A 46435-nucleotide genomic window follows, 5' to 3' on the forward strand; every position below is an offset into this window, starting at 1 on the left:
TCTTTAAGAGGCAGCCTTAAGGACACTTTCTCCAATTTCAAGAAGAATTTTGTCTTTAAGAGGCAGTCTCGAGGACATTTTTCCAGATTAGAAGGAGAGTTCTATTCTTTTTTCATAGTTTAATGTTTAAAGAAATTAGTTAAACTGTTAAATAGATATATGAAAGAAAAGTTGGGGAGCTGAGATGAATGAAGAGTTACCAGATTCGTACATATAAAGAAGCTATCGAAGTGATAGAGGAAATTGGGATGCTGCCATTGGCACAATTAGTATCTGCTTATCCTTCATTAGATAGCATTACGTCAAAGGAACAGTGGCATACCGGTTCAGAAATGGATCCATGGATGTGGCGTGCAGAATTCCCGAAGGATGGAGTAGCGGCATACGGAAAGTTTATTAAAAAAAAGTCTGTTTTAATCTCACGGACGCTACTTCCTTTCGTTAGAGTAGTTTTGGGTTCCCAACAGCCATTGGAAAAACGGTATGAGGATGGGCTTGTTTCAAGAGAAGCATTAGAACTGTATAGGCTTATTCATGAAGAACCAGGCATTGATACAAGAATGTTAAGGTCTAAAGCGGGAATGAAGGATAAAGAAAAGAAAAAACCGTTCGATTCCGCTTTGGTAGAATTACAAGGGTCCATGGATATTGTTGTCTCAGGTACGAAGGCAAAAACCAATGAACTGGGTGAAAAAAATGGCTGGAGCAGTACCTCATTTGAGACCATGGACTACTGGGCAAAAAGTAATCATGTTAAGGAAATGAAAATAAGTGTTGAAGAAGCAAAAAAGGAACTTAACGAACACTTTGCTAAAATTTGCAGCCCGGAATCCATGAAAGCATTGGCGAAGATTTTTAAGTTTTAATAGAAAAATTTCAAATTGAAATTGTCGAGCTTGTTAGATGTATATAAAATTGCTGCCTTTCCCATGTACCAAAAAGTGACCAAAAAAGAAAATCTGACTCAAATGGTCGCTAGTTAGCGACCATTTGAGTCAGTATTTATTTTTTGATTGATTCTTAATTATTTTTTTTCTTGCTGCTTTCACAAACGGAGTTCCCGTGTATTTTATCTAATCGTTAGTGCCTAAAACATCAGTGTTTGGAGGTTTATAACCCATTAGTCGTGCCATAGCAACAATCTGTCCCTTGTGATGGAATTCGTGAGTAACCGTATGCATGAGCAATTTACCAGGTGTAATGGAGATCATTTCTCCTCCATCTCTCCAAGGAATCTCCCTCTGTATAGGTTTATTCATTTGATGTTTAAGTACATCAAATACCTCATTTACAAAAGAATCTGCATGTTCAAAGCGTATCTTAATTTCGTCTAAACTGAGTTTCATCAGATCTTCCTTTGGAGTGAGTGGCCTCTTTGTTTTTAATAAAACAAATGAGCCAAGCCAAGCGTGATAACAGTCTGCTATGTGTACTAGTGTGTCTCGTACACTTTGCCAACCGATCCCGTCAATTGGGCGAGTAAAGTCATTTGGTTCAAGTTCACTACAAAAGTTAAGAAGTAATGCTCGAGTCTGTTTGACCCACTCATATTCGATTTGATGCACCATGATCACCTCTTTTAGGCTCGCAAAATTTTTTTTAGTACTGTATATTAGTATCAATTATCAACTATAGAATTGTAAATGAGGAATCAGAAGCAAATAAAAAAAAGATGATCTTTCAGATCACCACTGCTTTATTCTCCACAATAGAAACGAGACTAGCTGCAAGGGACCTGCCCGCGCTGCTGTAGAAGGGACTAAATAACCCATGTCTAAAGCTGTTAATATGCTTTCTATACTTTGGCTGCTCAAAACAGGTAAACGAATGACTGCTAAGCAACTGGCGGAAGAATTGGAGATCAATATTCGTACGGTATATCGTTATATTGATGCCCTGTGTGCTAGCGGTGTTCCCATCATTTCGGATGCAGGTCATAATGGCGGATACAGTTTGCTCCATGAGTTTACAAAGGCACCGTTATTTTTTGACGTAAATGAGCAAAAAGCGCTGATCCATGCGGCAAGTTTTGCATCAGAGGCTGGGTATCCCTTTAGTGAGGTTTTGAATGGGGCAGTAACAAAGCTGAAAAAATATACAAATCCAGAACAATTGGATTATATCAATCGTCATTTAACAGGGTTTGATGTGATTCAACCACCAGCAAAATCTGAATTGAAAACGTTGCTCCAGGATATAGAAGAATCTGTGGCAGAGGGTTTAACACTATTAATTGAGTACCAAAAAGGAAATGAAAGCACACCCCAATCACGCAGCATTGATCCTTATGGCCTTGTGTATTGGAAAGGGAATTGGTATGTCATCGCTTATTGTCACCTGCGCCTTGAAATACGCAGCTTTCGTGTTGATCGGATTGTCAGTGTATTTCGAACAGGTGCTGAATTTGATCGGCCAGCAAACTTTTCAGCACGTGCTTTTTTTCTAAATGGACTTTTGCCTGATTTAGACGAGCCTGACCAACTGATTTCCATTCATATTGAAGGACATGCGCATGCCCTTGATGATTTATGCCAGCATTGGTTATTTGGGCATGCACTTACCCGCCGTTCGGAAAATCATGCTCATTTTAAGATAGATGAGCAATCGATAAATACTTATGTACCTTACTATCTTCTTCCTTATGGAAAGGCAATCAATATCCTGGAACCATTATTTTTAAAAGAGAGAATGGTAACTGTCACTATAGAATTAGTTAAACATTATCAAAACTCTAAACTTCACTGACCGTATATGTCAGTGAAGTTTGTTTATGATGTAAGGGAAGAACCCAAATTAGGAGGAATTAGATTATGCAGGATCTTAAGTATGTATTTTATATTAGCGGGACACCAGAAGAAGTTTGGAGGGCATTAATCTCGCCCGAGGGAACAAAGCAGATTTATTGTGGAAGCGTTATCCGATCCACCTTTCAAGTAGGAGATCTTTTGGAATACGTTGGGCCGGGGGCTGATGGTGATGAGACGGTTCATGTTTATGGGAATGTAATAGAGTATGTACCAAATCAAGTACTTCGTTTTACCCACTTTGCTGGAAAATCCTACACGAAAGATGACATTCAGGAATATGAATCTAGAATTTCCTATCTGCTTGAGCCTGTTGGCGCCTGTACGAAGTTAGCCCTTATTCATGACCAATGGCAGGAAGGTGATCCTCACTACGAGAATAGTGATGCGGCATGGTGGATGATACTTAGTAATACAAAATCATTAGTAGAAACAGGCAAAACGCTTAATCTAGGTTAGTTTTAAATGAACCTAAATTTTAGTCGAAATAGCGATTAACTTATATACCCTTAGAGTCCAGCAAGATGCTAGGTTCAATTTACTTAAAATTAGGAGTTGTATTGCCCAACTCCTTTTCTTAATGAACTTATCTGCTTTTTTCACTAGAAGCTAACAATGGCGAACAGTTTCAGATCCTGTTCGCCAAGGAAGTCATTGAAAGGCACGTTAGCTGCATTCATTTAGTTTTTCTTTAATCAACTGGATAATCGTCTGGTAAAATGAAAGTTCGTGCGGGACAAATTGATTTTTATCAGCCATCCTGTCGATAACTAGTTTTTCCCCCTTATTACTTATTTCAAAACCTTTCATGTTTATTTCATGTATATCCCCTGACCAAAGATCAGTAAAATCGGCAAATTTTACTTTAACGATGCCTGAAACTTCTTCTTTTTGTAAGGTAAATTCATCAAACGCTATATTCTTTATATATAAAAATGTATGTGCCAGTTCATTATCAATTAAGTTTTCATGATTTACACAATAATTGATGATCCCTAATGGTATTAGCTCAGTAAAAGCAACATCAATTCCTAATTCTTCTTTGATCTCCCTAATGCCATCCTCGGCCGTTTCATGGGCTAATAAATGTCCTGCAGACGTAATATCAAAAAGATTTGGATGGTCTTTTTTAAATTGACAACGAAGCTGAAGATAAAGATAATCGATTTCTTCTTCGCGGCTAACGATCCAGCAGTGGAAGGATTCATGCCAAAGTCCGGTTCGATGTACTTCTTCTCTTGTTGCAATTCCAATAGGATTCCGCTTGCTATCAAAAATTTTTAATTGCTCATCTTCCATCATCAGTTCTCCTTGTGTATAAGTATTCTATATATGTAGAATTTCTATGTATATATAGAATAATATATTCATACTTTTCGTGCAACTAGTTTTACTTTACCGGGGATAAATCTCTTCCATAGGTGAAAGATGCATTATAAAAGTATTCTCTTGAAACCAAACTTTGCCATACAACGTATTAAAGACAAGAAGTATTGTGAAGGGGGATGAATGAATAGATGCAAGAGAGATCAATTAAAGAAAACATTGGAGCTTATAAGGATATCTATTCGCAGTTGTATTCAGCATTAAAATGGAAAGCGGATAAGCGCACGCTTATGATGATTGCCGCTATGTATGTAACAAACGCAAAAGAGTTTCACTTAAAAAAGTATCTGGAAATTGCCGACTATATTAAGGGCAATGTAGGGGCCTTTTCCTATTTAAAATCGACACAGCGTTTTAGCATTGCTGCAACATTAGATACAACAACGGACGATCCTAAAACAAGCTTTCACCACTTCATTGCTATTTATGAAAAGCTCATTGATAATGGCTTCAGCCGTAATGCTTATTCCTATATTGCAGCGGGAACGCTCTTAAAAGTGGAGCCAATGCGCATCGATGAAATCGTTCAAAAAACAGACGATATCTACAAAGGAATGAAAGAGCACCATTTTTTCCTGACGGACTCTGGTGATTATCCTTTGGCATCGATACTGGCTCTATGTGAAAAGGATTCAGAAGAAATCGTAAGCAGAGTGGAGGAGTACTACCAGGCACTTAAGAAAATAGACTTTTCAAGCGGGAATGATTTGCAATTTTTAAGCCACATTTTGGCATTGGATTCAGAACAAAGTCCGAATGTGAAGGCACAACAATGCATGGAAATAAAAGAACTGCTCCACAATGCTAATCATAAAACCAAAAGGGTCTATTATCCATATATCGGTATGCTCAGCTTTTTAGAAAATAAGGAAAGTGAAATTAATAACCTCCTTATGATTAATGAGGACTTGAATCGGGATAAACTCTTTAAATGGAACAAAGAGATTAATTTTATGATGAGTGTGCTGTTTTTGATGAGTTCAATGACAGCTATGGGAGATGCTGCTAGAACAGGGTTAAACATTTCGATTGAAGCGCTTATTCAAGCCCAGCAGGCAGCAATGACCGCAAGCATGACGGCGGCTACAGTTGCAGCCAGCAGTTCCAATGGGAATACGTAATTTACCTGGACTTTGAAAAAACTTTGATAACAGAGCATTGAAATAATGTTTGAAAAAAAAATTAAGTAATCTATGTTTTAAATATCAGTATCAAAGAAGACGGCTCAAAATTCTAAAAATGAATTTTGAGTCGTCTTTTTTATCAATTTGCTGTCTATTTTAGCCCTAATTAAATTAATTAGTATCAATATTCTTTTACGTATTGTGAAATAGCACTTAATAAAAATCTTACCATCTGTTTAATGACAGCGCTTTAAAAAAATAATAATATAATTAATAGGTTAATTTACCGAATTTTCTTAAAAAACAAAAAGGATGTGTGTTTATGAAAGCTAATCTAGTATTTATCAATGGTGAAGTTATTACAGCAGACAAACAAAATTCAATAGTAGAGTCTGTAGCAATTAAGGATAATCGTATAATTGGGGTTGGTTCAAATGTAGAAATGAAAGAATTTATTGGGGACAAGACTGAAGTCATTGATTTAGCAGGAAAATCCCTTCTTCCTGGATTTATTGATTCTCACATACACCTGGTTTTATATGGGGTTTTTCAGTTGAATATCAGTTGCAAAGAAAGCCACATCGATTCTGTTGCAGCTTTGCTAAATGAGCTTAAGAAAAAAGTATTGGAAACTCCAAAAGGTGAATGGATAAGAGCTTGGGGGTTTAATGAAACAACGGTGAAGGAAAAGCGGTATCCAACGATTGCCGAGCTAGATGCAATTTCAACCGATCATCCAATAATCATTACTCGTACATGTGGACATATCAGTATAGTAAACACTGCAGCATTGGAGAAGGCTGGATATGACGAAAAGACACAGAATCCCCAAGGTGGAATAATAGAAAAAGATGAGAATGGGGAACTTACCGGTAAATTATTTGAAGCTTCAAATATGAAGATGAATGATGTAGCGAGCTATACATATGATGAACTTATGAAAGCTGTTAAAATCGCATCGGATCATTTCATTTCAGGGGGTATCACGAGTATTCATGAAGCAGGTACTTTTGATTCTAATAGTTATCGTTTGTTACAAACAGCTATAAAAAACAAAGAAATCCGTGTTCGAGTATATGCAATAGTTGGTACTATAAATGACTCCGATAAATTTGTAAATAAAATGATGAATGCAGGAATTGTCACTGGTACAGGGGATGAGAAATTTAGAGTCGGACCGGCTAAAATATTTTTAGATGGAAGCAGCTCTGGTCCAACGATTGCAACTCGAGAACCCTACACCAGCGATCCTAACAAGTCCGGGATTCTTTATTATAGTGAGGAAGAAATATACAAGGTTCTTGGTGAAGCACATAAAAAGGGCTACCAAATTACTGTACACGCTCAAGGTGATAAAGCTATTGAAATGTATTTAAATTGCGTGGAAAGAGCGTTAACAGAAGCTCCAAGGAAAAATCACCGTCATCGAATCGAGCATGCCGGGATTTCAACCCCAGATTTACAAGAAAGAATGAAACAACTCGAAGTGATCCCTATTCCAAACCCGCCATTTCCATATGAATATGGCGAGATATATGCTCACAATTATGGTGAACGTGTCAATTATATGTACGCTGCTCGTGATTATATTGATAAAGATATTATTGCAGCAGGTAGTTCAGATGCACCGGTTACTGATTATAACCCGTTATTAGGAATTCATACTGCGGTTAATAGAAAAAGCCAACTTGGAGCCGAAATTGGTACTAATCAATGTATAAGTGTACTTGAAGCTATTCAACTTTATACATGGAATGGAGCTTATGCTAGTTTTGAAGAAGATATTAAGGGCAGCTTAGAGGTAGGGAAATTAGCTGATTTAGTTATTTTAAATGACAGTATTTTAAAAACTAAACCAGACCGTATTAAGGATTTGAAAGTAGAGGCAACAATTATTGATGGAGAAATTGTCTATCAAAGGGAAAATGAATTAATTATGAAAAATTAGAACTAAGCAAAAAGGATTTGTTAATAAAAAGAGCTTCATTACAATTTCTATTAATTTCGCATTATTTTATTAACAAATCCTCATTTTGATATACGCTCTTAATCCATAATAATTCAAACAATAAAATAGGAGGTTGGGCATAACTTGAAATATATTAAACTTTTACTCTTAATACCATTCATAGGGGTTGTAGGATTCTTGCCATATGCAAATAAAATAGAGCCTTACGTTTTAGGAATGCCTTTTCTATTATTTTGGATTGTATTTTGGATGGTACTTTCCTCGGTTATTTTAACTATTGTTTATAAGTTTGATCCTGATAATCAAGGGAGTGAGACAGAATGAATATATCATTATTTATTATTTTCATTTTCTTAATCTTTGCTCTTTATTTGGGGATAGCAGCAAGAAAAGGGAAAGAAATGAATTTGCAGCAATTTGCAGTTGGTGGCAGAGGTTTTGGAACCTTGTTCGTATTTCTATTAATAGCTGGTGAAGTTTATACGACTTTTACTTTTCTAGGCGGAAGTGGCTGGGCGTATTCAAAAGGGGCTGCTGCCTATTATGTACCTACGTATATATTTCTGGCATATGTTATATCTTATTGGTTGGCACCTAAAATTTGGAGATATGGTAAAGAAAATGGTATTATTTCACAGCCTGATTATTTTGCATCTAAATATGATAGTCGTACAATGGGGATTATCGTAGCGATTGTGGGCAGTTTAGCACTTATACCATATATTTGTATACAAATGAAAGGGTTAGGGATCATTGTTTCAGAAGCTTCTTATGGTGCTATTTCACCAGTATTTGCAAGTGTTATAGGTGCAATAGTTATTACAACATATGTAATATTCTCTGGTATCCATGGCTCAGCTTGGACAGCTGTGATTAAAGATATTATGATTCTGGGAGTAGTAATTTTTTTAGGCATATACATCCCTATCCACTATTTTGGCGGGATTCAGCAAATGTTTGAGTCTGTTCAGTCTGTTAAACCTCAAATGTTAACATTGGCCGATCAGGGACTAAGTGTACCGTGGTTTCTCTCTACAATCCTTTTAAATTCAATAGGCTTTTATTTATTACCGACTTCTTTCACTGTCGTTTTCTCAGCAAATGGTGAAAAAGCACTTCGCAAAAATGCAATTACCCTGCCTTTATACACCATATTATTGCTTTTTGTTTTTTTTATTGGCTTTTCAGCTATCGTACAAATCCCTGGTTTACAAGGAGCTGATGGAGATCTTTCTCTTTTAAGATTAGCTATTCAAACATTTGATCCTTGGGTCATTGGGATAGTTGGGGCAGCTGGTTTACTAACGGCTTTAGTACCAGCATCTGTTATGTTAATGTCTGCATCTGTTGGCTTAACAAAAAGTTTTTACAATGTCATTGTTCCAAAAGCTACCGAAAAGCAACAACTAATTGCCTCGAAGTTATTCATCATTTTCATTTCTTTGACTGCTTTAATCTTCACCTTATCTGGAGGAGAAGCACTTGCAATGTTAAACATCATGTCATATAGTTTGATCGTACAATTAGCACCAGCATTATTCTTTAGCTTTTCCAAAAATAATTTTATTAATAAATATGGCGTAATGACCGGAATTGTTACAGGAGTGCTTATTGTATTATATGCTACGATTTTCAATATAAAAATCGCAACCTTTTTTCCAACTGTCTCGCATACTATTAACGACATCAGCACAGGAGCAATAGTATTATTGATAAATATTGTCATAACCATCATTGTTAGTATTGGTACTAAAAATATTCCAATTGAAAAGAAACAATTGACTCAGATAAAGACAAGTTAATGTAATAACAACAAAAACTTATTTGGGGTATTGTATTGGATGTAAAAATTTCTGCTGCCAATTTCGTATACAGAAATCACCATTTTTTGATGCCTTCAGAAACAAGGAGAAGAATTAATAAATCAAGTTCCAGAAGACCCAGACTATGTTATTTTTCTCGAGCTTTTAACCATATGTTTATTAGCAGGGCTAAAATAGACGACCTATTGATCAAAAAGACGACTTAAAATTCACTTTTAGAATTTTAGAGTCGTCTTCTTTAATACTGCTATTTAGATCTATTAAAAAAATGAGTGTTCTTCAGTGCCCTTACAAATTAGCTTTTCAGGTAATATGTTATGTGCATTTACATATTAAAGAAAATGCTCTCATATCAATCTAGTTCGTATTGTATTTGTTATAATAAAGGTAACATTGGAAAATTTATACTTGGATTTGGATAGGGGATTATCCAACCTAGAGCCTTTTTAGGTGCCTTCGATCAATGCCGGATTTTCATATTTTTAAATAGATATATCTGATGAAGTAAATTTGGAAGGGAGTCATTGAAGTGTTATCGTTTGAGGAAAAAAAGGCGGTTTTTCATTCTTTTAATCTTAAGGAAAAGAAAATTAGTAATGGAAGAGTAAGCTTTACTTATCCTGAAAGTATCCAAAAGGGGCAAGTGTTGGCAACACAATTACATCCAAGTGGTAATGGCTATGTGAACGGTAAGTATATGTCAGAAGAAACCATTGAAAAACATGGTTTCGAGGTAGATCTACGCGGTTGGATCTCGATAAAGGTTTTTTCAAAGGATGAAATAGCGAAGGTGATAACCGAGGCCATGAAATCCATGACGAAAACTCCTAACGATGCGGACGTCGTTATTGAAGAGCAGGATAACCTTAAAACAGCTCATCCTTCTTTTGAGAAGCAAGAAGAGGAAGATATACCTTTTGGAGAGAACGTACCTCAGGCAAAGACATCTTTTGAAATCGTGAAAAATCCTGAGAAGGCAGAAGTGTCTAAGGAGAAGCAGGGGATCTCTAGCAAAGAAATCGAACGGAAATTGGGAAGTAAAAAGAATGAATCTATTGAAAAAGTTCAGCATTCTTCTACATATGAAATGTATCCCGGTTCTTGTTTATTTGCTTTGATGGGACTGACATTATCGACAATGGAATATGGGTTTTTGGTATGGAGGAAAGCCGTAAGGAAATATGTAGGAATCGGATCAAAAATGTAGAATAAATCCAATAGTAAACCTTGCCAATTAGCTGGCAAGGTTTTGTTGTTTAGAAAAGGGGCGGAGTGTTACAAAAATCGAAGATTAATAGGCGGTCGATGCAAAAACAGCTGGATTCCTAGCTGGAATTTAAAACTATAAAAGCACAGTAGATAGCTTAATTTCTCTCACTTTTGACTCCTAGCTCTGTATTCAAAGCGGTAGAGGGTCGTCGAAAATTCTTTTTTTTTTAAGTCATACATGTTATTCTAAAAAAATAACCTAAACGAATCAAATGCTTGATTCAATAGTGTTAAAGCTATGATAGGTCTAATTTCCATAAAAACACATTTATAGAAATGAAAGTGATTTTTACTAAATATAATTATGTTATTAATAATAAATATTAATAGTTAATGTGAAATGGAGAAAGATCTATTTGGCTAAATAGATTGAAGAATTTATATTGATTATTCGTTTTATAAATTTTATATATAAAAGGGGAAATGTTCATGAAGAAAATTAGTTTAGCATGGCAGATATTCATTGGACTGGCTCTCGGTATTATTGTCGGTGCGGTTTTTTATGGCAATCCGCATGTGGCAACTTACCTCCAGCCAATAGGTGATATATTTATTCGCTTAATTAAAATGATTGTTGTTCCAATCGTTGTCTCAAGTCTTATTGTTGGTGTTGCAGGCGTTGGCGATATGAAGTCTTTGGGAAAGCTTGGAGGCAAAACCCTGCTTTACTTTGAAATCATCACGACAATCGCAATCATTGTTGGACTGCTTGCCGCGAACGTATTTCAACCAGGTGTGGGGGTCGATCGCACTCATTTAACAAAGACGGATATTAACAGTTATGTAAGTACAGCTGAAAAAACTGAGTCACATTCGATGATTGATACAGTGGTGAACATTGTTCCTACTAACATCATTCAGTCATTAGCAGATGGAGATATGCTTGCGATCATTTTCTTCTCCGTTATGTTTGGACTTGGAGTTGCAGCGATCGGAGAGAAAGGCCTGCCGATTCTCAATTTCTTCAAAGGAACGGCAGATGCGATGTTCTTTGTAACAAACCAAATTATGAAATTAGCCCCTTTCGGTGTTTTTGCTTTGATTGGTGTAACTGTTTCGAAATTTGGTATCTCCTCTTTAATTCCACTTGGGAAACTTGTTCTTGTTGTATACGGGGCGATGATCTTTTTCATTTTAGTGGTTTTAGGGTTAACGGCGAAAATTGTAGGGTTTAACATTTTTAAGCTAATTCGATATTTAAAAGATGAACTAATTTTGGGCTATACGACAGCGAGTTCAGAAACTGTCCTTCCCAAAATTATGGAGAAGATGGAGAAGCTCGGCTGTCCAAAGTCGATTACTTCTTTTGTCATTCCAACCGGTTATTCTTTTAATCTTGATGGCTCGACTCTATATCAAGCGATTGCGGCAATGTTCATTGCACAAATGTATGGAATTCATATGAGTATCGGACAGCAAATAACATTAGTTTTTGTATTGATGCTAACCTCCAAGGGGATTGCCGGGGTTCCAGGCGTATCGTTTGTAGTTCTTCTTGCCACATTAGGTACTGTAGGGTTACCTGTTGAGGGACTAGCATTTATTGCAGGTATTGACCGGATTCTCGACATGGCACGTACATGTGTTAACATTGTTGGAAACTCCTTGGCGGCTATTGTTATTACAAAATGGGAAGGCCATAGCCTTGATGATTCTGTTACTGTTGAGCAAAAAGCAGCTTAACATCTCGATACAGGCCACCTTCCAAAAAATTGAGTTTAATTGTTGTCATTTAATCAAATTGCTATAAGTTTCATCCAAAAAAAGATTGGCTAAAAAAGCCAATCTTTCTTTATGTCTATCTATCCCTATTTTCTCTTTTCTTGCCAATTAATAAAGTGATTTGTGCCATCGTAATTGGCAAGGACGTTTTTTTTCGATAAGCTAAATATTTTGGAAGCCATTTGTCGGCATATTTATCTTTAAATTTTCTTAAACCTTGAAATGAATAGAGAAATTGTCCGTGCAAAAATATTTGAGAAGCAACTTTTTCACTTAAAAACGAAAACTTTGACAGTCCCACATTTGATAAAGGTGCCATCCCGATATTAAAGTACTGATATCCTTGTTCTTTTGCCCAGTCGAATAATGATAGAAAAACAAAGTCCATCGTTCCGTTTGGCGCATGCTTTCCAAAGCGCATCAAATCCAACGAGATCGTTTGGTTTTGATTATAAACAGGCATTATGCTGGCGAAGCCAAGAATCTTCGTTCCATTTGCTCTAATAACAGCTATTTCGGCCTTATTGAGGTAGTTCACATCAAAAAAACCGAGTGAAAAACCTTTTTCCGTTCTTCCTTGAAGCCATTCATCAGATATTTCTTTAATTTCCTTCATGAAATCTGCATGAAAGGGAGGCTCTATAATTTCAAATTGATAATCCTCTCGTTCCAACTTGTTTTTTACTGCCCTGGCTCCTTTCATTTTTTTCCCACTAAATGAAAAGCTGTCTAATTCAACATAAGCCTCCTCGCCTAGCTTAAAAAAGTCATAACCGTTTTCATGCAGATAAGGAAGCATTTTCTCGCTGACCTCGTAAAAAACAGGAGTATATCCATAAAGATCCGCTGTTTCTCGGAATTTTTCTATTGCAGCTGGCAATTCGTCTCGGTCTCCAACAGGGTCACCAAGGACAATAAGCTTGTCTGCATATACTTGATAGACAAACATGACGTTTTCCTCTTTATTCCAATAAATATATTTATCGTGTAAAAAGATTAAATGTGTTAGGACCGTTCCATTATAATGATCCAAATGTTCCATGATTTTTTCTTCCTGAGTAATGGATGTTTTCAGCTCCCACTTTTTATCCCGTCTAACTAAATAGCCAATGAAAAAAAGGACCATTGCGATAAACAAACCGATTAATGCACTTTTAAATAAATCACGAGAGTCTTTAATCAGATATGGTGAAAGCTTTGGAGTCACTTTAATTTCGGAGGAAGGTAAATTGAAATATCCGATTAATAAAAACATAAAGGTAATTACAACAAACATACCGATATCAAACATGGTGTTACTCCAGCTTAATACAAAACTCTCTCTGTAAAATCGCTTTTTTGAAACTCTCAAGAGCACTGCAACAATTAAAATATACAATGCCTCCTCATAATCAAAACCCTTTAAGAAGGTGAAAAAGGCAGCAAAAATTAAAACGACAATTGTTAGGCTGTATGTCCGCTTCTCTTTGTACTGAATACCTCGGGATAACCCGAGCAGGATAAAACCAGTTGCAACTGAGAGTTGATGTGAGATATTCATGATTGGAAAGGATAAGAATTCTTGAGCAATCTGTATCCTTTCGATAATTCCTGGGACAGCTGCCGAAAGAAGCAAAACAAGTCCTGAAAGAAAGACCAAAAAGGTTAAAAATATATGGCTAGTCCTTACTAGGATGGCATTTGGAACATTGTTCCAAGATTGATTCCACTTGTTCCAAAAATCCTTGATAAATAAAACTAATCCGACTAAAAATGGGAGAATAAAATAGCCGATACGATAAAATAGCAGCAGGACAACCACTTTCTCCCCCGGAGCACCTAAAACATGAGTACCCCAGATAAAAAGTAAATCAAACGACCCGAACCCCCCAGGAATCATACTAATAATTCCGGCACATGAAGCAACGATAAAAACCGGCACAAGCTCCTTAAAGTCAATTGGGATACTTAAAATCATACATAATAACCAGATAGCTAGGAAAATTGCAATCCATTCAAACAAAGAAACGATGATCAGTTTGAGCGCTATTCCAAACTCGACCATTGATTCTGTCGCTTTTTTGCGTTGAATTAAATAAATTGTGATAAAAATCGGCAGATATAAACTTATAGCTGCTACGGCCCAAAAAAGCCATCTTTTTTCATGAAAAAGAGGTGAGCTTCGATAACCAACAAGAACGATCCAGGATAGCAAAGAGATGCCGGTCAGATAAAACAGCGAAACAGATGCTATTTTCTTCACTAGTAATTTTTTGTCGGCTTCAGCTTCTTGATAGAAATAGGTTCTCAGTGTAGCACCAACAAGTCCTCCAAACCCAATTAAGTTTGAAAAGGTATTGGCAATAAAAGACCTTTTCACCAGCTCTTTTAACGGTACTTTAAAGCCTAATATTTTTACTAAAAATACATCATAGAAAAACATAGGGAAAATGGCGCAAAAGGTAATGATAAAAATTAAGAACATCTTAGCCAAATGCAATTGACTAACTTCATGGCGAAACAGCTGAATATTCATGTTTCCAGTAAATTTTTTTATTTCATATCCTGCGAGACCTAATAAAATCATTGGAAATAAAATTTTTATGAACAAAAAGATCTTTTCTTTGTTAACCCTTTTCATACTTATTCACCTATTTTCTCCTTGTTCGCCAGCCATTGACATTTCCATTCAATAAAGGATAGGAAAAAGGAAGCCTCTAGTTAACGAAAAAACATATAAATCTAATCTGTATTTTGTATCGAAACTACATAAATATTCATAATGACCTCGGGTAAGGGTTTTTCAATATTTATACAATGGTTTAATATTAAAACCAGACTAGTAGTATTTAGGGGGATCTTCAGTGAGAAAAATAACCTTAGCTAATGGAAACACAGTAGAGGTTGAATGTTTGAGTTGTGCTTTAACGAGTGGATTGATTGAACCAGATGGAGGGGTTGTCATCGAAACAGAGCATTTCCATGCTCATCAAGACGTCGCCTACCCAATAAAGGGATTAATTATTTTGGCGTCGAAGCGTCATATTACCTGTTTTGATGAATTAACCGAGTTAGAGAAGATTGATTATATCAACGTTCTAACCAAAATTAGAAAAGCGCAACGAGAAGTATTAGGAATCGAACATGTTTATTATTTTTATAACGAAGATACCACACACCATTTTCATACATGGATGGTCCCACGCTATGAATGGATGTACAGCTTTGGACGTTCTGTAGAATCTGTCCGACCCGCTCTGCTTCATGCTAGAAATGAAATGAATGATAAAGACAATGTGAAAGAAATGATGGAGGCCATTGCGCTGCTCAGAAATAATTTAAACAGCTGACGGTAAAAAATGACGACACACGAAAACGCATGGTTGGATATTCCAATGTGTTTTCGGGTATGTATCGATTGCGAATTCACAAATAAATTTGACCAAATAAATATCTTCCTAATTTGGTGGCTAAAGGTATGATGTAAGAAGGGATGTTTTTCCGCGTTGCCGAATTTAATAGTTTATGAAGGGGTTTTAAATCAACCAATCGTTATGGAATGGATTAAAAAGTATAATGAAAAATCCGGTCAAAAGTACAGAAAAGTATAATTCAAAGGAGTGAAAAAAGTGAAGACTATTCTTAATAAAGTTTTCATAGGTTTACCTAAAACAATGGGAAGTAAAGAGGCTGTAAATCCCATGGAGCGGGAATGGACAAGCGCCATTTTTAAAGAGCCTGTTGAAGGACCAATCTGGGTTGGCAAAACAGGTTTAACAGGTGATGGAGTAGCAGATTTGGAACACCATGGCGGGCCTGAAAAAGCAGTTTTCGCCTATTCGATTGAAAATTATACATATTGGAGAAATGAATTAGATATTTCGGATATATCAGCTGGCGGCATGGGTGAAAATTTGGTTATGGAACATGCAACAGAGGAAACGGTTGCCATTGGTGATACCTTTCAAATTGGTGAGGCGATTATTCAAGTTTCTCAGCCAAGACAGCCGTGCTGGAAGCCTGCTCGCCGTTTTAAAATTAAAAACTTAGCGTTGTTATTACAGAATACCGGAAAAACCGGCTGGTATTTCCGTGTTTTACAAGAAGGGTATATTGAAGAGGGGCAAACATTTACCATACTTGATCGTCCGTATCCGCAATGGACCATCCAAAAATGTAATCAAATTCTCCATGGTAAGCAGCAGAATTTTGTAGAAATGCAAGAACTTGCTGGTTGTGAATTGCTTGCGCCGGGCATGAGAGCTACTTTAGCAAAGCGAATAGAAAAACGGAACTCCGGTACTCCAGATATCCGCAGCCGAGTTTTTGGACCAAATGAATAAAATAGTGTTTCGATAGACTGTTAGATTAATCTAAACTAATTTACTATTATTTTTCAACAATAAACAGGGATGACTGCCATCCCTGTTTATTTATACATTTAACTTATCCCAACAATTTAGGCAGACCGAAAGCGAGTAAGAGAATCGCGAGCACGATAATCCATGAAAGCGGGTGTGCCCAGTTATTTGTCCAGCCGATGCCGAACCGTTTTTCTAAAAATATCGCTGGGTCATTCTTGTTAAAATAGAACATGCCAAGCTTCCAATAACGGTCATCATCACGATCAATAACTGTGCCGTTTTCACCGCCAGTTTTTACAGCAATACGACTTCCTCCCTGACCAGTTGTTATTGATAGAATAATAGATACCACAACAATACCAATGGTAAAGACGAGTGGGGCAATCATTAATAGTTGATGATTAATTTTATACATTAATGATAGCTGGTGCAGCATGAAAATGGTGATCAAGCCTGTACCCATTATGATAGTGAACAGCGACCATCGTCTTCTGAACACGATATTTTGCCGAATGGATTCCTCGGGATTAGCAGCGGACACTTGCTGTTTGGCTTTAGAAATAATGGTATTGAGGAATAAAAACAGTAGTGTCAGATAGACTTGCATGATCGGCATAAGCAGCACTGTACGATAAGATTTATTTGCCCAGGTGGTGACCTCGCCACTAAAGTTATATTGCATCGGATATCTATCAGGAATAAGCTGGTAATTTGTAAGAGTAATGACGATGGATAAAATCGAAATCAAAAATGGGATGACAAACCAGTAATTAGAGTGTGCCAGCTTTTGATTTCGAAACCCGGTATCAATCGTGACTAACTGCGGCTTTCGCGTCCAATTTTGATTATTATTTTTTAGTTCCTTCATTTGCTTATGGAAAATAAGATAGACGGCAAAACTTACAACTATAAAGGCAAAAATCAAGATGGAAAATAAGACTGCGATGAAGTTTTCATCTCGACCTGCAGCTGTAAACCAAAAGACTGCTGTAATGATAATAGCCAGAATTGCATTCGTCCAGGCATATTTTTGGCGCATTTTTTTTATATCAGGCCGATGGTAAGCCTCTTCAGGGATCGATACACCGAAACTTTCTGTTTTTCGTGTCCAAAAAGGGATAAAAATTAGCGGAATAAAGATCGGAATCATCATCGCAATAAGAAATAATAAAATGTTGGAAGTCATTATTTATCACCCTTCATGTTAAAATTTGCGAATATTCGACTGCAAAGCTGTAAAAAATCTTTTTCCTGAACATCGCGGCAAACTGCTTCAGCAATCAATGGATGGAGTTTGGATTCTAATTCTGACCAGTAGGCTTCATTTGCTTTAGGAACGCCATCGGGATTGACAACTACCCCTTTTTGCCGATGAATCAAAATAAATCCTTCTTGTTTTAATTGCTGATAGGCTTTGTTAACGGTATGAAGATTAATGCTTAGATCCGCTGCCAGTGACCGTACGGAGGGTAGTGCCTCGCCAGGGCTTAGTTCTTTTTTTGCGATACCGGCAATGATCTGGTACTTTAATTGTGTATAAATTGGTTCTTCTGATTCAAGGTCAAGTGTAATATACACATACTCCACACTCCTTTTGTGTTATGTGTTATATTTATAGTATAACAGATATAACAAGGGAGTCAATATGTTAAAAGACCAAGACCGGTCAGTAAATAATCTAATTAAAATTTTTTAGAAGGGAGAATTCCTTATGACAGAAAACAAACATATAACCGAAAGCGACCTTCCTGCTAGATTAGCAAAGCCAGCACAACGGGCACTTTTAGCAGCCGGATATTTGCAGCTGGAGCAAATCGCCAAAGTTAGTGAAGTGGAAATCTTGAAGTTACATGGTATGGGCCCAAAAGCATTGGAGCAGCTCCGAAGTGCTCTTGCTGCTAAGGGCCTATCATTTGCAAACCGTGCATAACCATATATTTATTTACCCAATCTTTGTTGGGAAATTTGCAAATGTAGTAACTTAGGGAGAGATTAGAGCAGCGGCAGTTTCAGCTAAATATCCAACGGTTAGAGTTAAAAGGAGTAAAGCGGAACAAATCAGGGGTGGCATTAAATAAAAAATTAGATTTGAGATTGAAGGGACTAAACCAAAGTCCTTTTCATAGCTGATAATTTGTCGACAAGAAGTATACGGCTAATTTACTTTCTTATATCCTTAAAATAAGGAAGATGCCTCCACTAAAGGCGGTCATCTTCCCATGCTCTGTCAGCATCAATATTGTATTTTTCTTTTAAGGGTTGACTTCGTGTTACAGTATTTTTTAACTGGTTTGTTTGCATATTCTTTTCTTCAATATTTAATTCACTAGCTCCTTTGGTTTGATCAAAGAATCCTAAAGCATATTTGACCACTTCTTGAATATCATTTGTTTCGTAAGCAGCAAAATCCTCGTTAGTGATATTCAACTTAACGCCTTCTAGTGCATATCCACTGTCTAAATCGATATCCAAATGTACCTCATAGCCTTCAGCATTTTCATTCGCTTCAATAATGTTGAAAGTCTGAATCGTTGTGCCCGTTTCATAATCCATTGATTCCATAAAATCTGACATACAAACACCGCCTTATTTTCAAGTGTAACCTCCCATAGTTTTAGCCGTACTATCCTCTGATATTCCTTTGGCTTTATGTACCCTTTAAAGGTTGATGAAATAGCCTATCGACTCTGAGTTTTTTTAAAAAAGCCTAAATTTTCTGGAAACGCTTACATTTATTTATTAAAAATGGTATAATAAACCAGAGAACCTCATAATTTTTTCATCAGGCACATCGTAATGAAATCATGAAAGGGGTAGAGAAGAATGGCTGAAAGTATCTTTAAACACTTAGAAAAAAAGGGAATCATTGTACCTGAACACCAGATTCAACCTTTAATGTCACAGTGGGATGCCTACCATCTATTGACAAATAATTCAAATCCCGAAAAGCTTGCCGGTAATAACCCGGGCCTCAAAAATGTACCAGAGGAGCCCAGATACCAGTAAAGTATTGTAAAATAGAAAATTGGAGATTTTCCTCCATTACATTGTGATAAACTTGTAAAGGGTGTCAGGCACCATGTGAATATTTCACATGGTGCCTGACACCTTTTTATGCTGTTATAATGGGGAGTGAAGGGCGGGAAGGATAAGATGAAAATTTTGCTTGTGGAAGATGATAAAACGATTGCATCTGGACTTGAATATTCGCTGCAGCAGGATCAGTTTTCCACGATTCTATGCTATGATGCCGCATCTGCTAAAAAGGTGTTAGCAGAGGAATTGGATCAAATTGCTTTATGTTTATTTGATTTATCCCTGCCAGATGGGAGCGGCTATGAATTGTGTGAGCTGGTGAAGGAACGGAGAGACATTCCTGTAATATTTTTAACAGCGATTGACGATGAGGTCAATGTCGTGATGGGGCTTGACATGGGAGCAGATGATTACATAACCAAACCTTTTCGGATCCGCGAGCTTATATCCAGGATCAAAACAGTTTTAAGAAGATATCAAAAGCATCCGCAATCAAAAATCATCATTGAAATACAGAATGTCAGCATTAATACACTCGAAGGAAAGGTTTATAAAAATGGCGAAGAAATACTGTTAACTGCCTTAGAATATCGCTTATTTCTAATCTTCGCGAACCATATCGGACAGGTTCTCTCACGTAATCACCTATTAGAGCAGATTTGGGATGTGGCTGGGGACTTCGTAAATGATAATACTTTAACGGTTTACATAAAAAGGCTGAGGGAAAAGTTAGAGGATTATCCGCAAAATCCACAAATTATCAAAACCGTACGGGGATTAGGCTATAAGGTGGGTGATTAGCATGCTGCGTAATCGCGAGGTGCGAATTCTCTTACTAACGATGTGCCTGATTAGTCTAGCGGGCCTCCTGGCAGCAGCATTTCTTTCGCTGGCTGCAATGGCACTTGTTTTTATCGTTTCTGTCTTACTCATTGGATGTTGTTTTATATTTACGAATTGGAGATATCGCGAAATCGAAAAGCTGTCCGGATATTTGCGTCAAATAAGCGGTGGTGATTATTCACTCGATGTACGTGATAATTACGAAGGTGAGCTAAGCATTCTAAAAAATAATATTTATAAAGTGACTATCATGCTATCAGAACAGGGTACGCTTTTGCAGCAGGATAAAATCCAGCTTACCAATGCGATTTCCGACATATCCCATCAGCTCAAAACCCCACTTACCTCGATGATGATCATGGCCGATTTATTAAGTGATGCCAAGCTGCCGGCAGCAAAAAGAAATGAATTCACCCGCACTATTCGGATTCAGCTTGAACGTATCGAATGGCTCGTTTCTTCATTATTAAAACTGTCAAAAATTGACGCAGGAACGGCCCAATTCAAAAAAGATCAAATAGCGGTGAAAAAACTGATTCAAAAAGCATTGGAGCCCGTTTTGATTCCAATGGACATTAAGGAACAAACCATTTCAATTAAGGGTGATGATGCCGTTTCCTTTGTTGGCGACCTTAATTGGACCGCTGAAGCTGTAATCAATATTTTAAAAAACTGCGTGGAGCATACCACTACGGGTGGAAAGATTATCATTTCTTTTTCAGAAAATGCTATGTTTACGGAAATCATCATTGCTGATAACGGGAAAGGTATCGCGAAGGATGATCTCCCGTATATTTTTAAGCGCTTTTACAAAGGAAAGAATGCCAGTGAAGAGAGCATCGGAATCGGGATGGCGATGGCACAAAGCATCATCACCAGCCAAAATGGCGATATCGAGGTTAAAAGTAAGGATGGAGAGGGGACTCAGTTTCGGATTAAGTTTTATAAGCAAGTGGTGTAAGTATAAAAGCGTACTCGAAATTTGCGGATAAGTTGTGCTTACTGTTAGATAACGCAGGCTTACTGCAAGATAGGACCGGTTCACTGTCGTTAAAGGCTACTTTACTGGTGGGATGCCACTTTTTGTTATTGAAATAAACCATTAAGTGACTAAACTGTCACTTTACAGTCACTGGAAAGTCATTTTAGCCAGATAAACTAGAACCATCAGCAAAAACATGGAGGTTTTACCATAATGGAAATTTTAAAAATAGAACATCTGACTAAAATGTACGGAAAAGGCGAGACGGCAGTTAAGGCACTTGATGATGTTTCTTTTTCAGTTAAAAAAGGTGAATTTGTCGCTATTATCGGCCCGTCCGGATCGGGGAAATCGACGCTTTTGCATTTACTTGGCGGTGTTGACCGTCCAACCAGCGGCAAGGTCCTCGTGGATAATACCGATATTTATAACTTAAATGAAACACAGCTTGCGATTTTTAGACGCAGGCAAATAGGTTTAATCTATCAATTTTACAACCTGATTCCGGTCCTGACAGTGGAAGAGAACATTACCCTGCCACTCTTGCTGGATGAACATAAGGTCGACAAGAAACAGTTTAATGATATCGTTAAGATTCTCAATCTGGAGAAACGCTTAAACCATCTCCCTAATCAGCTATCCGGCGGGCAGCAGCAACGGGTCTCGATCGGCCGGGCACTGATTAGTAATCCTGCTATTATGCTTGCTGATGAGCCAACAGGTAATCTAGATAGTAAAAATAGTAGTGAAATTATTGATTTATTAAAAATGTTTAATAAAACATTTAAGCAAACGCTGCTAGTTATTACCCATGATGAACGAATTGCCTTGCAAGCAGACAGAGTCATTGCAATTGAGGATGGCAGAATCGCCAAGGATGAGGTGATTCGTCCGTGAATATTGTGAATAAATTAACGGTCCGGCATTTGAAGCAGAACAAAAGGCGGACGCTAGTGACCATCATTGGTGTCATTATTTCTGTCGCCATGGTGACAGCAGTGGCAACCCTTGGTGTCTCTTTTATGGATTTAATGCAAAGGCAGACAATTGCAAGTGAAGGTGAGTGGCATGTCCTTTACAGGGATGTAAACAAAGAGCAGCTTAAAGCGATTAAAAATGATAAGGAAACAAAAAAGGTTGTCATTTCACGTGACCGTGGCTATGCCCTATTAGAAGACGGACAAAATGAAAGCAAGCCATATTTGTTTATCAAGGAGTATAATGCCCAAGGGTTAAAACAGTTTCCAATTGAATTAAGTAAAGGGCGGGTGCCAAAAGCGAATAATGAGGTTGTTCTTTCTGAGCACATAGCCTCGAACGCAAAAGTAGAATACAAGATTGGTGATAAATTAACCCTTGAAGTTGGACAACGTACTATGCCTGGTGTTAAGGACCATGTCTTCGGACAAGAGGATCCATTACAATTAGAGGATGAGAAAACGTCCGAGAGTGTGACAAATAAAACAACGAAAAGCTACACGGTCGTAGGCTTCATCAAACGTCCTACATGGGAACCGACCTGGTCACCTGGGTATACGGTTATTAGCTATGTGGATGAAAATACGATTGGAGCGAACGATCCAGTCAATGCGACGCTTGTATTAAAAAAGGTCAAAAGTTCCTTATACGATCATGCGAAGGACTTGGCAAAGCAAAACAAAATAAAAACGGTCGAATTTAATAATCAGTTATTGCGCTATTACGGGGTGACAAATAATGATGGTCTGAAGAATATGTTGTATTCATTATCAGCCATCATTATGGCGATCATTATCATTGGTTCTATTTCATTAATCTATAATGCCTTCGCTATCTCTGTTTCAGAACGTTCCCGTCATTTAGGGATGCTCGCAAGTGTTGGGGCAACAAAAAGACAGAAACGAAACTCGGTGTTTTTCGAAGGAATCATCATCGGTGTAATCAGTATCCCGATTGGTATCATTTGCGGTCTTCTCGGAATCGGGGTTACCTTTTGGTCGATTAATTCCGTTATTCAAGGAGCATTAGGAGTGACGGAAAAATTAACTGTAGCGGTTACCCCCATCTCTATTTTGATCGCCTGTGCGATTTCGATGGTGACTATATTTATCTCTACGTATCTTCCAGCCATTAAGGCATCTAGAATCTCCGCTATTGATGCAATCCGTCAAACAACAGAGGTTAAGCTTACGGGTAAAGTAGTGAAAACATCGAAGTTCGTTCGCAAGTTATTTGGAATTGAAGCAGAAATAGGCTTGAAGAATTTAAAGAGAAACAAACGCAAGTACCAAGCAACGGTATTTTCACTTGTTATCAGTATCGTACTATTTTTAACCGTATCATTTTTTACATCCAATATGAAAAAATCGCTTGTGCTCTCACAGGATAGAATAAGTTATGATATTTCTGTTTATAGCGACAATTTAACCGAAACAGATTTTCGGCTCCTGAAATCATTTTCTTCTCTTGAGGATGTAACGGAATCAGGTGTGGTGAGAGAGTTAAATATGAGTACCTGGATCAACGAGGCATCTCTTGCCGATGAATTACAAAAAATGGTGAAGCAGGATAAGAGTATGCTTGAGAACGGAAAATTCTCTTATTCTGTGCAAATCCATGCATTGAATGAACAAGATCTACAGGCTTATGCAAAGGAAATCGGCGCTGATTATAAAGAGTTGACAAATCGGGAGCATATGACGGGAATTGTAATTGATACAATCCCTTATGAAGATATGACAACAGGGAAATATGTTGAAGGTAAAGCCATCCATATGGAAGCAGGCCAAAGTATCGATCTAAATTTTAACTATGAAAATAGCGAAAAAGAGACTTTAATAAACAAAGTGGAAATTGTCGCTTTGACTGATCAAATGCCGATGGGAATTTCACCAGTGGGGATTGGCGGGGTAAACATCATCGTTTCAGAACAAGGAATGGAACAGCTGTTGAACGAAAAGTTGCTTCCCTATGTTCGAACATCTCTCTATCTGAAGAGCAAGGACCCGATGAAAACACAGGAGGAAATTGAGGAAATTAAAAACAGTAAAATGTATATTCACAATGTATATCAAGGAAGACAACAGGAAGAACAGATGATCATGCTCATGTCGGTATTTACGTATGGCTTTATTGCGTTAATTACCGCAATTTCGATTGCAAATATTTTCAATACTATTTCGACCTCGATTTCCTTAAGAAAACGGGAATTTGCAATGCTGAAATCGGTGGGAATGACGCCAAAAGGCTTTAATAAAATGATCAACTACGAAAGTATTTTTTATGGCATCAAGTCGTTGCTTTATGGACTTCCGATTAGCATTGCCGTGATGTATTTGATCCACAGGGCAATGATGAACAGCTTCAGCTATGGATTCACTCTGCCTTGGATCAGTATGATCTATGTGGTTGCCGCCGTATTTATCATCGTAGGCTCCGCCATGCTTTACTCCAGCTCCAAAGTTAAAAAGGAAAACATCGTTGATACCTTAAAACAAGAAAATATATAAGAAAGGGTGTCAGGCACCATGTGAAATTTTCACATGGTGCTTCTATTTTTTTGTAGGAATACGATGAAATACATGGTAAAATTGTGAAAAAATACAATTATATGAAAATCTCAAGGGATGCATGAAGATCGGTTGTATTATTTGGAATTATGAGCCTGCCAAACGGACGGCTCTTTGTGTTAGCCGACTTTCCTATCAGGTATAAGTGCATTAAGGAAAGCTTCATAGCATATGCATTGTAGTCGAATAGCGGTGCTTTTCGACGAACTACTCCTCTGTCTTCGCCTTACTGCTCGCCAATTGGCGAGTTTTCTTTATATTTTAATATCAATTTTGGGGGTTTTAGACATGTTCACAAAGCTTATCCATAATGACGTGGTAATGGAAGATGGGAGCCTTTTTGGATTTGATGAGGTTCAATATAACCTATTATTTCGTATAAGCGAAGGCAGTGATGCATTATGCCTCAAAACACTGGATGATAAGATGATTTTTGCCCAAACGCCGGGGCAGAATGGCTTGTAGATGGAAAGCCTGTTTCCATGGCAAATATTTCTCATCGCACAGCAAAATATGGCCGAATTAACGCTGTGTTTACACCAATCGAGTTTCGGAAAAACGGCTATGCAAGTGCGTTGGTTGCAGAGCTATGTGTTATTTTGGAAAAAGAAAAGTTAGTTCCGATGTTGTATGCGGATATCAGTAATCCCGCCTCCAATAAGGTATATCAAAACATTGGTTTCTTAAAAAGCGGAAAGATTACCGAAATCGAATTTCTGGAATAAGTAAACTCATTTCCATTTTTTTTAGGATAGGTTGTCAGTGCCAGAAGAAATGTAAAAAAGGAGTAGATTGGTCACTCTGGAAGAATGACAATGCCCGATGAAGGTAAAAAAAGAGCAACCCGGTCACTCTGAAAGAATGACAGTGCCCGAAGAAGTGGAAAAAAGAGCAGGTCGGTCACTCTGAAAGAATGACAGTGCCCAAAGAAGAGGAAAAAAGAGGAGAGCGGTCACTCTGAAAGAATGACAGTGCCCAAAGAAGAGGAAAAAAGAGGAGAGCGGTCACTCTGAGAGAATGTCAGTGCCCGAAGAAGTGGGAAAAAGGTTTGAGCGGGCAATTAGGAGGATTATAGTGAACGAAAATCGAAGAAACATTATACTGTGACTTCATGTTGAAATAAAGAAAGGTGGTATTTCAGTGAATTTTCAAGTGCAAAGTGGGGAGTTTCAGACTTTAGATCAATTAGTAAAGTCCATTGACAATATACCTAGAAAACAATCTACGCTACTAATCGGAATCGATGGCTGCGGCGGTTCAGGAAAAAGTACATTGGCAAATTTTTTTAAAGTGCCTGCTCTAGTCCGCAGGATTTTTACCAATAAAAGTAATTGAATTACTTATAAGATAATAGGGGGAATCCCCTTACCATTTAAGCCCTAATTCATCGCAATAAACATCTGCTTCAATAAAACAATTTCTCATATCTGCTTCATTATCCATTTCTCTGAGGATATCATACACTGATTCTTCTAGGTCATAGACAGCCGTATAATGGACGTAGATTACATACTCGTTAGCTATTATCTCCATTTTGTAATTTTCTTTTAAGAACTGTTCGATTCTTTCTTTTACCTTCCCTTAAAAATAATTAGAGATTGTGAAGGGGTGTACTTAAAGTAACTCAAAGTTTTTTTCAAGAGTAAATATTAATTTCATGAATATTTTGGGAAAAATGGACATCCTTTATATGAGGAGGTGTTTTAATGTCTAAAAATATATTTATTACTCTTTTATTAATGTTATCAATACTGTCTGCTTGTAGCTCTAAATCACAAAGTTTTATTAGTGAGAGTGTTAATGGGCAAGCTGAATTGATGACTGTTAAAGGTGAAAAGGTGGATAAAATATTTTCTAGTAAGCATATTGATGATACAGGTTTAAGAACTGCAATTAATTTAGGTTATGGCCAAGCTATTGATCAAACATTTTATGATGAAAAACATGACATAACAGTACATTTTGAGAGTGTGATGACGGATGATAAGGAGACTAAACTGTTACTGACCTATCAAAGTGAAAAAACAAATTTAAAAAACTATTATCTCGATATATTTGAAGGTGTAACTTCGATCAATCTGATTGTTGGAAATGAACAAAAAAAATTAGATAATGTGGGTTGGGGAAGCAGATATTACAATAGTAAAGAAAACAAAGTGGTTGAAGCCTTATCCTTTAAGACAATAAAAGAATATGAAAGCCAAGACATTGGATTAGAAATCGAAAATTTGACAATTTGGAATGACAGTGGGAGAGGGAATGTACAAACAACATGGCCGTTGGAATTCAAGCTTGATCAATCCGCCATCCTAAAAAGGGAATCAGTAGAAATAAATAAGGAATTCAATTTTGAAAATGAAACATACAAGATTAAAAGGGTAGAGTTTTCACCGCTAGAAACAAGAGTTGTTGTAATTGGATCTGATTCGAAGTTACTAACAGATGAAAGTGGAATGCAATACAAAGTGAGAAACAAATTGAAACATCAATTCCTTAATGCAAGGAAAATTGATAAAAAATACGGTTATACTGTTGATGATAAAAAGTCTGGTGTTTTTTTGAAATCAGCTGGTGAAAAAGTTGATCCAATATTTAGCAAGGGGGAAGTAGTTGGAGCAGATGATGAATATATTATGATCTTTGCCCCAGTTAAGGATCGGCATGACTGTATTCTTGAAGTTAGTGATGTTATAAAGATTCAGTTAACAAAGTAATTGTGTATACTTAATAAATATAATCTATCTCAATCGGACGCACTTCTTAAGCAAGAAGGCGTCTTTTTATATTGACTCGATTGTTGGAAAAATATTTTAAATAACACAAACTACGCCCCTAAATATTTGGGTACAGTTTGTCGCTTTTGCATAAAGGACCGCGATGGAACCTATCAATTAAAAAAAGAAAAAACATAGACAAACATACAAAAGTTTGAAAATTTGGAATTTAATGAAGGTATTTGAAAATTTATAGAGAAATAATAAATGAATATAATAAGGGGTTGATTTTATGAAATTAATGAAAAATGTTTTTTATGTTTTGTAGCAGGATTAGTTTTTTTTTCAACTATAACATCGGCTGACAGTGCAGGATGGCAAACTATTCTTTCCGGTAATTATACTGCAACATCTTCTGGTTCCAAAACCACTATTGCTTATTCAGGGGGAGGGGATATAAGGCTTTGTGTAAGTGGTATTGACGCTAATAATAACGTGACATTCTATTTTTATTCAGACAATGGTTCAGCAGGTAGCGAACTAATTCCCCCAATCGGTGGATATGGGTATGCAGCTAATAGTTCAGGTCCTTCGCCATATTTTTGTTTTCCTAGTATAGATGTTCGCCCATATGTTGATGGTTCAAACAATAAAGCAGAAATTTATATTAAAATGTATTCTCGAAATCAAGCTAGTGACACTGTATATTTAGAACTTCAAGACTAAAAAAACAAGGTCTTCCTTTTAACAAAACAAAAAAAGAGCGTAGCTCAAAAGGGTTGCGTTCTTTTTCTGTGTTTCAAAAAGTTCCGTTTTTGGTAATGGTTTAGCCTATGAAAAATGCTTTTTATCATGCCGAAATTTGCTTAACGTATGTTTTCCGCGTTTTGTTGGTGGGACCCCTTTCTGTATCTTAAAAATAAAGTTTGATCAAAAATAACCTAGCAAACCCACATTTTACATTAAAGACAAAGAACCTGTTTTGAAAAAAAGCTCGCCCAAAACAGGTTCATTCTTTGTGAAGCTCTATACAATTTTCATAAAATAGTTTGATCATTTTCATCCTATAATCTTCAACAATCGCACCCTTTTCTTCATAGAACTAAAACCCTCTAAATTCATGAAGGAGACCACATAATTCTTCGTTCTTTTTAATAAAATTATAAAGGTAATCCTCTGTAATAATAAACTGTTTTCCATTCTTTTGTTTAGTTGCTAAAGTCTGTTTACCATCACCATCAGTTATTTGAAAGCTATGAATAATTCTATTCCTCATTTCAATAACTTCAGAAAAACAAGAAGTAATATTTGTATCTGAAAACTTAGTTATAGTTTCCTTTATTGGTTGACTAAGTTGACCAGAAGTATAATCAATTAATTCATGCCAATTAAACCTGTTTTCCTCATCATTTTTAAGTATATTTTCAATGATAAATGCATTGTTAGAGTTGAAAACACAGATTGCACTTCCTAACAATTCCCTATACTTTCTTGACGGTAAAGATTGCCTACTATATTCTTCATACATTTTCTCTATTCACCTCGCTGTTCAGGGAAAACTTTATTCCTTGTATTCATTCATAAATTATTTATTAATCTTCAACAATATGGCCCGTTTGTTAAAGTGTACAATCCGACTTTTCAACGTAATTGTATCAAACCTTTTTATAAATTATCGAACTTTATTTAAAACGATCAATCTTTATTATAAATTATCAAACTTTATTTAAAATCAACACTTTCGGTTTTCCAGTAGATGGGGTCTCGCCAATATTTCGCGAAAAACATACGCTAAGCAAAATTCGACAAGTAAATTCAAAGTAAACCAATAACTTAAAGTGAAAATAATAAAAAAGTGATATAACCCTTGATAATACTAGGATTATATCACTTTAACTTTAAATATATACTTTTCGCTAAATGTTGATCATACGAATTGTTATGTCTAGTAAGTTCTAGGTTAATACTCTGCCATAACCTATTAATTTATTGTTACACCTAAATCTTTTACACCGTCTTTTATATTTACAGTAGGATACGTATTCCATGGTACCCAAACTACTACTTTTCTTCCACCTGACTCCACAATAGATAATTGCTCAGATGCCTTTCCTTCTAAAGCCTTTTTATGCTCTTGAGTTAAGTAATTATCTATTAAGCTCGATGTTACAAATAAAGCATTCCCTTGGAAAAATGAAGTTAATAACGCTGGGATTTTACAATATGATGCTGCCGTTGAAAGTATTGCTAAAATAACTTCTAATGGCTCTATTTCAGGAATTTTTATTGTATCTAACAATTCCTTAGTTTGAGCTGGACTAAGATATATACTAGAGTTAGAAGATATGTACATAGATCCATAGTAATCTCTATAGAAAACATATCCTCCATTACTTAATGTATAAGCTGATGCAGCTGCTACACTAGTTTTCGAAGAAAATGACCCAGTATTTTTATTTTTGCTTTTAATTATTTCTTTCATTTCATCAAAATAATCTAAAGCACCTTGCATTTCTAACTGTTCTGCAACTAGTTTTAATGTCTCTGAATCAATAGAATCATCTTTAAAACTTATGTCACTCATTGTTAAACTCTTATTTTCTTGAGCTTTAACATCTTTGACACCTATCATAGGTGATGCTATTGCACTGGTTAAAAGTGTAGCTGTTAATATCCATGATACAGATTTTGCCATAGTGCACACTCCTTTCCAAATATGGTAATATATTTACATGATAACATATTAAAATTTTTTTACAAATTAAAGGAGATTAAATATGAGTTCAAAAACTTATTTTTCACAAAGACTAAAAAATAATCATGCTCTAACCATCAATCTTATACTTGCAATTTTTTTTATAGGTTGCTACTTCTTAGTAAATACACTATATACTAAGGAAGTATCAATAAATATCAACGTAAAGCTAGTACTACCAACATATATAACGTTAGAATATTTTATAAATAGACTAGGATATTATAAGAATTTAAAAAATATAAGCGAGGAAATCATATTCACAATAGTAAATGTAATAACTATTGGGTACATAAGTTACATATATCCTACATATAAAAATATAATGGGACCAATAGAAGAAACTATACTTGAAATAATAAAAATAGGAATAATACCTATAATGATAGTAGTAGGAGTAATAGGTATAGTGTTAAAAATGAGGAAAAAATAGAAAGCGTAAAAGCAGAACCTAAAAAAAATTTTAAAAAATCAAGTTAATATCATGATGACAAGATTTTTACTGAATTTTTTGTCACCAAATAATGTAACTCCTGAAAATAACCGAACATTTCTTAGCGTAGGAAAAATCGGCTTTATTAATGTCGAAATTTGCTTAGCGTATGTTTTTCGCGTTTCGTTGGTAGGGCCCCTTAAAAGAGAAAGAATAGTCGAAGTAGAAGGACGAAAAGCTAGGATTACAACCATCGTGTTACGTCCGGCAAGTACAATTGGCGTTAGGGATAAATCGTCATTTTTTGCAAGACTATACGTCACGCATGCTACCGATCAATATCCGATGATAGGCAATGGTGCTGCTAAAGTTTCTCTCGTTGATACGCGTGACATTGGTCGGGCAATGGCATGGTTAGGAACTTATCAAGAACCCGAAAATGATCATAGCATCTTTTTGCTTAAAGGATTCGATACAACTTGGAATCAATTAAAGACAGCCATAGATAATGCAACTGGGAAGATTTCCAAGACAATGCACTTGCCGAAAAACTTAACGGAAGAGCAAATGATTGCATATAAATTAACTCCTTTTGCAGTGAAAACTTTTACAGTGAATAGAATTTGGGATGACAACAAAATACGAAAACTCGGCTTCAACACAAAATATTCGCTGACGGATGCGGTAGAAGCTGAAATCAGAGACTTAATTAGACGGAATCACTCGATTTAAAAGTATCAAATAAGATGTATTCTGCGTCACTTTTACCCAAGAAAGAGACACTATTTAAAGATTTCAGTGATTAGATAAAATATTATTAAGATGTGCTTATGTGAAAGGCTGCCAACATACTGGCGGCTTTTCTTGTTGAAGTAACGTGCAGGATAATTTAATAAAGAGGAAGTAATCTTTAGATAAGAAATAATCAGTCCATATCAAATCTTAAATTTGTTTGAACTTCTGAAAAAATAAAATTAGTTACAGTTTGTGCAAATGGACTAACAGTATCAATGAATTTCTCTGCTTTAGCAAAGGTTTCAAAATGCATTTTGAGCATATAACAAGCATTTCCTGCAATACGATAACAAAATTCTACATTTGGAAGTTTCTCTATATAATTTTTAAAAGACTTATAGTCACCATTTTTAACTGTTGCTTCTATTATGCATTGGATTGGTAAACCTAATTTCTCATAATCAACTTCTAAGGTATATTTTTTTATCAATCCAAATGACTCCATTTGTCTTACTCGTTCCGTTACGGATGGGGAAGACAACTTCACTCTTCTTCCAAGTTCACTCATTGATAAACGGCTATTATTTTGTAATTCATCTATTATTTTTTTATCAATAACATCTATTTTCATTTTTTAAGTAAATCCTCCAATATTCGTTAATAATTTAAACAATTCTTTGCTTATTTATTGTTAATTTAATGTGATTTAGTAATTTTATTTTTTATAATTAACTTATATTTAATATAACAAGGAGGCACTTTAAATGACAAGAATTGTTGAATCTAATTTTGGAGAAACACCTTTTCAAAGACTTTTAGGACATAACAAAGAAGTAATGGAAGCATGGTCACACTTAGGAGATGCATTAGAAAAAGATGGACTGCTATTTTCTGGATTAAAGGAACAGGTAAGGCGAACATTAGCACAAAGTAGCGGCTGTGAGTATTGTAAAGCGAAAGGAAAACCCGAACCTGATAATTTTAATGAAAAAATATCTATTGCAGTAGGATTTGCAGAAGTATTTTTAAAGCAAAGGGGCGATATATCAGATTCTACTTTTAATATACTGAGAGAATGTTTTACAGAAAAGGAAATAAGTGAACTATGTGCATTTATCTCCTTTACCACTGCTTCACAATATTTTGGTGCCATTATGAAATTAGAAGCTGTTGGAATATAACATAGATTCCTAATTCTTTTTCAACGAACGGGTGCTTATCTTGAATAAGATTTAAGCCATGATCTTCAGCAAACGGGCGCGTTTATTGAAGATCATAAGCCTAATGGAGGGATTAGGTTTTTTATATTTCAAAATCATTGAATTTATCCTATTGGTAAACGCATTGGCAGCAAGCGGTACATTTCATGGCAACTACTGGTGAAAAACATGGCAGAGGTGGTACATTTTATTGGATGTAATCATTTAAAATCCCAATTACTCACTGATAGAGTACATCGACGATAAAAAAATGCCTGCAAAATAAGAAAAGATATAAGTAGAGATTATAACAATACTTACGCCAGAAACGTTTAATCCCGATACATATCTACCTTTTCAAGGTGAACCGACAGGCGTATTAAAAGATGGGGAATAGAATATTAATAATATATTATACTTCAGGGCATTCTCCTGGTCATCTATCTATTTTTGATGAAACAAACGGTTATTTATTTACAGGTGATTTACTTTATGATGAGACCCCTATATATGCTTTTTATCCTTCAACGAATCTGTCGATTTAGTTAATTCATTGGAGAGAATATCAGATATACCAAATGTTACAATGGTTTTTGGCTTGCGTAATACGCTGGGTCTTGAGCCCAAAATTTTAGATGAAGTAAAAAGGGGAGTTAAGTTTCTAAAAGAAGAAAAACTTATTAAATTCGGTACTGGAATTCATAAATTTAATGGTTTTAGCGGGTTTTAATCTTTCTTTTTATTAACTCACCGTATAGCTTTAGTAAAAAAAGACATCATAAAATGATCAGGCATATATTAAACTAAAATTTACATTGAATACATGTAAATGATGTGAGAACCATTGATATTCCAATAGTTCTCACATCGAAGTTAAGATAATTGCGGATTTACAATGCTAAGCAAATCTTTCTGACGCTTCCCTAGTTTAGATTGATAATCCTCTTTATGACCCATCAAATGGATTTCCCCCCAATAAAAAACCTGTATAGAATAAATTCTACACAGGTTTTAAGAATTCCTATTAAATTGTCAACAGCCCCTAATACAAGGGGTTTTTTTAAAAACTAGTAGCCATAAGAATTACTAGCTAAATCTTTGATTGTAGATATTTGTAAACTTCTGGAAAATTTTCTTTGTTGCCAAACGAACGGGTTACATTAAACTTACTCTCCCCACCGTTAACGTTAGAATTTAAATCGTAAATTACTTCGTAAAGGAATGTCAAAGAAGGTTCGTCATAATGCCTTTCAACTTGTAAAATTAGAGCCCCTGCAATGCTCAAATCGTTTAATATTTCTGATCGGGAAAAATCATTATACTTCAAATTTGCAATGTTATCAACAAACTTCTTCCATTCACTATCATTTTGCAACCGAGCAGCGGCGGAAAAATCAGTTCCGTTCTTTGTAATATCATTTAAATAATTCATTACTAATTGCAAATGTTCTTTCGCTGCTTGTTCGTCCTTATATTCGATATTACTTTCAAAATCAACAAATTCAAGATCTAACGAGAAGGAGTACGATTCGTCTTTAAAATTGGCGTTATTCTCAGAATTATTTTTTTGAGTTGTTGCTGGTGTTTCTATTTGTTGAACTAGATGGGAAGAGAAAAGGTTTTTTCCGTCAACAGTATAAACATTAGTTCTTGTCTTAGCTTCGACTTTGCTTTCTCCACTTTCGCCATTCAAACCGAAAATTCCGAAACCGAATAATCCCACACCAAGAATTAGTGGCAGAGTTTTTTTCATGTTGTTTCCTCCAAGAAAATCAAATAATATAAATTTTATCAAACTTGGAAAGATATTTCAATTTTATTATATATCTAGTTTACTTGTAATTTAATCAATAGGGAAATTATAAAGATAAATCAAAAACATAAAAAAACCTGTATAGAATAATTCTACACAGGTTTTAATAATTACAAAATTTCAATTATATTCCCAAAAGGAATTTAATCTTTTAGCTTGTCAGATAAATGTCATTTGAACGCGCAGAATGAACGAGTGATCCAGCAGAATTATACCAACCAACGAAAACATAATATGTTCCTCTTGGATCAGAAGGATAGATCTCTAGAGGATTCCTAAAATCGATGTAACCATTTAAGCCAACAATTGTGTTCATAACAATAGTGCTTCCTGATGATTTGTGAACCAAACTTGCTCTCGCATAAGAGTGTTTTTGGGAATCATAAGGAACACAGTTTGCATAAATATCAACAGAGGTTGCTTTTGATGAATAATATGTTGAGTCAGTTGTTACATATGCCATTTAAATCTCTCCTTTAATAGTATTAGCAGCGCCGCTTACACCATATAAAGAGTCTAAGCTAAGGGAAATAACAACCTTTGAAAAGAAAATTTTATATTAGTTTTCTCCTTACACAACCGCTAAAATTTTGAAGTTGGTATATTATAATTTTTATTGATAGTATGTTTTCCCATTTCTTAGAGTTTGGACCTTAACGTGTTAATTGTGTTTTGATAAACCAAAATTGCGCTGCAACTTACGGTGGCAGCATAACAACTTTCTTTCTTCATGCTTCCTGGCTAAAAAATGCCCAATTTGATAATATAAGAAATAAAGTAAAATTTTACCCAAAAGGTTGTATATTGTACATGATTTTATTCTTTATAATATGAAGAAAGGAAAAGAGAAGGATTTTAGTGGTAATTGCCAAAAACAAATCTTTATTATTCTAAACTTATTTTCCAAAATTCGTCATGATATAATATAGATAGATATCATTTGAAAATCTCATATGCAATACTCCATGGCTAAAGCTAATACACTTAGTCGTTTTTTTATCACTAAAAACCGAACATATATTCTCAATATGAGTTAACATAAAAAGGAAGTGGATATTTATGAGGGTAAAAAATTTGACAAATCTAACAATGATTATTAAGAGATATTGTTAGAATTTCATGGCTAAAGCTAATAAACTTAGTCGTTTTTTTATCACTAAAAACCGAACGTATATTCCCTTTATAGTTAACATAAAAGGATGTGGATAATTATGGGGATAAAAAAATCTTACAAATCTAACAAAGATTATCATGAAAAATTAATAGAATTCAAAAATAATAACAAAGAATTTCTTGCAAACCCAATAATAAAGAATTTTTTAAATAAAAAACAAAATTACCAACTTTTTTATGATACTCTTTGCTATCCAACATTGGAGAATAAAGAAAAATTAGACCAGAGTTTTAAATTATATTATTTTGACATACGATTTGTTTCTTTTATTTCATCATCCATACATTTTAACTCAATAAATTTTGACAAAAAACAAAGGCACTATTCTTCGAGGAATATACTGTCTGTTGATAGTGTAATCCAAAACGATGAAGAAGTTACTTTTAAAGATATTATTGAAGACCCTGAATCAGTAATCATAGTAGATAAATTATCAATCAGCGATAACATAACTGATTACATAGTTAATCCTGTATTGTACGAAGCTGTTCAAACTCTTTCTAGTAAACAAAAAGAGGTATTTAATTTAGCTTACTTAAAGGGATTGTCGGATACGGAAATTGCAAGACTTCTTAATAAATCACAACAATCAGTTTCAAAAATTCATAAGAAATCTATAAGAAAAATCAAAGACTTTATTAAGGAAAAAGGAGTATCAAATTATGAATGCTACTGATTTACCTCAATGGATTACCATACTTGGTAATTTTGGTTTTCCTATTTGTATATCGATTTATCTATTAATCCGTTTTGAAAAAAAAATAGATAATTTGGGAGAAATAATCTCTCAACTTGCCGAAGTAATAAAAGATAAAAGATAGGACTGATTAATATGACAAAAATGTTATACGAACTTGTAAAAGAAGCTAAATACAATAACACAGCTTTAGAAACTATCATTAAACTCTTTGAACCGAAGTTAAAAAAATCAATGTATATGACAAATTTGAATGATAGAGAAGATTTAGTGCAGGAATTAAAAGAGAAAATGATTTTATATATCAAGGGATATGATATTGATTCAGTACCAGGGTTTTGGCAAATCAAAGATAAAGTGGAAAAAAAGAAATTTGAAAAAAGGTTGTAAAATCTTCAACTTAATTTTCTTTATTAAATGAAGGCTTAATAGCTTAACAAATTCATGAAAAGAGGTAATTTAAATGGATCAAATGGTTTTACAAGTCCAACAATGGGTGAACGCTGTTTACGGAGGAAGATCTGGTTTCGTTCCAGCACCAGAAACAGGAAATACCGGATGGTCTACAATGTATTCCCTAACAAGAGCACTTCAACTTGAATTAGGATTAACTTCCACAGCTGATAACTTTGGTCCGGGAACTGAAGCTGCTTATAAAACTTGGGGAGAAATGGAACTTGGAAAGGTCCCAACAAATCAAAAGGGACAAAATATTGTTAAAATTCTTCAAGGGGCAATGTATTGCAAGGGGTATAACCCTGGTGGTTTTACTGGAACATTTGGAGAAGGAACTAAAGCAGCGGTAATTAAGTTACAAACTGATGCCGGACTCCCAATTCGTGATGGAAAAGTATATGGGTATGTTTTTAAAGCATTCCTAACAATGGATGCCTATGTTCTAACTCTTGACGGAGATCCAAGAATTAGAGAAATGCAAAGGGATCTCAACTACAAATATTTTACAACTTCCGGTGTTCAACCAGCTGATGGACATTACCAAAGGGGAACAAATAGGGCTTTGATTTACGGTATTCAGACAGAAGAAGGGATTGCACATGGGTCACAAACAGGCTCTGTTGGACCTACAACAATAAGTCTCTTACCGACTTTGAGTGTTGGAAGCACTAAAACAAACTTTGTAAAACTACTACAATATGCTTTATATGTAAACAATTTTGACCCAGGTGATTTTGATGGCCAATTTGATGCTATGGTTAAAGATGCAGTAACCAATTTTCAGCGATTCGTCATGTTAGCTGCTGATGGAATTGCTGGAAAACAGACTTGGCTTTCTGCGTTGGTTAGTACAGGAGATCCAAATCGTAAGGGTACAGCTTGTGATTGTATTACTGAGGTTACACCAGCAAGAGCTCAAACCTTGAAAAACGCTGGTTATACAACTGTGGGGCGATATCTAACTAATGCTAGTACAACTGGATTAAATAAAAAAATTCAACCAGGAGAATTAGAAAATATTTTTGCTGCTGGATTGACTGTGTTCCCTATTTATCAAACTTATGGTGGAGAGGCTTCCTATTTTAATAGAAGACAAGGAGCTGCTGATGCAACTGCTGCCTACATTGCAGCAGAAAAATACGGATTTAAAGAAGGTACAACAATATATTTTGCAGTAGATTTTGATGTTCTTGGGGACCAAATTACGAACGATATTCTCCCTCACTTTGCTGCAATCAAATCTGAATTTGCTTCTATGGGCAGAAAGTTTAAAGTCGGAATTTATGGGCCAAGGGCTGTCGGCATACGTGCTCATGAAGCTGGATATGCTGAATATACCTTTGTAAGCGGAATGTCTACTGGATTCAGCGGAAACTTGGGATATCCTCTTCCTTCAAACTGGTCATTTGACCAGATTTCAACCATCACCGTCGGTACTGGTGTGGGAGCAATACAAATTGACAATAATATTAATTCTGGTCGAGATTCAGGTCAATCTTCTGTTACACCTAGTCCATCCCTTGCTGGTTTAGATTATCCTTTAGCGTTCCCTTATATCAATTCTGTTCGAAATGAAGTTAGCCCAGTAGTTGATTCAGGCAAAAACTGGTTCCAAAAATGGATTTTGGAAGAGTTCGGGAACGTTATCGGAGCTGATTTTTATCTTCGAAGTGCAAAAGACGCAGTGGAAAGAGTTCTTGATTACGACGCTTTAATTACCAGATTAGCGAGAAATCTTCAAATGAGGAAATCTTTTATTCAAACTGTATTAGCGTGGGAGTCTTCCGTTGAAAACGTTTTAGACACCGCAAAAGATTTGCTCGTATCTGAAGGAGTGGAAACGGATTCTAGTACAGGACCTTGTCAAATATTTGCATCCACAGCAATTAAAGCAAGAGGATGGGCCGCCTACAATGGTTATTTAGACGAAGAAATTCTTGATCCGAGCAACCCTGTTCATTTAAGAGTCATTTGGGAAGCTTTAAACTCTAATCCAGCTTACAATATTGAAACTGCTGCTTGGGTCTTAAAATGGGGAGCAGTTCATCTCCTTGGACTTAGTGTAAATATGCTTGATTATAATGAAGAAGAAATCAAAGCAACTTTGGCCAGGTATAACGGAACGGGCGACAAAGCAGCCGAATACGGAGAAAGAAACAACGAGATTTATCAAGCTTTTGAGCAATACAACGAGCTTAGTCGATTAGGAAACTAAAACATTTTTGTTTTGATGGGAATTTTTAAAAAATAACTGAGGTCTTTTAAAAAAAATAGTTTTCAAAGGAAAATATGGTGTGAAATTGGCGTCTCATCATATTTTTCTTTTTTTATATTCATCCAGAAAGAAGGATGTTTTTTATTGAGATAAATAAACCTCAAGCTAACATTTCCTCTACGTTAAGGCATTATATGATAGTAAATTACTAAATTATTAATACTCCCCTTTTAAGTTGTAGTACGGAGAAATTCATCTATAAATTCCATGATTAGAGCAAAAACAATAAGACTGAGTGGCAATAAATTTACAATTAGAGCAAAAATTCTTTTGGCTAAATTTTCTTTGCTGAACATTGAAATAATGCTTAAAGGAACACCAATTAAGGAACTAAAAAACGCAAGTAATGTAAAGATTCGTAGGATAGATTCTACGCTATTGTTGGATGTTTTAGATGATATATATAAGGATGTTGGTAAAACAATAATTGTAGCTAGGGCTGTGAAAAACGAGAATTTTGTGAATACCTTCAGATTTTTCCTTTCCAAAAAATCACCTCTCTTCAAATAAATTATAACACTTATTGTAGGTAGGTAATTATAAGTTTTTTGGACTTATAAATTTGATGCCACGTTTCAAAAATATCGGTTCTCAAAGATTGTATCGTCCTAAAGCCGGAATGAATGAGGAATATCCTCATTTACAATCCGGCTTAAGTAGGCCCATTAACTGGGATCTCATTCGTCAACAAGTTGAGCAAATTATTAAGTTCGCAACTGCTTTACGACTAGGAACCGCATCAGCAGAAGCCATTTTAAAGCGATTTACGAGGGATACAAGCACACGACCTATCAAGCTTTATGTGAGTTAGGAAAAGCCATTAAAACCATTTTCTTATGTGATTATTTACATTTCGAGGAAGTTCGAAGAGAAATCCATGAAGGACTAAATACCGTTGAACATTGGAATTCGGTTAACAACTACATTTTTTATGGAAAAAATAGTGAAATTCGTTTCAATTCTCTAGAAGACCAAGAAGTGTTTGCATTATCACTCCAATTGCTTCAAAACTGCTTAGTTTAAATGAATACTTTAATGGTTAAAGAAATTCACTATAACAACAATCAGTATTGGGCTCAAGAAAATGACTCCTGAAGATTATAGGGGATTAACTCCTTTATTTTACAACCATGTGAATCCATATGGAACATTTAAATTAAATATGAATAAGAGGATTCCAATCAATTTAAAAATCTATAAGCAAGCATTCTTTACCAAAACCATGCCGTTATAAACAGTGCTAACATGCTGTTACTTGTGGCCGACGATGGTCGGCTATTTTTTATATCCAAATTTCTTAATAATGAAAATAAGCCATTAGGAATCAATAAATTTATCCCAAAAACCATATTATATTAACAGGAGGTGAAAAATGTTGAAAGGGATTTTTTTAGCTGTTTTTATAGGAGTTAATGTCCTTATTGGTTTTTCAAGTTTAGTATCTTATGCAACTGCCAAGCCCTCTAAAACGGTCTGCATTGAGGAGTATGAGACTATATGGAAAAAATATAATGAGGACATTTTAGATGATATTGTTGTAAGTTAAAGCTTAAGTTTAGAAAATATTAAAGAGTTAACAATGAATGATTTATCTAATAAGATGAGGATAGGTGAGAAGAACGAGGATATTCGTTCTTTACTACGACTCTTTGAAGGCAATAGTCTTGGAGATAAGAGGTTATTTTTAAAGGATAATAAAGGAATATTTTTATTCAAACGAACTGATGGCAAAAATGTTATTAAAGAACTTGAACAAAACTCTGTTAATGGCAAATGGATAGTTACGAATACAAAAGAAATTGAAGGAAAGGTAATAAAATGGGAAAAGTTTGATTGGTCAAGATGTAAAGAAAATTAAAAGAAGAATTAGTTTGGAAAGGGTGCTTATTTAAGCTTTTTTGCTTTAAATTAATTTTAAAGCAATCGTTCAAGATTGGGCGGATTCTGAAGAACACGCCCAATTTTTTCGTAGGAATCTTAACAAGTATAATTGTTTATTCTTCCTTTCCTTCGGAGGCAAATGTTATTTGATATGCAAAAATAACGGACCAGAGTTTATTTTGTAACTTACCATTTACGTTCTCAATTTTAGTATAAGGATTTTCGACTACTGCCAGTGTTAAATTACATGGATTATTCTTGTTTATGCTTATATCTAAAGGATAATTAACCATTCCTTTTGATGAAGTATGAAAAAAGGCGTTTTGCAAAACTACGTTCAACAGTGCTAGACCAAGTTTTCCCTGAATATTGAGGCATTTTTGGGACGTATATTCGTTTGTTTCTTTACTTCCCTATTGGAATATCCTACGTCTAATGGTGTTTTGGCAGCTTGTAAGGAACTTTACTAGCTAAAGTAGACAAACTATATTGAAAAAGCTTAATCAATTTAAGGCCTTTTTTTTAATGTAAATAAACATTATTATATAATAAACAATTTAGAATTTTTAAAACTGTAACTTTTTAAACATAGCAACGTCTCTCAATTAACTAAATGGGAGGAACTAAAATGGGGGCCATAAAAGATCAACAATTTTTCAAGTGGTATGAAGACTATAGCCTATCAATTTTTAAATACATTTACGCTATCGTTCAAGAACCGCAAACGGCAGAAGATTTAATGCAGGAAACATTTCTTAAGCTATATGAAAAGTATGGAAGTATTAATGATATACATAATGTGAAAAATTATTTATTTAGATCAGCACATAATACAACGATGGATTTTTTTCGGAAAGAATCAAAAATTAAAAAGTTATTAAATGTAATAAAAAAAGAGGTTGATAGTTATTCATCGACTGAAAAAATAGTAGAAATTAAAGAAGAAGGCAGAATGATATTGAAAGCGTTAAAACAGCTTAAGCCGTCACAACGAGAGGTATTCGTATTACGGAAAATCAAGGGATTTTCTATAAAAGAGACTGCTGAAATACTAGATTGGTCAGAAGCCAAAGTAAAAACTACTCTCCACAGAGCCACCAATAACCTTGAAAAATTCTTATTGATGGAGGATGAAACTATTGAACTGCCGTCAATCGTTAGATTATAAGCTAAATGGGTTAGAAGATGAAATCATCTGGGTTAATGAAAGAAAAACGATCGTTGAAGATAGATTGCGTGAAAAAATTGCCGAAAATTCTAAGAAAAAACGAACAGCTATTAATTGGGAGTGGCTAAAAGTCTCAATATCATTAGTTTCTGTGGGTTTATTATGTTTTGTTCTTATTGGCAATATATCCACTAAAAAGAATGATTTTCAGGAGATCTACCAAGCAGGTTCACTTTATTACAAATGGTATAACCTTGAATTAAAACCAATATTACCACCTGTAAACGAAAAATGGGGACAATTTGAAAGTTTTCCTATTATGATTAAGTCTTATAAGAACTTTGACTTAGTGGAATCACAAAAAAGAGCTTCATATAAAATTATGAGACCAACTATTGATACAAATATTCCGTTAGAGTTATCAAGGGGAGTTGTAGTTTATCCCACTTCACTCCCAGCCAAAAAGTTCAAAGGCCCAATCACTTATTGGGATATATGGCATAGTGGAGATAAGTGGGTTTATGCAAAACAATCATTAGCTGAAAATAGCAAACAATTGCTTAATGAAAAAGAGAAGAAAATAACAGTAGAAATTCATTCAAATGCTAAAGTAATTCCATTCAAAGACAAGAATACGATTGCAATACTAATGGATCTTGGAGAATACGGAAAAAGAATTAATATGTATGTAAAAAATAAAAAAGACCAAGTTATTAATTTTGAAATAAGAGGAAATATCAATGAAGAAGAACTAATAAAACTGGCCAGGTCTTATAATGAAGAATAGGTCAAAAAGGGGTGCGTAGCTAAAATGCAACATATAGCTCTAAAAAATGTTTCTAAGGAATACATCGGTGATGGTGTTAAAACGCGGGCTCTCTGTGATATAAATATAGAATTTGCAAAGGGAGAATTTATTTCAATCATGGGGCCATCAGGTTCTGGAAAATCTACCTTACTTAGCATTATCGGAACATTAGATAAACAGACAAGTGGCCAGGTCTTTTTTGACAATAAAGCTATAACCAATTTAAAATTGGATGATTTAGCAGATATACGATTTAACAATATTGGATTCGTCTTTCAACAATTTCATTTGTTACCTACCTTAACAGCATTAGAAAATGTGATGATTCCGTTGTTTAATAGAAAAGTTTCTTTCGATAAAAGTGAGCGAGCAAAGGAACTTTTAATGCTTGTAGGACTAATCGATAAAGTAAATGCATTTCCTTCTCAATTATCTGGGGGTCAACAACAACGAGTCGCGATTGCTCGTGCATTAATAGCAGATCCAGATTGGATTTTAGCGGACGAGCCTACAGGGAACTTAGACACTGAAGCAGGAAAAAATATCTTTGAGCTGCTTATGGAACTAAACATATCAAAGAAATGCGGGGTTATTTTAGTAACTCATGACCCTCTACTAGCTGAACGAACTGGAAGAGTAATTGAAATGAAAGATGGGTATGTAATAAAAAATCGGAAAGGTTGTACCACATGATTTCATTTATTTTAAAAAGTTGGATGCGTCAGAAGCAACGGTTTATTCTTATGATAATTGGTGCATTGTTGATTAGTGGGGGGCTTAGTACATTAATAGGGTTGTCTGAAACGAATAAAGGAACAGTGGTCAACTCTTTACAAAAGAAATGGACTGCTTCCTATGATATTGTCGTTAGGCCAAAAGGAACAAAAAGTATGACGGAACGAGATTCTCTCTTTGATCCTAATTACTTAAGCGGAATAGCTGGTGGGATTTCTTTAGAAGACTATCAAAAAATCAAAAATATCCCAGATATCGATATAGCTGCTCCAATAAGTATGATTGGTTTTACAGGTTACGATGTTTTATTTAGAAAAATTGACACTAAGGAGCCAGGAATATATCGTCTGACCACAACAAAGACTGATTACAACGGACTGGATTCTACTGTAGAGACAAATGATGTCTATTTTTCTAGGGGAATGTATGACTTACCTAGCCCAGAAATTTATAAGAAATATGGAATTGCTGGTTTTGAAAATAATCTCTCAAGCTATACAAAGGTCCTATTAGCTGCTGTTGATCCAGAACAAGAAGCAAGACTTGTGGGTCTTGATAAAGCAATGGTACCAATTGATGGGGAAAAATCTTATTTTTCAAAGAATGATAGTATCACTTCGTATCAATTGAGTGAGTTAGGATTTGAAGGGATCGATGCAAGTGAAACAAGATTTCCAGTTATCTTAAGTAACCAATCATTTTTAAAGCAAACATTTAACTTTAAATTGGAAAAATTGGATATTCCTTATGGAGATCCGAAAACAAGACAAAAATCATTAGAGGTTGTTGAAAAAAATGGCGGCGAGAAATATTTAAAATCACTGGTCTCCACAGACACAAAAACATTTACCTATAATTCAGATGATGCCCATACCTTATTATTAGCTAATCTATCAGGGATAGATCCTAAAACAAAAAAAAGAGAATCGACCTTCAGCAGTACGAATGTGGATTTAGAGACGATTCTCCTTGAAAAAACAGGGCCATTAAAATACAAATCAAAAGAAAATCCGTTTCCCGAAAGATGGAGTAATGCATTCCAAGTAGTTCCTTTTGAAGGTAAATCTGCCGCATATGAAAGTTCCACCTACCGGAAACCAGAACTATCGGATAACGGTTTACGTAATAATCCTAGATTAAGTCCATACTTTGTCGGTTTTTATGATCCCAAAAAATTAGCAATTTCGAAGGACCCTAAAAATGAGCTGCCGATGGAAACATATAAAATTCCTTCAGCTAAATTTGTTCTAAATAAAGACGGACAACCAGTGAACCCACCAAAGGTGATGAATCCTACATCAAATATTTATGGGTATTTGATGCAAGCCCCAACTATGTTGACAACCATTGAAGCAGCCAAAAACATTTTAGGAGATGAGCCCATCTCTGCAATCCGTATAAAAGTAAAAAATGTCAAGACGTTGGGTGATGATAGTCAAGCGAAACTGAAATTAGTAGCGAAAGAAATTGAACAACAAACAGGTCTTGAGACAGATATTACGTTAGGGTCTTCACCCCAACCATTATTAATAAATATCCCGAAGGTAAGGAATCATGAGGCGATTGGTTGGATTGAACAACCATGGATCAAAATTGGCGCAGCTATAAATATTTTCAAAGAAACCAAGCTAGGATATACAGGTATCATTATTTGCAATATTCTAGTTGCAATGATTTATGTATTCTCAACTAGTTTAGTTTCTTTTCTATCAAGAAAACAAGAATTTGCCGTACTTCTATCAATTGGCTGGAAACCAAGACAATTAAAGAATATCTTAATGACGGAGTCATTGTTAATAGGTGTCATCGTTACTATAATAACTTTGCTGGTACAATTTTGTTTTAGTTTTAGAAATACAGCAGTATTATCCATTTCACAAGCATTTTTGATTACATTCTTTGTGCTGTTAATCTATATAATTGGCCCTTTGGTGCCATCGTATTTAATAAATAAAATTCATCCGTCTCAGGTTATGAGAACAGGAGAAATAAAAGTATTAGGGAAAAGAGTTTTAAGGACAAAAGGGTTACTGTCAATGGTTTTCAATACAGTAATTGGTCGGCTGAATAGAAATCTAGTTTCAATTATTGCCATAGCTTTGCCTACATCATTGTTCATCCTGTTCATTTACGTTTCTTTTCGTTTAAAAGGTGTGTTATATACCTCCTGGTTAGGTCAATATGTATCGATGGAAGTAGACACACCTCATTATGTTGCCGTTGCAATTTCATTAATCATTTCCATATTAACTACTTCAGAAATTTTATGGCAAAACATTAAAGAACGGAGTAACGAAATTTCATTATTAAAAGCATTAGGGTGGAAAAATAAAAATATCCGTGTGATGGTGTTAGTTGAAGGAGCGGTTATTGGGTTTTTAGGAGGAGTTTTAGGAGGAATAATATCATTGGGCATTTTGTATTTTATGTATGGACCAGTTCCTTTAACTGAAATCTGGTTACCTCTTATTACTTGCTTGAGTCCAATTCTAGTTGGGGTAGCTGGTGGATGGCTCCCTTCTAGGATGGCTATGGAAATGGAGCCCATTGAAGGGATGAAGGGGATTGCATCTATGAAATCGAAATCCTCTATTGATATTTAATTAAACAAGCTGTTGGAAATTGATAATGCCTAAATATTAAATACCATAAAGTATTACAACTAGCTAAAGATAAGCTGCTGTATAATAAAAGTTGTTAGTGATTTTCTTGAATATAAAGCCTACAAATAAAAGCTTAACTT

At 35.2% G+C, this 46435-nt stretch carries 48 protein-coding genes and 2 pseudogenes; 37 read left to right on the top strand and 13 right to left on the bottom strand.

All coding sequences use genetic code 11. From position 1 onward, the window contains the following. Positions 1-188: 188 nt before the first annotated feature. Entirely contained in the window at positions 189-866 is a 678-nt protein-coding gene (locus tag V7150_RS07775) for an AlkZ-related protein (protein ID WP_335515819.1), read from the top strand. Positions 867-1073: 207 nt separating this feature from the next. Here the strand turns inward: V7150_RS07775 and V7150_RS07780 are convergent, their stop codons facing one another. Next, positions 1074-1568, bottom strand: a complete 495-nt coding sequence (locus V7150_RS07780; protein ID WP_335515822.1) for a DinB family protein — start codon at positions 1566-1568, stop codon at positions 1074-1076. A gap of 202 nt (positions 1569-1770) precedes the next feature. Between V7150_RS07780 and V7150_RS07785 the strand changes: the two genes are divergently transcribed. Then, positions 1771-2745, top strand: a complete 975-nt coding sequence (locus V7150_RS07785) for a helix-turn-helix transcriptional regulator (RefSeq protein WP_335515827.1) — start codon at positions 1771-1773, stop codon at positions 2743-2745. Positions 2746-2810: 65 nt separating this feature from the next. Continuing rightward, the gene (locus V7150_RS07790) at positions 2811-3263 is read left to right on the top strand and encodes an SRPBCC domain-containing protein (protein WP_335515830.1); all 453 of its coding nucleotides are present in this window, start codon (positions 2811-2813) and stop codon (positions 3261-3263) included. Positions 3264-3470: 207 nt separating this feature from the next. On the opposite strand, the gene V7150_RS07795 is transcribed toward V7150_RS07790, so the two are convergent. Then, a complete protein-coding gene (locus V7150_RS07795; RefSeq protein ID WP_335515832.1) occupies positions 3471-4103 on the bottom strand; it encodes an NUDIX hydrolase in 633 nt (210 codons plus the stop codon). A 218-nt stretch (positions 4104-4321) separates the two neighbouring features. On the opposite strand from V7150_RS07795, the gene V7150_RS07800 reads away from it, so the two are divergent. The 6 genes from V7150_RS07800 to V7150_RS07825 all read left to right on the top strand — a co-directional run bounded on the left by V7150_RS07800 (position 4322) and on the right by V7150_RS07825 (position 12058). Further along, the gene (locus V7150_RS07800; protein ID WP_335515835.1) at positions 4322-5311 is read left to right on the top strand and encodes a DUF4003 family protein; all 990 of its coding nucleotides are present in this window, start codon (positions 4322-4324) and stop codon (positions 5309-5311) included. A gap of 325 nt (positions 5312-5636) precedes the next feature. Then, positions 5637-7262: an amidohydrolase gene (locus V7150_RS07805; protein ID WP_335515838.1), complete on the top strand. Its 1626-nt coding sequence runs from the start codon at positions 5637-5639 to the stop codon at positions 7260-7262. A 144-nt stretch (positions 7263-7406) separates the two neighbouring features. Beyond that, positions 7407-7607, top strand: a complete 201-nt coding sequence (locus tag V7150_RS07810) for a DUF3311 domain-containing protein (protein WP_335515841.1) — start codon at positions 7407-7409, stop codon at positions 7605-7607. Continuing rightward, positions 7604-9085, top strand: coding sequence for a sodium:solute symporter family protein (locus V7150_RS07815; protein ID WP_335515844.1), 1482 nt, complete (start codon positions 7604-7606; stop codon positions 9083-9085). The genes V7150_RS07810 and V7150_RS07815 overlap by 4 nt, the downstream gene beginning before the upstream one ends. A gap of 550 nt (positions 9086-9635) precedes the next feature. Continuing rightward, positions 9636-10313 carry a hypothetical protein gene (locus V7150_RS07820; protein WP_335515847.1) on the top strand — a complete coding sequence of 226 codons (678 nt, stop codon included), beginning with the start codon at positions 9636-9638 and terminating at the stop codon, positions 10311-10313. Positions 10314-10804: 491 nt separating this feature from the next. After that, complete coding sequence (locus V7150_RS07825) at positions 10805-12058, top strand: cation:dicarboxylate symporter family transporter (protein ID WP_335515850.1); 1254 nt, start codon at positions 10805-10807, stop codon at positions 12056-12058. Between the two features lie 115 nt (positions 12059-12173). Here V7150_RS07825 and mprF read toward each other — a convergent pair whose 3' ends face one another. Next, positions 12174-14717, bottom strand: coding sequence for a bifunctional lysylphosphatidylglycerol flippase/synthetase MprF (mprF, locus tag V7150_RS07830; protein WP_335515853.1), 2544 nt, complete (start codon positions 14715-14717; stop codon positions 12174-12176). 223 nt (positions 14718-14940) lie between these two features. Between mprF and V7150_RS07835 the strand changes: the two genes are divergently transcribed. Both V7150_RS07835 and V7150_RS07840 read left to right on the top strand, forming a co-directional pair. Next, positions 14941-15426 carry an HIT family protein gene (locus tag V7150_RS07835; RefSeq protein ID WP_335515856.1) on the top strand — a complete coding sequence of 162 codons (486 nt, stop codon included), beginning with the start codon at positions 14941-14943 and terminating at the stop codon, positions 15424-15426. A 279-nt stretch (positions 15427-15705) separates the two neighbouring features. After that, positions 15706-16419: an MOSC domain-containing protein gene (locus tag V7150_RS07840; protein WP_335515859.1), complete on the top strand. Its 714-nt coding sequence runs from the start codon at positions 15706-15708 to the stop codon at positions 16417-16419. Positions 16420-16522: 103 nt separating this feature from the next. On the opposite strand, the gene V7150_RS07845 is transcribed toward V7150_RS07840, so the two are convergent. Together V7150_RS07845 and V7150_RS07850 are read right to left on the bottom strand one after the other, a co-directional pair. Further along, positions 16523-17626: a DUF1648 domain-containing protein gene (locus tag V7150_RS07845; protein ID WP_335515862.1), complete on the bottom strand. Its 1104-nt coding sequence runs from the start codon at positions 17624-17626 to the stop codon at positions 16523-16525. Further along, positions 17626-18018 (bottom strand): GntR family transcriptional regulator, encoded by a 393-nt coding sequence (locus V7150_RS07850; protein ID WP_335515865.1) that lies wholly within the window; start codon positions 18016-18018, stop codon positions 17626-17628. Before V7150_RS07850 ends, V7150_RS07845 begins: the two co-directional genes overlap by 1 nt. 133 nt (positions 18019-18151) lie before the next feature. Here V7150_RS07850 and V7150_RS07855 point away from each other — a divergent pair, with 133 nt between their 5' ends. Continuing rightward, entirely contained in the window at positions 18152-18370 is a 219-nt protein-coding gene (locus V7150_RS07855) for a DNA-binding protein (RefSeq protein WP_335515868.1), read from the top strand. A 269-nt stretch (positions 18371-18639) separates the two neighbouring features. Here the strand turns inward: V7150_RS07855 and V7150_RS07860 are convergent, their stop codons facing one another. Continuing rightward, complete coding sequence (locus tag V7150_RS07860) at positions 18640-19014, bottom strand: hypothetical protein (protein WP_335515870.1); 375 nt, start codon at positions 19012-19014, stop codon at positions 18640-18642. Positions 19015-19263: 249 nt separating this feature from the next. Between V7150_RS07860 and V7150_RS07865 the strand changes: the two genes are divergently transcribed. The 8 genes from V7150_RS07865 to V7150_RS07900 all read left to right on the top strand — a co-directional run bounded on the left by V7150_RS07865 (position 19264) and on the right by V7150_RS07900 (position 26184). Continuing rightward, a complete protein-coding gene (locus V7150_RS07865) occupies positions 19264-19446 on the top strand; it encodes a hypothetical protein (protein WP_335515872.1) in 183 nt (60 codons plus the stop codon). A gap of 147 nt (positions 19447-19593) precedes the next feature. After that, complete coding sequence (locus tag V7150_RS07870) at positions 19594-20277, top strand: response regulator transcription factor (protein WP_335515874.1); 684 nt, start codon at positions 19594-19596, stop codon at positions 20275-20277. Position 20278: 1 nt separating this feature from the next. Then, a complete protein-coding gene (locus tag V7150_RS07875) occupies positions 20279-21280 on the top strand; it encodes a sensor histidine kinase (protein WP_335515876.1) in 1002 nt (333 codons plus the stop codon). Positions 21281-21514: 234 nt separating this feature from the next. After that, the gene (locus tag V7150_RS07880) at positions 21515-22198 is read left to right on the top strand and encodes an ABC transporter ATP-binding protein (protein WP_335515879.1); all 684 of its coding nucleotides are present in this window, start codon (positions 21515-21517) and stop codon (positions 22196-22198) included. Continuing rightward, positions 22195-24789: an ABC transporter permease gene (locus V7150_RS07885; protein WP_335515883.1), complete on the top strand. Its 2595-nt coding sequence runs from the start codon at positions 22195-22197 to the stop codon at positions 24787-24789. Before V7150_RS07880 ends, V7150_RS07885 begins: the two co-directional genes overlap by 4 nt. A gap of 348 nt (positions 24790-25137) precedes the next feature. After that, on the top strand, positions 25138-25314 hold the full coding sequence (locus tag V7150_RS07890) for a hypothetical protein (RefSeq protein ID WP_335515886.1): 177 nt from the start codon (positions 25138-25140) through the stop codon (positions 25312-25314). A 17-nt stretch (positions 25315-25331) separates the two neighbouring features. Beyond that, entirely contained in the window at positions 25332-25574 is a 243-nt protein-coding gene (locus V7150_RS07895) for a GNAT family N-acetyltransferase (RefSeq protein ID WP_335515890.1), read from the top strand. Positions 25575-25989: 415 nt separating this feature from the next. Next, a complete protein-coding gene (locus V7150_RS07900) occupies positions 25990-26184 on the top strand; it encodes a hypothetical protein (RefSeq protein ID WP_335515893.1) in 195 nt (64 codons plus the stop codon). A 30-nt stretch (positions 26185-26214) separates the two neighbouring features. On the opposite strand, the gene V7150_RS07905 is transcribed toward V7150_RS07900, so the two are convergent. Beyond that, positions 26215-26382: a hypothetical protein gene (locus V7150_RS07905; RefSeq protein WP_335515895.1), complete on the bottom strand. Its 168-nt coding sequence runs from the start codon at positions 26380-26382 to the stop codon at positions 26215-26217. Positions 26383-26555: 173 nt separating this feature from the next. Here V7150_RS07905 and V7150_RS07910 point away from each other — a divergent pair, with 173 nt between their 5' ends. Then, on the top strand, positions 26556-27563 hold the full coding sequence (locus V7150_RS07910; RefSeq protein ID WP_335515898.1) for a hypothetical protein: 1008 nt from the start codon (positions 26556-26558) through the stop codon (positions 27561-27563). Positions 27564-28665: 1102 nt separating this feature from the next. On the opposite strand, the gene V7150_RS07915 is transcribed toward V7150_RS07910, so the two are convergent. Continuing rightward, entirely contained in the window at positions 28666-29091 is a 426-nt protein-coding gene (locus V7150_RS07915; protein ID WP_335515900.1) for a selenium binding protein, read from the bottom strand. Between the two features lie 453 nt (positions 29092-29544). Further along, positions 29545-30258, bottom strand: coding sequence for a hypothetical protein (locus V7150_RS07920; protein WP_335515902.1), 714 nt, complete (start codon positions 30256-30258; stop codon positions 29545-29547). Between the two features lie 82 nt (positions 30259-30340). Between V7150_RS07920 and V7150_RS07925 the strand changes: the two genes are divergently transcribed. Together V7150_RS07925 and V7150_RS07930 are read left to right on the top strand one after the other, a co-directional pair. After that, a complete protein-coding gene (locus V7150_RS07925; RefSeq protein ID WP_335515905.1) occupies positions 30341-30751 on the top strand; it encodes a hypothetical protein in 411 nt (136 codons plus the stop codon). Positions 30752-30802: 51 nt separating this feature from the next. Further along, positions 30803-31483, top strand: a complete 681-nt coding sequence (locus V7150_RS07930; RefSeq protein ID WP_335515907.1) for a hypothetical protein — start codon at positions 30803-30805, stop codon at positions 31481-31483. A 193-nt stretch (positions 31484-31676) separates the two neighbouring features. On the opposite strand, the gene V7150_RS07935 is transcribed toward V7150_RS07930, so the two are convergent. Beyond that, complete coding sequence (locus V7150_RS07935; protein ID WP_335515909.1) at positions 31677-32117, bottom strand: Lrp/AsnC family transcriptional regulator; 441 nt, start codon at positions 32115-32117, stop codon at positions 31677-31679. A 133-nt stretch (positions 32118-32250) separates the two neighbouring features. Here V7150_RS07935 and V7150_RS07940 point away from each other — a divergent pair, with 133 nt between their 5' ends. Beyond that, positions 32251-32667 carry a carboxymuconolactone decarboxylase family protein gene (locus V7150_RS07940; protein ID WP_335515911.1) on the top strand — a complete coding sequence of 139 codons (417 nt, stop codon included), beginning with the start codon at positions 32251-32253 and terminating at the stop codon, positions 32665-32667. A 297-nt stretch (positions 32668-32964) separates the two neighbouring features. Further along, a pseudogene (locus V7150_RS07945) lies at positions 32965-33415 on the top strand (MBL fold metallo-hydrolase); the annotation flags it as partial. A gap of 360 nt (positions 33416-33775) precedes the next feature. On the opposite strand, the gene V7150_RS07950 reads toward V7150_RS07945, so the two are convergent. Together V7150_RS07950 and V7150_RS07955 are read right to left on the bottom strand one after the other, a co-directional pair. Further along, on the bottom strand, positions 33776-34438 hold the full coding sequence (locus tag V7150_RS07950; RefSeq protein WP_335515913.1) for a hypothetical protein: 663 nt from the start codon (positions 34436-34438) through the stop codon (positions 33776-33778). Between the two features lie 211 nt (positions 34439-34649). Further along, entirely contained in the window at positions 34650-34961 is a 312-nt protein-coding gene (locus V7150_RS07955; protein ID WP_335515916.1) for a hypothetical protein, read from the bottom strand. A gap of 748 nt (positions 34962-35709) precedes the next feature. Between V7150_RS07955 and V7150_RS07960 the strand changes: the two genes are divergently transcribed. The 8 genes and pseudogenes from V7150_RS07960 (at position 35710) to V7150_RS07995 (ending at position 40958) form a co-directional block, all read left to right on the top strand. Beyond that, positions 35710-36348: a sigma-70 family RNA polymerase sigma factor gene (locus tag V7150_RS07960; protein ID WP_335515920.1), complete on the top strand. Its 639-nt coding sequence runs from the start codon at positions 35710-35712 to the stop codon at positions 36346-36348. Beyond that, on the top strand, positions 36335-36493 hold the full coding sequence (locus tag V7150_RS07965; protein ID WP_335515922.1) for a YvrJ family protein: 159 nt from the start codon (positions 36335-36337) through the stop codon (positions 36491-36493). The genes V7150_RS07960 and V7150_RS07965 overlap by 14 nt, the downstream gene beginning before the upstream one ends. 11 nt (positions 36494-36504) lie before the next feature. Then, a complete protein-coding gene (locus tag V7150_RS07970) occupies positions 36505-36759 on the top strand; it encodes a helix-turn-helix domain-containing protein (RefSeq protein WP_335515925.1) in 255 nt (84 codons plus the stop codon). Positions 36760-36832: 73 nt separating this feature from the next. After that, positions 36833-39040, top strand: coding sequence for a glycoside hydrolase domain-containing protein (locus tag V7150_RS07975; RefSeq protein WP_335515927.1), 2208 nt, complete (start codon positions 36833-36835; stop codon positions 39038-39040). Positions 39041-39307: 267 nt separating this feature from the next. Beyond that, positions 39308-39610, top strand: a complete 303-nt coding sequence (locus V7150_RS07980; protein ID WP_335515929.1) for a sodium:proton antiporter — start codon at positions 39308-39310, stop codon at positions 39608-39610. Between the two features lie 52 nt (positions 39611-39662). Continuing rightward, positions 39663-40334, top strand: a pseudogene (locus V7150_RS07985) (Tn3 family transposase); the annotation flags it as partial. A 138-nt stretch (positions 40335-40472) separates the two neighbouring features. Beyond that, positions 40473-40646 (top strand): hypothetical protein, encoded by a 174-nt coding sequence (locus V7150_RS07990; protein WP_335515931.1) that lies wholly within the window; start codon positions 40473-40475, stop codon positions 40644-40646. Positions 40647-40679: 33 nt separating this feature from the next. Further along, positions 40680-40958 (top strand): hypothetical protein, encoded by a 279-nt coding sequence (locus tag V7150_RS07995; protein ID WP_335515934.1) that lies wholly within the window; start codon positions 40680-40682, stop codon positions 40956-40958. A 136-nt stretch (positions 40959-41094) separates the two neighbouring features. On the opposite strand, the gene V7150_RS08000 is transcribed toward V7150_RS07995, so the two are convergent. Next, positions 41095-41322 (bottom strand): hypothetical protein, encoded by a 228-nt coding sequence (locus V7150_RS08000; RefSeq protein ID WP_335515937.1) that lies wholly within the window; start codon positions 41320-41322, stop codon positions 41095-41097. A gap of 287 nt (positions 41323-41609) precedes the next feature. On the opposite strand from V7150_RS08000, the gene V7150_RS08005 reads away from it, so the two are divergent. From V7150_RS08005 to V7150_RS08020, 4 genes are read left to right on the top strand one after another with little or no spacing between them, the layout of a single operon-like run. Next, a complete protein-coding gene (locus tag V7150_RS08005; protein ID WP_335515939.1) occupies positions 41610-42149 on the top strand; it encodes an RNA polymerase sigma factor in 540 nt (179 codons plus the stop codon). Beyond that, entirely contained in the window at positions 42121-42936 is an 816-nt protein-coding gene (locus tag V7150_RS08010; RefSeq protein WP_335515942.1) for a hypothetical protein, read from the top strand. The genes V7150_RS08005 and V7150_RS08010 overlap by 29 nt, the downstream gene beginning before the upstream one ends. Before the next feature lie 24 nt (positions 42937-42960). Beyond that, positions 42961-43650 (top strand): ABC transporter ATP-binding protein, encoded by a 690-nt coding sequence (locus V7150_RS08015; RefSeq protein ID WP_335515948.1) that lies wholly within the window; start codon positions 42961-42963, stop codon positions 43648-43650. After that, positions 43647-46295: an ABC transporter permease gene (locus tag V7150_RS08020; protein WP_335515952.1), complete on the top strand. Its 2649-nt coding sequence runs from the start codon at positions 43647-43649 to the stop codon at positions 46293-46295. The genes V7150_RS08015 and V7150_RS08020 overlap by 4 nt, the downstream gene beginning before the upstream one ends. Positions 46296-46435: the final 140 nt, after the last annotated feature.

The organism is Neobacillus drentensis (assembly GCF_036965245.1).
Lineage (GTDB): Bacteria > Bacillota > Bacilli > Bacillales > Cytobacillaceae > Neobacillus > Neobacillus drentensis_G.

Coding starts and splice junctions, on each gene's coding strand:
- V7150_RS07775 (WP_335515819.1), top strand. CDS start 189: ATGAAGAGTTACCAGATTCGTACATATAAAGAAGCTATCGAAGTGATA.
- V7150_RS07780 (WP_335515822.1), bottom strand. CDS start 1,568: ATGGTGCATCAAATCGAATATGAGTGGGTCAAACAGACTCGAGCATTA.
- V7150_RS07785 (WP_335515827.1), top strand. CDS start 1,771: ATGTCTAAAGCTGTTAATATGCTTTCTATACTTTGGCTGCTCAAAACA.
- V7150_RS07790 (WP_335515830.1), top strand. CDS start 2,811: ATGCAGGATCTTAAGTATGTATTTTATATTAGCGGGACACCAGAAGAA.
- V7150_RS07795 (WP_335515832.1), bottom strand. CDS start 4,103: ATGGAAGATGAGCAATTAAAAATTTTTGATAGCAAGCGGAATCCTATT.
- V7150_RS07800 (WP_335515835.1), top strand. CDS start 4,322: ATGCAAGAGAGATCAATTAAAGAAAACATTGGAGCTTATAAGGATATC.
- V7150_RS07805 (WP_335515838.1), top strand. CDS start 5,637: ATGAAAGCTAATCTAGTATTTATCAATGGTGAAGTTATTACAGCAGAC.
- V7150_RS07815 (WP_335515844.1), top strand. CDS start 7,604: ATGAATATATCATTATTTATTATTTTCATTTTCTTAATCTTTGCTCTT.
- V7150_RS07825 (WP_335515850.1), top strand. CDS start 10,805: ATGAAGAAAATTAGTTTAGCATGGCAGATATTCATTGGACTGGCTCTC.
- mprF (WP_335515853.1), bottom strand. CDS start 14,717: ATGAAAAGGGTTAACAAAGAAAAGATCTTTTTGTTCATAAAAATTTTA.
- V7150_RS07845 (WP_335515862.1), bottom strand. CDS start 17,626: ATGACTTCCAACATTTTATTATTTCTTATTGCGATGATGATTCCGATC.
- V7150_RS07855 (WP_335515868.1), top strand. CDS start 18,152: ATGACAGAAAACAAACATATAACCGAAAGCGACCTTCCTGCTAGATTA.
- V7150_RS07860 (WP_335515870.1), bottom strand. CDS start 19,014: ATGTCAGATTTTATGGAATCAATGGATTATGAAACGGGCACAACGATT.
- V7150_RS07865 (WP_335515872.1), top strand. CDS start 19,264: ATGGCTGAAAGTATCTTTAAACACTTAGAAAAAAAGGGAATCATTGTA.
- V7150_RS07870 (WP_335515874.1), top strand. CDS start 19,594: ATGAAAATTTTGCTTGTGGAAGATGATAAAACGATTGCATCTGGACTT.
- V7150_RS07875 (WP_335515876.1), top strand. CDS start 20,279: ATGCTGCGTAATCGCGAGGTGCGAATTCTCTTACTAACGATGTGCCTG.
- V7150_RS07880 (WP_335515879.1), top strand. CDS start 21,515: ATGGAAATTTTAAAAATAGAACATCTGACTAAAATGTACGGAAAAGGC.
- V7150_RS07890 (WP_335515886.1), top strand. CDS start 25,138: ATGTTCACAAAGCTTATCCATAATGACGTGGTAATGGAAGATGGGAGC.
- V7150_RS07895 (WP_335515890.1), top strand. CDS start 25,332: ATGGCAAATATTTCTCATCGCACAGCAAAATATGGCCGAATTAACGCT.
- V7150_RS07905 (WP_335515895.1), bottom strand. CDS start 26,382: ATGGAGATAATAGCTAACGAGTATGTAATCTACGTCCATTATACGGCT.
- V7150_RS07910 (WP_335515898.1), top strand. CDS start 26,556: ATGTCTAAAAATATATTTATTACTCTTTTATTAATGTTATCAATACTG.
- V7150_RS07915 (WP_335515900.1), bottom strand. CDS start 29,091: ATGTATGAAGAATATAGTAGGCAATCTTTACCGTCAAGAAAGTATAGG.
- V7150_RS07920 (WP_335515902.1), bottom strand. CDS start 30,258: ATGGCAAAATCTGTATCATGGATATTAACAGCTACACTTTTAACCAGT.
- V7150_RS07925 (WP_335515905.1), top strand. CDS start 30,341: ATGAGTTCAAAAACTTATTTTTCACAAAGACTAAAAAATAATCATGCT.
- V7150_RS07930 (WP_335515907.1), top strand. CDS start 30,803: ATGATGACAAGATTTTTACTGAATTTTTTGTCACCAAATAATGTAACT.
- V7150_RS07935 (WP_335515909.1), bottom strand. CDS start 32,117: ATGAAAATAGATGTTATTGATAAAAAAATAATAGATGAATTACAAAAT.
- V7150_RS07940 (WP_335515911.1), top strand. CDS start 32,251: ATGACAAGAATTGTTGAATCTAATTTTGGAGAAACACCTTTTCAAAGA.
- V7150_RS07950 (WP_335515913.1), bottom strand. CDS start 34,438: ATGAAAAAAACTCTGCCACTAATTCTTGGTGTGGGATTATTCGGTTTC.
- V7150_RS07955 (WP_335515916.1), bottom strand. CDS start 34,961: ATGGCATATGTAACAACTGACTCAACATATTATTCATCAAAAGCAACC.
- V7150_RS07960 (WP_335515920.1), top strand. CDS start 35,710: ATGGGGATAAAAAAATCTTACAAATCTAACAAAGATTATCATGAAAAA.
- V7150_RS07965 (WP_335515922.1), top strand. CDS start 36,335: ATGAATGCTACTGATTTACCTCAATGGATTACCATACTTGGTAATTTT.
- V7150_RS07970 (WP_335515925.1), top strand. CDS start 36,505: ATGACAAAAATGTTATACGAACTTGTAAAAGAAGCTAAATACAATAAC.
- V7150_RS07975 (WP_335515927.1), top strand. CDS start 36,833: ATGGATCAAATGGTTTTACAAGTCCAACAATGGGTGAACGCTGTTTAC.
- V7150_RS07980 (WP_335515929.1), top strand. CDS start 39,308: ATGATTAGAGCAAAAACAATAAGACTGAGTGGCAATAAATTTACAATT.
- V7150_RS07990 (WP_335515931.1), top strand. CDS start 40,473: ATGTTGAAAGGGATTTTTTTAGCTGTTTTTATAGGAGTTAATGTCCTT.
- V7150_RS07995 (WP_335515934.1), top strand. CDS start 40,680: ATGAATGATTTATCTAATAAGATGAGGATAGGTGAGAAGAACGAGGAT.
- V7150_RS08005 (WP_335515939.1), top strand. CDS start 41,610: ATGGGGGCCATAAAAGATCAACAATTTTTCAAGTGGTATGAAGACTAT.
- V7150_RS08015 (WP_335515948.1), top strand. CDS start 42,961: ATGCAACATATAGCTCTAAAAAATGTTTCTAAGGAATACATCGGTGAT.
- V7150_RS08020 (WP_335515952.1), top strand. CDS start 43,647: ATGATTTCATTTATTTTAAAAAGTTGGATGCGTCAGAAGCAACGGTTT.